Below are 40,545 nucleotides of genomic sequence, written 5' to 3'. Positions count from 1 at the left end.
TCCGGGTCCTCGGCGGCGGCCTCCGCCGCGTCGTCCGCCTCGTCCTTCGAGGCGGCGACCGGCGCGGCGCCCGGCGCGTGCTCCGCCGGGGCGCCCGTCGGGTCCTCGGTCGGGTCCTCGGTCGGGTCCTCCGTCGGGTCCTCGGTGGGATCCTCCGTCGGGTCCTCGGTGGGATCCTCCGTCGGGTCCTCGGTGGGATCCTCCGTCGGCTCCTCGCCCGCAGTCTTGATGTCGTAACCCTGGAGACCCTCGTTCTGGAGACCCTGGTAGAGCTCAGCTGCCCAGACGAAGTCGCCCGTGCCCTCACCGGCGTAGTTCGAGCCGGAAACCACGCCGGCCGCCTTGCCGTCGATCGTCACGGCGCCGCCGGAGTCACCGGGAATGCCGAGAGTGTTGATCGCGAAGCCGTAGACCATGTAGCTGGTCTCGCCGTCGCCGATGGGAGCGAACCCGTCGACGATGGCGGTGGCCGGGTTGCCCGACATCTCAATCGGACCGTCCTGCACACCGGAGGTACGACCAGAACGCACAGCGGTCTTCCCGACATGATCCGTGGTGACGTCGACGACGCCGGTGACGTCGACGGTCGAGTCAGCAAGGACGTCCGAATCCGCGGTGGTCCAGTCGGTGACCTCGCCCTTGCCCGTGTAGCCGCTCGCCGGATCCACGGTGATGACCGAGAAGTCCTGGGAGTTCTCCGGTGTGTACTGGCTGAGGTCATCACCGGGCTCATAGGTGGCCGGGCCGAACTGCGAATACGTCATCTCACCGAGGGCCTTGCCCGGGTGGAGGAAGTCCGTCGTGGCCTGACCGTGGATGTCACCGGTGCCGGCATTCGACGCGGACGGCTTCTCCACGGCGGTCTGCGTGCCCTCCTCGCCGCAGTGACCCGCGGAGATGATGGCCTCTTCCCCGTCCGGACCGGTGGCCGGGAAGCCGAAGGAGCACAGGCCCTGCGGAGCACCCTGACCGTCGAGGGTCATGTAGCCGGCACCGCCCACGAGATCGGTGTCTGCAGCCGTCGCCTTGTAGGTGGCGGAGACCGGCGAGATCTCGAGGTCCTTGCCCGTCGTCTTCTGCGCGAACTCGGCGGCGGACTTCAGAGCGGTCTTCACCGCGCCCTTCGCGGCGTAGACGCCCTGCGCGTCCTTCTCGACGGAGTCCTTGACGACCTGTGCGACGAGCTGGCCGTCGCTGCCATAGCCGATCGCGGCGATCTTGTCGCTCGCGCCGAAGGCCTTGGCGGCGGCAGGGGCCAGTGCCTGCGGACCGCCCGCTGTCGCCGGGGCGGCATCGGCGGCCTTGTCCGGCCCGGACGTCGCAGCCGTGGCCGCGGGGGCGGTGAGAGCCACGGTGCCGAAGCCCAGCGCAACGGCTGCGCTCAGAGCGACGAACCGGTTGCCCTTGATCGGGTTACCCATTGATTCTTCCTAACGGAGTGGAGAACTGGTGCGGCACGGCTCGCCGGGAACGGCCCGCCATGCACTCCGCTCACTCTGCCAAGAGTCACAGCTGGATAACATTTGTGTGCGTTTTGATCACGCTCAGGTCACATTCGAACGGTTCGAGACTGCAGAGGTCCGAGACTCCTTCCGTCCGAGCCTCGCGAGAAGTCAGGCCTCCCTGCTGAGAGTGCCGATCTCCTCGCCGTCCGCGTCGAGCACGGTCATCTCGTCTCCGCTCACCACCACACTGGACGCCTCGTGCAGCCAGGTGTCCACGTCGGTGCAGCCCTTGAGCGTGCCGAATCCGCGCTCGATCGTCGCGGTGTCGTCCTCCAGCGTGTACTCGCCCTGGACCCCGTTGCAGCCGTCGGAGCCGGTGACCTGGCCGTTGCCCTCCTCGTCGGGTTCCGCGAATTCGAGGAACGCGTCCTCAGGGTCCTCGGCCTGCCACTTTCCCTCGATCTGCGGTTCCGCCTCGCCTCCGGGCGCGCCGGGGCTCACCGTTCCACCTCCGCAGCCGGTGAGGGCCAGCGTTCCCGCGGCGGCGAGAAGCGTCGCGAACTGAGTCAGGCTCTTCATGGTGGTTCCTCCCGTGATGCGGCCGGGGACGCAGACGCCGGAGGAGCGCCAGGGGCCGCGCCGACCACGCTAACCCAGATCGCTGGCCGTTTCCCAGGAGAACGCGCAGACGCGTGCGTGCCCCGCCTCCTGGAGGAGGCGGGGCACGCACGGGACGAGAGGCGTCAGTCCAGCGGCACCGGGGCCACGCCGTACGGACGCAGACGCTCCGCACCGCCGTCCGGTGCCGTGAGCACCCAGATGCCGCCGGCATGACGCGCGACGGTGTGCTCCCAGTGGCTCGCACTGCCCCCGTCCTCGGTCACGACGGTCCAGTCGTCCGACAGTGTGCGGGTCGCGATGTCGCCGGTGACGAGCATGGGCTCGATGCACAGGCACATGCCGGGCCGGAGCCTGGGCCCCATCCGCCGCGCCCGATAGTTGAGCACCTCCGGCTCCATGTGCATCTGCGAGCCGATCCCGTGGCCGGTGAACTCCTCGATCAGACCGAGTTCGGGCGCGAGCTCGGTCGCGCGCTCCTCGATCGCCTCGCCGATCTCTCCGACCTTCCTCGCGGTGGCCATGCGGGCGATCCCCGCCCACATGATCTCCTCCGTCGTGTCCGAGACCCTGAGCAGCGCGGGATCCGCCGCTTCGCGTCCGCCCACGAACACGGTGAGCGCGGAGTCGCCGTGGAGGCCGTCCACGATCGCACCGCCGTCGATCGACACCATGTCGCCGGCCTCGAGCACGCGGTCACCGGGGATCCCGTGGACCACCACTTCGTTGACCGAGACGCAGAGCGTCGCAGGGTAGCCGTAGTACCCCAAGAAGTTCGACCTGGCACCCATCTCCGCGATGACCTTCGCTCCGGCGGCATCGACATCCGCCGTCGTCGCCCCGGGCACGCATGCGGCCCGGGCGGCCTCCAGCGCGGCACGCGTGACCAGGCCGGCGCGGCGCATCGTGCGGATCTGGTCGTCGGACTTCAGTTCGACGGCAGGGCCCATCAGCGGCCGATCACGGCGAGGATGCGGTCGGTGATCGCGTCCACGTCGCCAAGGCCGTCCACCTGCCGCAGCAGCCCGCGGTCCGCGTAGAGCTCGGTGAGCGGCTGCGTCTGCTCCGCGTACACGTCGAGGCGATGGCGGATGACGTCCTCCGTGTCGTCGGAGCGGCCCTGCAGCGAGGCCCGGGCCAGGAGCCGTCCCACGACCTCGTCGGTGTCCGCGGTGAGCTCGATCACGTGATCGAGCGTCGCCCCCTTCGCCTCGAGCATGGCATCGAGTTCGGCGACCTGCGCAGCGGTGCGCGGGTACCCGTCGAGCAGGAATCCCTCGGCGGCGTCGTCCTGGGCCAGACGATCGGCGACCATCGAGTTGGTCACCTCGTCCGGCACGTACTCCCCCGCGTCCATGTACCGCTTGGCCGTCCGGCCCAGCTCGGTCTCGCCCTTCACGTTGGCGCGGAAGATGTCACCCGTGGAGATCGCCGGGATCTGCAGGGCCTCGCTGAGGCGTGCGGCCTGGGTGCCCTTGCCGGCTCCCGGAGGGCCGATGAGGATGATGCGAGTGCTCATGAGGTTCCTTTCCTCTTCATTTTCCGTACCGGGAACGGCCAGGCGGCACCCCTGCGACGCTCTCAGCGGAGCAGGCCCTCGTAGTGGCGCTGCTGCATCTGCGAGTTGATCTGCTTCACCGTCTCGAGGCCCACGCCCACGATGATCAGCAGCGAGGTGCCGCCGAACGGGAAGTCCTGGTTCGCTCCGATGAGCACGAGTGCCACGAGCGGGATGAGGGCCACGAGGCCCAGGTACAGCGAGCCCGGCAGGGTGATGCGCGTGAGCACGAAGCTGAGGTACTGCGCGGTCGGGCGTCCCGCGCGGATGCCGGGGATGAAGCCGCCGTAGCGCTTCATGTTGTCCGCCACCTCGTCCGGGTTGAACGTGATCGACACGTAGAAGAACGTGAAGAAGATGGTGAGGAGGAAGTACACCACCATGTACACGGGGTGGTCACCGGCGGTGAAGTAGCGGTTGATGACCTCGACCCACTTGTCGTCCGGTGAGCCGAACTGCGCGATGAGCGACGGCAGGTAGAGCACTGAGGAGGCGAAGATCACCGGGATGACGCCGGCCTGGTTGACCTTGATGGGGATGTAGGTCGAGGTGCCGCCGAACATGCGGCGCCCCACCATCCGCTTGGCGTACTGCACGGGGATCCGGCGCTGCGACTGCTCCACGAACACGACGAGCGCCATGATCACGAGACCCACGAGGATCACGATGATGAAGATGTCGATGCCCTGAGAGGCGAGGATCGAGCCGAACGACGCCGGGAAGCCGGCGGCGATCGAGGTGAAGATCATGAGCGACATGCCGTTGCCCACGCCCCGCTCGGTGATCTGCTCGCCCATCCACATGATGAGGCCCGTGCCCGCCGTCATCGTCACGACGATGAGGGCCACTCCCCACCACGTGTCGTTGACCAGCAGGTCGTCGCACCCCTCGACATTGCCGAACAGTGCGCCGGTGCGCACCGTGGACACCAGGGTCGTGGCGTTGAGGACCGCGAGCCCCAGCGTCATGTAGCGGGTGTACTGCGTGAGGGTGGCCTGGCCGGACGCGCCCTCCTTGTGCAGTGCCTCGAAGCGCGGGATGACCACGCGCAGGAGCTGCGTGATGATGCTCGCCGTGATGTACGGCATGATCCCCAGGGCGAAGATCGACAGCTGGAACAGCGCTCCGCCCGAGAACAGGTTGATGAGGCCGAATCCGCCCTGCGTGAGAGCCGGGGAGGCCACGCACTCCTGCACCTGTGCCGAATCGATGCCGGGAGAGGGGATGGAGACGCCCAGCCGGTACAGCACCACTATGGCGAGGGTGAAGAGCAGCTTATTGCGCAGGTCAGGCGTCCTGAAGGCACGCCCTACAGCTCCGAGCACTCGTCCTCCTGTTGAGATTCCGCCGGCCCCTGCACTGCAATGCGGGAACGTGGGGAGAACCCAGCGCACAGGACTTCGCTGCTGTGCTTCCCGCAATGGGCGCACGCAGTCGGTCACGGCTGCGCACGGAGGTACGACGATACGACAAATTACCTCGTGCACTCTATCAGCCGCCCACTACGCGACCGAATCGCCGGAGGCATGTCCGCGATTCCCGGCGGTCGTGGAGAACCGGACCGGCACCATGCCGTCGGAGCGCATCCGGCGGTTCCCGCCGGGCATGCAGGTCCGAGCACGCCGGAGGGGCGCCGTCCGTGATGGACGACGCCCCTCCATGAGCGCACAGCGCGCGATCAGGCGGTCGTGGTGACCGTCCCTCCCGCGGCGGTGATCTTCTGCTCCGCCGCACCGGAGAACTTGTCGGCCGTCACGTTGACGGCGACCGTGATCTCACCGGTGCCCAGCACCTTGACGGGCTGGTTGGCGCGGACAGCACCCTTCGCCACGAGATCGGCGACGGTGACGTCCCCGCCCTCGGGGAACAGTGCGGACAGCTTCTCGAGGTTGACGACCTGGTAGGTCACCTTGTTCGGGTTCTTGAAACCGCGAAGCTTGGGCAGACGCATGTGCAGCGGCGTCTGTCCGCCCTCGAAGCCGTGGGGAACCTGGTAACGGGCCTTCGTGCCCTTGGTTCCACGGCCGGCGGTCTTGCCGCCCTTGCCGCCCTCACCGCGACCCACGCGGGTCTTGGGGGTGTTCGCGCCCGCTGCCGGGCGCAGGTGGTGCAGCTTGAGTGCCTGCTCCTCTGCCATGTCAGTCCACCTCTTCCCAGGTGACGAGGTGGCGCACGACGTTGATCATTCCGCGGATCTCAGGACGGTCATCCTTCACCACGACGTCATTGATCCGCTTGAGGCCGAGCGTACGCAGGGTCTCACGCTGATTCTGCTTGCCACCGATTTCAGACTTGAGCTGGGTGATCTTGAGCTTCGCCATCAGGCCTTCGCCCCGCTTTCAGCTGCTCGCAGGAGCGCCGCCGGCGCCACCTCGTCCACGGACAGGCCGCGGCGCGCCGCAACCTCCTCGGGACGCTCGAGGCCCTTGAGCGCGGCGATCGTGGCGTGCACGATGTTGATCGCGTTCGCGGAGCCCAGCGACTTCGACAGGATGTCGTGGACGCCCGCGGCGTCCAGCACGGCGCGCACCGGACCGCCGGCGATCACGCCGGTGCCCGGGGAGGCCGGACGGAGCAGGACGACGCCCGCAGCCGCCTCACCCTGGATGGGGTGCGGGATGGTCTTCTGGATGCGCGGGACGCGGAAGAAGTTCTTCTTCGCCTCCTCGACACCCTTGGCGATGGCCGCGGGAACTTCCTTGGCCTTGCCGTAGCCCATGCCCACCAGGCCCTCGCCGTCGCCCACGACCACGAGTGCGGTGAAGGAGAAGCGACGGCCGCCCTTCACCACCTTCGACACGCGGTTGATGGTGATGACGTGCTCGATGAACTGGTTCTTCTCGTCCCGGTCCTGACGGTTGCCGCGACGTCCGCCGCCCTCACCGCGGCCACGGCCGCGGCCTCGGCCGCGATCGCCGGCCTCGGTGGACTGCTGCGACTCGCCCTGGGCGTCGTTCTGCACCGGGGTGTCCTTGTTCTCTTCCGTGCTCACAGTGCGAGTCCTCCTTCGCGGGCGCCGTCTGCGACTGCGGCCACACGGCCGTGGTAGGCGTTGCCGCCGCGGTCGAACACGACCGCTTCGATGCCCGCCGCCTTGGCGCGCTCGGCGATGCGCTCACCGACCTTGCGTGCCTTGCCGGTCTTGTCCTCGGAGTCGACCCGGAGGTCTGCCTCCATGGTCGAAGCCGATGCCAGCGTGCGGCCGACGGTGTCGTCGATGACCTGCACGAAGACGTGGCGGCTGGAACGCGTGACCACGAGACGGGGACGTTCGGCGGTGCCGGACAGGTGCTTGCGCAGGCGGTTGTGGCGCCGTGCGCGTGCAGCCGCCTTGCCCTTGCCGCGGCTCTGCTTGATTGCTGATGCCATGGTCACTTACCAGCCTTTCCGACCTTGCGACGGACGTTCTCGCCGGCGTAGCGCACACCCTTGCCCTTGTAGGGCTCGGGCTTCCGCAGCTTGCGGATGTTCGCCGCGACCTCGCCCACCTGCTGCTTGTCGATGCCGTTGACGGTGAGCTTCGTCTGGCCGTCGACCGCGAAGGTGATGCCGGCCGGGGGGTCGACCGTGATCGTGTGGCTGTAGCCGAGGGCGAACTCCAGGCTCTGGCCCTTGGCCTGCACACGGTAGCCGGTGCCGACGATCTCGAGGGCCTTGGAGTAGCCCTCGGTCACGCCGATCACCATGTTGTTCACCAGGGTGCGGGAGAGTCCGTGCAGGGAGCGGGACTCACGGGAGTCGTCGGGGCGGGTGACGAGCACCTGGCCGTCCTCGAGCGCGACCGAGATCGGCTCCTTGACGTCCACGGACAGCTCGCCCTTGGGCCCCTTGACCTTCACGTTCTGGCCGTCGATCGTGACGTCGACGCCGGAGGGAACGGAGACGGGCAGCTTGCCGATGCGTGACATGTGTCTTCTCCTTCCCTTACCAGACGTAGGCGAGGACTTCGCCGCCCACGCCCTTCTGTGCCGCTTGCTTGTCGGTGAGCAGACCCGAGGAGCTCGAGATGATGGCGATGCCGAGGCCGCCGAGCACTTTCGGGAGGTTGTTCGACTTCGCGTAGACGCGGAGGCCGGGCTTCGACACACGGCGGATGCCGGCGATCGAGCGCTCGCGGTTGGGGCCGAACTTCAGATCGAGCTCGAGGGTCTTGCCCACCTCGGCGTCGGAGACGCGCCAGTCGGCGATGTAGCCCTCGCTCTTGAGGATCTCGGCGATCGAGGACTTGAGCTTGCTGTAGGGCATGCTCACATCCTCGTGGTACGCCGAGTTCGCGTTGCGCAGACGCGTGAGCATGTCTGCGACGGGATCGGTCATAGTCATTGGGCACGTGCCCTTCCTCGTCGCGGTTTCCGTGATCCGCCCCCGCCGGGCGGGGGCGGAGCGGACCTGCGGCGTAGAGGTATCAGTTGGTCTTGAAGGGGAAGCCGAGGTGGCGCAGCAGGGCGCGTCCCTCGTCGTCCGTCTTCGCGGTGGTCACGACCGTGATGTCCATGCCGCGGACGCGGTCGATGGAGTCCTGGTCGATCTCGTGGAACATCGACTGCTCGGTCAGACCGAACGTGTAGTTCCCGTTGCCGTCGAACTGGCGGTCCGACAGTCCGCGGAAGTCGCGGATGCGGGGCAGCGCCAGGGAGACGACGCGGTCGAGGAACTCCCACATCCGGGCTCCGCGCATCGTCACGTGTGCGCCGATCGGCTGGCCCTCGCGCAGCTTGAACTGCGCGATGGACTTCCGGGCCTTGGTGACGACGGGCTTCTGGCCCGTGATGAGGGTGAGGTCGCGGATCGCGCCCTCGATGAGCTTGGAGTCACGCGCCGCGTCACCCACGCCCATGTTCACGACGACCTTGGTGAGGCCGGGGATCTGCATGGGATTCGCGTAGGCGAACTCCTCCTGCAGCTTGGCCACGATCTCCTCGCGGTAGACCGCCTTGAGCCGCGGCACCGGGCGGGACTGGGTGTTCTCGGTCATCAGATGTCCTCCCCGGTACGACGCGAGACGCGCACGCGGACCTTGCGGGTGCGGCCGTTGCGCTCAACGGTCTCCTCGCGGTAGCCCACGCGGGTGGGCTTGTTGTCCTTCGGATCCACGAGCATCACATTCGAGATGTGGATGGGAGCCTCGTGGATCTCGATGCCGCCGGCGGTCGCGCCGGAGGCGGTCTGCGTGGGCTTCCGGTGCTTCGACACGCGGTTGACGCCCTCGACGAGGACGCGGTTGCGCTCCGGGTAGACCTCGAGGACCTTGCCCTGCTTGCCCCGGTCGCCACCGCGCTCGGCGCGGGCTCCGGCGATCACCTGGACCAGATCGCCCTTCTTGATCTTGAGCTTCGCCATGATCAGATCACCTCCGGTGCGAGCGAGACGATCCGCATGAACTTCTTGTCGCGCAGCTCGCGGCCCACGGGCCCGAAGATGCGCGTGCCACGGGGCTCGCCGTCGTTCTTGAGGATGACCGCTGCGTTCTCGTCGAAGCGGATGTAGGAACCGTCCGGACGACGGCGCTCCTTCTTGGTGCGGACGACGACGGCCTTGACCACGTCGCCCTTCTTCACGTTGCCGCCGGGGATGGCGTCCTTGACCGTTGCCACGATCGTGTCGCCGATGCCGGCGTAGCGTCGACCGGAGCCGCCGAGGATACGGATGGCCAGGATCTCCTTGGCACCCGTGTTGTCGGCGATCTTCAGTCGCGACTCCTGCTGGATCACTTCTTCTCTCCTGTCGTCACGTCGGTTCTCGCCCCGGCAGCACGAGGCTGCCGGGGCGAGCCTGACGGAACGGATATGGGCTTGATTCGCTCCGCCTGCCCCGGAGTCCCGGTAGCCGCCTTCGGAGAGGGCGGGACCGGGCTGGACCGGGGTTCAGCGGCGCCGGATCACTTGGCGCGCTCGATGATCTCCACGAGCCGCCAGCGCTTCGACGCCGAGAGCGGACGAGTCTCGGACACGCTCACGAGGTCGCCGATGCCGGCGGTGTTCTCCTCGTCGTGCACCTTGATCTTACTGGACGTGCGAAGGACCTTGCCGTAGAGGCGGTGCTTCTTGCGGTCCTCGACCTCGACGACGATGGTCTTGTCCATCTTGTCGGAGACGACGTAGCCGCGTGCGCTCTTGCGGGTCGCGCGCTCGACCGGTGTCTGAGCCTGCTCGGACATCAGTTCTCCTCTTCCTTCGCTGCGGACGGATCCTGGCGGATCGCGAGCTTGCGCTCGTTCAGCACCGTGTAGATCCGTGCGATGTCGCGGCGGACGGCCTTGAGCCGGCCGTGGTTCTCCAGCTGGCCGGTGGCCGTCTGGAACCGGAGGTTGAACAGCTCGGCCTTAGCCTTCTTCAGCTCCTCGGCGAGGCGTTCGTTGTCGAAGCCGTCGAGGGCGTCCATGGAGAGGTCCTTGGAACCGATTGCCATTCTCATTCACCACCTTCGCGCCGCACGATGCGGGCCTTGAGCGGAAGCTTGTGGATCGCCAGGCGCAGGGCCTCGCGAGCGACTTCCTCGGACACACCGGCGAGCTCGAACATGACTCGACCGGGCTTGACGTTCGCGACCCACCACTCGGGCGAACCCTTGCCGGAGCCCATGCGGGTCTCGGCGGGCTTCTTGGTCAGCGGGCGGTCCGGGTAGATGTTGATCCAGACCTTTCCGCCGCGCTTGATGTGACGGGTCATCGCGATACGCGCCGCCTCGATCTGGCGGTTCGTCACGTATGCCGGGTCGAGGGCCTGGATGCCCCACTCGCCGAACGTGACCTCGGTACCGCCCTTGGCAAGACCCCGACGCTTGGGGTGGTGCTGCTTGCGGTGCTTGACACGACGTGGGATCAGCATGTGTCAGCCCTCCGATCCGGCCGCGGCCGCGGGAGCGGCCGCGGCTGCGTTCTCCGTGTTCCTGGGCTGGCCCGCGCCGCGTCCGCGTCCGCGTCCGCCGCGGCCGCGACCACGAGCCGCACCGCCGCCGCGGGGTCCGCGGCCCGACGGCTGCGCCGCCTCCTGCGCCGCGAGCTCCTTGTCGGTGAGGTCGCCCTTGTAGATCCACACCTTCACGCCGATGCGGCCGAAGGTGGTGTGGGCCTCGAAGAAGCCGTAGTCGATGTTCGCGCGGAGCGTGTGCAGCGGCACACGGCCCTCGCGGTAGAACTCCGACCGGCTCATCTCGGCACCGCCGAGGCGGCCGGCGCACTGCACGCGGATGCCCTTGGCACCTGCGCGCTGAGCGCTCTGGATCGCCTTGCGCATCGCGCGGCGGAACGCCACGCGGCTCGCGAGCTGCTCCGCGACGCCCTGCGCCACCAGCTGGGCGTCGACCTCGGGGTTCTTGACCTCGAGGATGTTCAGCTGGATCTGCTTGCCGGTGAGCTTCTCGAGCTGACCGCGGATGCGGTCGGCCTCCGCACCGCGACGACCGATCACGATGCCCGGGCGGGCCGTGTGGATGTCGACGCGGACGCGGTCGCGGGTGCGCTCGATGTTCACGCGGGAGATGCCCGCGCGCTCCAGCCCCGCACTGAGCAGCTGACGGATCTTGATGTCCTCGCCCAGGTAGTCCTTGTAGCGCTGGCCCTCCTTGTGGGAGTCAGCGAACCACTTGGAGCGGTGATCCGTCGTGATTCCGAGACGGAATCCGTTCGGGTTGATCTTCTGACCCATCAGCGGTTCCCCTTCCGGCCGGCCGGGATGTCGTCGCCGGACCCCAGCACCACCGTGATGTGGCTGGTGCGCTTGTTGATACGTCCGGCACGACCCTGCGCACGGGGACGGAACCGACGCATGGTCGGCCCTTCGTCCACGAACGCCTGGGTGATGACGAGCTCGTCCTCGTCGAACGACTCGCCGAGCTTGTCGGCCTGCTGCCGGGCATTCGCGATGCCGGAGGCGACGAGCTTGTAGATCGGCTCTGATGCGGACTGCTCCGCGAACTTGAGCACTGCGAGGGCTTCCGTTGCCTGCTGACCACGAACGAGGTCGACGACACGGCGAGCCTTCTGGGGCGTCACGCGCAGGTAGCGCGCCTTCGCCTTGGCTTCCATCGTTTCCTTCTTCCTTCTGATGAGGAGACGTTCAGGGGCGCCCGCCTCAGCGGCGGCGGCCCTTCCGGTCGTCCTTGTCGTGGCCGCGGAACGTCCGCGTCGGTGCGAATTCGCCGAGCTTGTGCCCGACCATGGACTCGGTGATGAACACCGGCACATGCTTGCGTCCGTCGTGCACGGCGATCGTGTGACCCAGGAAATCCGGGACGATCATCGAGCGGCGGGACCAGGTCTTGATGACGTTCTTGGAGCCCTTCTCGTTCTGAGCAGCAACCTTCTTGTAGAGGTGCTCGTCGACGAAGGGGCCCTTCTTGAGACTGCGAGGCATAGTTCAGGCTCCCTATCAGCGCTTCTTGCCGGTGCGACGGCGACGCACGATGTACTTGTCGCTTTCCTTGTTGGGACGGCGCGTGCGGCCCTCCGGCTGGCCCCAGGGGCTCACCGGGTGACGGCCGCCGGACGTGCGTCCCTCGCCACCGCCGTGCGGGTGGTCGATCGGGTTCATCACGACACCGCGCACGGTCGGGCGCTTGCCCTTCCAGCGCATGCGGCCTGCCTTGCCCCAGTTGATGTTGGACTGCTCGGCGTTGCCGACCTCGCCCACCGTCGCGCGGCAGCGTGCGTCCACGTTGCGGATCTCACCGGACGGCATGCGCAGCTGCGCGTACGGGCCGTCCTTCGCCACCAGCTGGACCGAAGCGCCGGCGGACCGGGCGATCTTCGCTCCCCCGCCGGGGCGGAGCTCCACTGCGTGCACCACGGTGCCGACAGGGATGTTCTTCAGCTGCAGGCTGTTGCCGGGCTTGATGTCCGCACCCGGGCCGGCTTCCACCTTGTCGCCCTGCTTCAGCTTGTTCGGGGCGATGATGTAGCGCTTCGCTCCGTCCGCGTAGTGCAGCAGCGCGATGCGCGCGGTGCGGTTCGGGTCGTACTCGATGTGTGCGACGCGGGCCTCGATGCCGTCCTTGTCATGGCGACGGAAGTCGATGACGCGGTACTGGCGCTTGTGGCCGCCGCCCTGGTGACGGGTCGTCACACGACCGGCTGAGTTGCGTCCGCCTTTTTTCGGGAGGGGACGAAGAAGCGACTTCTCCGGGGTGGAGCGGGTCACTTCGACGAAGTCGGCGACGGAGGCACCGCGGCGCCCCGGTGTCGTCGGCTTGTGCTTACGGATTCCCATTGTCTTTCAATCCTTACGTTCGCTCGGACGACTCAGAGAGCGCCGCCGAAGATGTCGATGTCGCCTTCCTTGAGGCTGACGATCGCACGCTTCGTGTCGTTGCGCTTGCCGATCCCGAAGCGGGTGCGGCGAGTCTTTCCCTGACGGTTGAGGGTGTTCACCTTCGCGACCTTCACGGAGAAGATCGACTCGATCGCGTACTTGATCTCCGTCTTGTTCGCACGGGGATCGACGAGGAAGGTGTACTTGCCTTCGTCCATGAGGGCGTAGGTCTTCTCGGAGACCACGGGAGCGATGATGATGTCGCGCGGGTCCTTGATGGTCACGGTGCTCACTGTGCGTCCTCCTCAGAGCTCGCCGCAGCCTTGCCGGCGTTACGGGCGAGGAAGGCTTCGAGCGCTGCAGCCGTGAAGACCACGTCATCGGACATCAGCACGTCGTACGTGTTGAGGTTCTCGACGAACAGGACGTGGACGTGCGACAGATTGCGCGCGCTCAGGTAGTTCACGTCGTCCTCGCGGGTGAGCACGACGAGCTTGTTCTTCCGGTCGCTCAGCGCCGACAGCGCAGCACGTGCGGCCTTGGTCGACGGCTTCTCGCCCTCGACCAGGGTGGTCACGACGTGCACGCGGTCGAGCCGCGCGCGATCGGAGAGGGCACCGCGGAGGGCGGCGGCCTTCATCTTCTTGGGCGTGCGCTGCGAGTAGTCGCGCGGGACCGGACCGTGCACCACACCGCCGCCCGCATACTGCGGAGCGCGGATGGAGCCCTGACGCGCGTTGCCGGTGCCCTTCTGGCGGTACGGCTTCTTGCCGCCGCCGGACACCTCGGCGCGGGTCTTGGTCTTGTGCGTGCCCTGGCGCGCGGCGGCGAGCTGCGCGATGACGACCTGGTGAATGAGCGGGATGTTCGTCGGCACATCGAACACGGAGCCGGGCAGCTCCGCCGAGCCGGACTTCTTGCCCGCTGCGTCCACGACGTCGATGGTCTTCGTGTCAGCCATGATCAGGCCTCCTTCGCTGCGGAGCGAACGAGAACGACTCCGCCCTTGGGGCCGGGAACGGCGCCCTTGATGAGCAGCAGGCCGTTCTCAGCGTCGACAGCGTGAACCGTGAGGTTCTGGGTCGTGTGCTTGACAGCACCCATGCGACCGGCCATGCGCATGCCCTTGAAGACGCGGCCGGGCGTTGCGGCCCCGCCGATCGAACCGGGCTTGCGGTGGTTGCGGTGCGCACCGTGGGAAGCGCCCACACCGCTGAAGCCGTGGCGCTTCATGACACCTGCGGTGCCCTTGCCCTTGGTCTTCGCGGTGACGTCGACCTTGGTGCCCGCGGCGAACACCTCGGCGGTGATCTCCTGACCCAGCTCGTACTCCGCCGCGTCCGCGGTGCGGAGCTCCACGAGGTGGCGACGGGGTGCGACGCCCGCCTTCTCGAAGTGGCCGGCGGAGGGCTTATTCACCTTGCGGGGATCGATCTCGCCGGCGGCGATCTGCACGGCGGTGTAGCCGTCGACCTCTTCGCTGCGGACCTGCGTCACGACGTTCGGCGCGGCCTGCACAACCGTGACCGGAACGAAGTTGCTGTTCTCGTCCCACACCTGGGTCATGCCGAGCTTGGTGCCCAGGATGCCCTTGACGGTGCGGGTCGTGGGGAGAGCCTTGGAGCGAGTGTTAGCCATGTCCTCCCCCTCAGAGCTTGATCTCGATGTTGACGTCGTCGGCCAGATCGAGTCGCATGAGCGAGTCGACGGCCTTCGGCGTCGGATCCACGATGTCGATGAGGCGCTTGTGCGTGCGCATCTCGAAGTGCTCGCGGCTGTCCTTGTACTTGTGCGGCGAACGGATGACGCAGTACACGTTCTTCTCCGTAGGCAGCGGCACCGGGCCCACGACCGTGGCACCCGCGCGCGTGACCGTGTCGACGATCTTGCGTGCGGCGCTGTCGATGACAGCGTGGTCGTATGACTTGAGCCGGATGCGGATCTTCTGTCCCGCCATGGCGAAAGTCTCTTCCTTTTGTTCTTCCCGGCCATCAACGCACTCCTGTGACGGATGAGCGTCTGTGCCGGCTTTACGTGACCGCCCCCGAGGTCGGGCGTGTCGCCCTCGCCTTGCGGCTGGGCGCACTCGTGCAACGGCTGCCCGGCCGAACCCGCTGAGCAGATTCCACGGCCGGCACGGCTCCGGGGCTGTTCGCGGCCCGAGGACCGCAGTGCAGGGGTGTGGGCCCCGGAACGCAACCCGTCCATCTTGGCACAGCCTGGACAGCGCCTGCAAACCCGGGAGCCGCACACCGGCAGTGCACGTGAGCTGCGCCCCTCCGCCGAGGTGACCCACGCCATCGGGAACCGCCGGGCACAGCAGAGGGCCCTGGGAGATCTCCCAGGGCCCTCAGCGCATCATCGCTGGTCAGCGCTGCTGTTCAGCGATTCGGCCGCGCTCTGTGCGCGAACGAGGAGCGATCAGTCGTTGATCTTCGTCACACGACCGGCACCCACCGTGCGGCCACCCTCGCGGATGGCGAAGCGGAGGCCGTCCTCCATGGCGACGGGCTGGATCAGCTCGACCGACATGTCGGTGTTGTCGCCGGGCATGACCATCTCGGTGCCCTCGGGCAGCGTGATGACGCCGGTGACGTCCGTGGTCCGGAAGTAGAACTGCGGACGGTAGTTCGAGTAGAACGGGTTGTGACGGCCGCCCTCGTCCTTGGACAGGATGTAGACCTGGCCCTCGAAGCTCTTGTGCGGCGTGATCGAACCGGGCTTCACGATGACCTGGCCGCGCTCGACCTCGTCACGCTTGGTGCCGCGGAGGAGCAGACCGACGTTCTCACCGGCGCGCGCGTCGGGGAGCGTCTTGCGGAACATCTCGATCGCGGTGACCGTGGTCTTGGAGGAGTTCTCCTTGATGCCGACGATCTCGATCTCCTCGTTGGGGAGGAGGATGCCCCGCTCCACGCGACCGGTCACGACGGTGCCGCGGCCGGTGATGGTGAAGACGTCCTCGACGGGCATGAGGAACGGCTTGTCGATCTCGCGCTCCGGCTCCGGAACGTTCTCGTCGACGGCCTCCATGAGGTCCTCGACGGACTTGACCCACTTCTCGTCGCCCTCGAGCGCCTTGAGAGCGGACACCTGGACGACGGGAGCGTTGTCGCCGTCGAACTCCTGCGAGGAGAGGAGGTCGCGGACCTCGAACTCGACGAGCTCGAGGAGCTCCTCGTCCTCGACCATGTCGGACTTGTTGAGAGCCACGACGATGTAGGGCACGCCCACCTGGCGGGCGAGCAGCACGTGCTCGCGCGTCTGCGGCATGGGGCCGTCGGTGGCGGCGACCACGAGGATCGCGCCGTCCATCTGCGCCGCGCCGGTGATCATGTTCTTGATGTAGTCGGCGTGACCCGGGGCGTCGACGTGAGCGTAGTGACGCTTCTCCGTCTGGTACTCGACGTGCGAGACGTTGATCGTGATGCCGCGCTGCTTCTCCTCAGGTGCGTTGTCCACCTGGTCGAAGGCCTTGGCCTCGTTGAGGTCCGGGTACTTGTCGGCCAGCACCTTGGTGATCGCCGCGGTAAGGGTCGTCTTACCGTGGTCGACGTGACCGATGGTGCCGATGTTGACGTGAGGCTTGGTCCTGTCGAATTCGGCCTTTGCCACTGGGTTCCTCCTGGTGATTGGTTCTGGATATGCGGTTCATATCCTAGGACCTGACTTGGGTGGTTTGTCGACGGCCGCGGGCGCGCAGGAGTGTGACCCTGCTCGCCCGCCGCCGTCACGGACGGGAGAGCGTCACTCTCCGCCGCGGGTCTTCTGGATGATCTCGTCGGCGACGTTCTTGGGAACCTCGCCGTAGCTCTTGAAGACCATCGAGTACACGGCACGTCCCTGGGTCTTGGACCGCAGGTCGCCGATGTAGCCGAACATCTCCGAGAGCGGCACGTCGGCCTTCACGACCTTGATGCCGGTCGCGTCCTCCATCGACTGGATCTGTCCGCGCCGCGAGTTCAGGTCGCCGATGACGTCGCCCATGTACTCCTCGGGAGTGCGGACCTCGACGTCCATGACGGGCTCGAGGAGCACGGGGTTGGCCTTCGGCACAGCCTCTTTGAGCACCATCGAACCGGCGATCTTGAACGCCATCTCCGACGAGTCCACGTCGTGGTACTGGCCGTCGAGCAGCGTGGCCTTGATGCCCACCAGCGGGTAGCCGGCGAGCACGCCGAGCTGCATCGCGTCCTGGATGCCCGCGTCCACGCTCGGGATGTACTCGCGCGGCACGCGGCCGCCCGTGACCGCATCGTGGAACTCGTAGATCTTGTCGCCCTCGACCTCCATCGGCTCGATGGAGACCTGCACCTTGGCGAACTGGCCGGAGCCGCCGGTCTGCTTCTTGTGCGTGTAGTCGACCTTCTCCACCGCGCGGCGGATGGTCTCGCGGTAGGCCACCTGCGGCTTGCCGATGTTCGCCTCGACCTTGAACTCGCGCTTCATGCGGTCCACGAACACGTCGAGGTGCAGCTCGCCCATGCCGCCGATCTCCGTCTGCCCGGTCTCCTCGTTGAGGTTGACCGTGAAGGTGGGATCCTCCTTCACCAGCTTCTGGATGGCGGTGCCGAGCTTCTCCTGGTCGCCCTTGGTCTTCGGCTCGATCGAGACGAAGATGACCGGCTCCGGGAAGGACATGGACTCGAGGACGATCGGATCCTGCGGGGTGCACAGGGTGTCGCCGGTCGTGGTCTCCTTGAGCCCGATGAACGCGTAGATGTGGCCGGCGAAGGCCTCATCGACGGGGTTCTCCTTGTTGGAGTGCATCTGGAAGAGCTTGCCGACGCGCTCCTTCTTCCCGTTCGTGGTGTTGACGAGCTGGTCGCCCGTCTTCACCGTGCCCGAGTAGACGCGGACGTAGGTGAGCGAACCGAAGAACGGGTGCGTCGCGACCTTGAAGGCCAGCGCCGCGAAGGGTCCGTCCTTCTTGGGCTCGCGGGTGATGATCTCGTCCTCCTTGCCCGGGACGTGGCCTTCGACGGCCGGCACGTCCAGCGGGGAGGGGAGGTAGTCGATGACGGCGTTGAGCATGGGCTGCACGCCCTTGTTCTTGAACGCAGAGCCGCACATGACGGGGAAGGCCTCGGAGGCGATGACGAGCTTCCGGATGCCGGACTTGATCTCGTCCTTCGTGAGCTCGCCCTCCTCGAGGTACTTCTCCATGAGCTCGTCACTGGCCTCGGCGACGTCCTCGATGAGCTGCGCACGGTACTCCTCGGCGCGCTCCTTGAGATCCTCGGGGATCTCGACGGTGGTCATGTCCTGACCCTTCTTGGACTCGTCCGGCCAGATGTAGGCCACTTCCTCGATGAGGTCGACGACGCCCGCGAAGTCGTTCTCCGCGCCGATCGGCAGCTGGATCACGAGGGGCTTGGCACCGAGGCGGTTCTTGATGGTGTCGACGGTGTAGTAGAAGTCCGCACCGAGCTTGTCCATCTTGTTGACGAAGCACACGCGTGGGACGTCGTACTTGTCGGCCTGACGCCACACGGTCTCGGACTGGGGCTCAACGCCCTCCTTGCCGTCGAAGACCGCAACTGCGCCGTCGAGCACGCGGAGCGAGCGCTCCACCTCGACGGTGAAGTCGACGTGACCCGGGGTGTCGATGATGTTGATCTGGTTGTCTTCCCAGTAGCAGGTCGTCGCGGCGGACGTGATCGTGATGCCGCGCTCCTGCTCCTGCTCCATCCAGTCCATCGTCGAGGCGCCGTCGTGCGTCTCGCCGAGCTTATAGTTCACACCGGTGTAGTAGAGGATGCGTTCCGTCGTCGTCGTCTTGCCGGCATCGATGTGGGCCATGATGCCGATGTTGCGGACCTTCTTGAGGGCGCTGAGCACGTCAAGCGCCACGGTGTCTCTCTCTCGTATCGATCGCGTCGATCGCCCTGTCCCGCGGCGGGGGGGGGCCCGCCCCGGGACTCAGCGACTGGTTCACCAGCGGTAGTGTGCGAATGCCTTGTTGGACTCGGCCATCTTGTGGGTGTCCTCACGGCGCTTCACGGCGGCACCGAGACCGTTCGCGGCGTCCATGATCTCGTTCTGGAGGCGCTCGGTCATGGTCTTCTCACGACGCTGGCGGGCGTAGCCCACGAGCCAGCGCAGAGCCAGCGTGGTGGAGCGGTTCGCGCGCACCTCGACCGGGACCTGGTAGGTCGCACCGCCGACGCGGCGGGAGCGGACCTCCAGCGAGGGACGGATGTTGTCGAGCGCCTTCTTGAGCGTGACGACCGGATCCTGGCCGTTCAGCTTCTCGCGGCTGCCCTCGAGCGCGGCGTAGACGATGCGCTCAGCGGTGGAGCGCTTGCCGTCGAGCAGCACCTTGTTGATGAGCTGCGTGACGATCGGCGAGCTGTAGACCGGGTCGATGACGACCGGTCGCTTGGGTGCGGGGCCCTTGCGCGGCATTACTTCTTCTCCCTCTTGGCTCCGTAGCGGCTGCGGGCCTGCTGACGGCCCTTGACTCCCTGCGTGTCGAGGGAGCCGCGCACGATCTTGTAGCGCACACCGGGGAGGTCCTTCACACGACCGCCGCGGACGAGCACGATCGAGTGCTCCTGCAGGTTGTGGCCCTCGCCGGGGATGTAGGCCGAGACCTCGATCTGGCTGGAGAGCTTCACACGTGCGACCTTGCGGAGCGCCGAGTTGGGCTTCTTGGGAGTGGTCGTGTACACGCGGGTGCACACGCCGCGCCGCTGCGGGCTGCCCTTGAGGGCAGGCGTCGCGTTCTTCGCGGCCTTGTCCTGTCGTCCCTTGCGGACGAGCTGCTGAATTGTGGGCACTGAGATGGTCTCCGATGCTTCTCGCTGTTGCTAATCCCGGACCGCCGGAGATCCTCCGACGCCGCACTGCCCGAGCATGTCCCTCCGGGATCAGGTGAAGCTGCCGCCTGATCCCGGCGTCTGCAGGGGCGACGGTCCCCGAGGTCGGGCGTGTCGGAACTGCAGACTGCGCACACTGCACCCGGACGGGTGCTCATACGCCCCGGCATCCCGGACCCGTGACTCCCCCTGCGTGCAGAGCGAGAGGGCGGGTGCGCGACGCGCGGGCACGACCGTCTCGCCTGAGACAGTCGCGTACCAGGTTATCCCGGCCCTCGGCGTGCGGTCAAAGCGATGTGGTGCATGCCTCACATCCTTGCCGCGACGGCGCGCGCCCCGTCGCGGGAACTGCGCACGGGGAGCTGCCTCCGCGTCCGCCCGGCACCCGCCGAGGCGCTCCGGCGGACGCACCCGGGGAACGCGTGATCCCCACCGGAGCGCACTCGGTAGGCTGGGAGCCATGAGCAGCAGGCAGCCCAGCGACCGCGGTGACCGGCCGGACGAGCACGGCGGCCCCCAGGACGCCCACGCCGGCCGTCCGGGCCCGCACACGGATCGGCCGGAGGGACTCCCCCGCGGCGCAGACGGCACGGCGGGTTCGTCGCCGTCCCCGGATGCTCCCCGCAGCCGGCGTCTGCGTGCCGGCGACGCGGAGCGCGAGCAGGTGCTGCAGATCCTCGGCGCCGCACACGGCGCCGGTCGCCTCGACCCGGACGAGATCGACGAGCGGCAGAACGCGGTGCTGCGGGCCAAGTTCGTCGACGAGCTGCCCGAGCAGATCGACGATCTGCCGGAGGGCGCCGCACTCGCGGCCGAGCTCTCCCGCCAGGCCGCCGCGGCCTCGGGCACGGGGACGGGCGGCACGGCACGGTCCGGCCCCGCTCCGGCCGGGCGCGACCTCGCTCCCGCCTGGAAGGGACCCGGCGGCGAGATCCTTCCCGCGCACCAGGGCACCGGACCGGAGCGCACCCGCGTCGACATCATGAGCGGCTCCGAGGTGCACGTCGAGCCGGGCACGCCCCGGGTGCTGAGCTACGCGCTCATGGGCGGGAGCGAGATCTATCTGGGCGATGTGCTGGCCCCGGGCGTGCAGGTGGTGGTGGAGACCTATGCCATGTGGGCGGGCAACGAGATCTACGTGCCGCCGGGCGTCAAGATCGTGGACGAGACGATCAACATCATGGCCGGCAACGAGATCGGCAGGCACGCCCGCGGCGACGGGTCCAACGGCGTCCTCGTACTCAGGGGCTTCAGCCTCATGGCGGGCAACGAGGTCAAACTCGACCCGGACTGGCGGCCCGGGCCGGCGCAGCTGGGCCGCTGACGGCACGCCGCTGATCCCACCCACGAGCCCGGAAGCACTCACACGGCACGACGACTCAGGAGGCTGTATGCGGATCGGAATCATGACCTCGGGCGGGGACGGCCCCGGCCTCAACGCGGTGATCCGCGGGGCCGTGCGCAAGGGGGTGCGCGTGCACGGCGCGGAGTTCACCGGCATCCGCGACGGCTGGCGAGGGCTCCTCGAGGACGAGCTCTTCGACCTGCCCACCACCGCCGTCAGGGGCATATCGGGCAGAGGCGGCACCATCCTGGGCACCTCCAGGACGCACCCCTACTCCGGTGGCGGGCCCGCGCGGATGCGCGAGGTGATGGCGGCTCGCGGCCTCGACGCCGTCATCGCGATCGGTGGGGAGGGGACCCTCGCTGGCGCGGCCCGCCTGGCCGAGGAGGAGGGGCTTCCCGTCGTGGGCGTGCCCAAGACCATCGACAACGACCTCGGCGGCACGGACTACACGTTCGGCTTCGACACCGCGGCGGCGATCGCGACGGAGTCCATCGACCGCCTGCGCACCACGGCCGAATCCCACCACAGGTGCATGGTCGTCGAGGTGATGGGTCGCCACGTGGGGTGGATCGCGCTCCACGCGGGTATGGCGGCCGGAGCCCACGCCGTCCTCATCCCGGAGTTCCCCGTGAGCACCGAGAAGATCTGTGAGTGGGTCCGCTCCGCACGTGACCGGGGGCGCGCCCCCATCGTCGTGGTGGCGGAGGGCTTCGTGCCCGAGGACAGGGACGAGGCGGTCGCCGTGCACGGCATCGGAGCGGACGGCAGGCCCAGGCTGGGAGGCATCGCGGACGAGATCGCTCCGCTCATCGAGGAGCGCACCGGTGTGGAGACGCGCTCCGCCGTGCTGGGCCACCTGCAGCGGGGCGGCTCCCCCACCGCCTATGACCGGGTGCTCTCCACCCGGCTGGGCATGGCCGCCTCGGACCTCGCCGTCGAAGGCGCCTGGGGCCAGATGGCCTCGCTGCACGGCACGGACATCGTGCGGGTGCGGATGGCCGATGCCGTCGACCGGCTCAAGCGGGTGCCGCTGAGCCGCTGGGAGGAGATGCAGGTGCTGCTGGGCTGAGCGTTCGGTGGCTCAGCCGGCGGCGCAGCGGTGCGGTAGCGAGGCAGCGAGGCAGCGAGGCAGCGAGGCAGCGAGGCAGCGAGGCACAGTATGCGTCACAGCGAACGCTTCCGGGCAACTCACCATGCGCACACTCGGCTGTGGATCCGCACCCCGGGATCCACAGCAGGCACCTGGGCCCTTCCCGCGTCAGCACGACCTCTACAGCAACCGGAGGATTCGCTCGCGACGGGGAGGTGCTCGTTCGTGAGAAGCGCCGTCAGCACGCGCTGGAGAAGGCCGGATTCACGGTCATCCGCCTGCTGTGGCGTGACGTCGTCGACGCACAGTGCCTGCGGCTCGCTCTTGCCGCCCAGGGACTGCTGATCTGACCGGGCTCCCGGCACGAGGATGCGCCGAGGTCGCATGCCGGACCGCACTTGTTCGCACGCCGTCGGTGCCAGCCAGCACCCCATTGCACCCCGGCGCCGCGTTTGCACGCTGCAGCGGGTGAACACGGAGGCGCGATGCGGCGTGCCGGAGGACAGGTGCGAACCCGGAGGCCACGCCGCGAGGCGGAGGCGCGGTGCGGCGCGTGGCGGCGGTGCAGCGAACAGCGGGGTGATACGCGGACGGCCCGCACACCGTGCGGTGTGCGGGCCGTCCGACTCGCGGGGGTGCCTCTGCCCACCGGCCCGGGGAGAACCGGCGGCAGAGACCTCCATCAGCTGAAGGGACCGAAGTCGTAGTCCTCCAGCGGGATGGCGGCTCCCGTGTCCCCGCCCAGCGGCGGGTAGAAGTCACCGTAGGAGTTGGCGAACATCTCCTGCTTCGCCTCCTCGGTGGGCTCCACGATCATGTCGCGGAACTTGTGCATGCCCGTGCCCGCCGGGATCAGCTTGCCGAGGATCACGTTCTCCTTCAGGCCCAGCAGCGGGTCCGACTTGCCCTCGAGAGCGGCCTGCGTGAGGACGCGGGTCGTCTCCTGGAACGAGGCAGCGGACAGCCAGGACTCGGTCGCGAGCGAGGCCTTCGTGATGCCCATGAGCTCATCACGTGCGGAGGCGGGCTGACCGCCCTCCGCGACCACGCGCTTGTTCTCCTCCTGGTAGCGGCCGCGATCCACGAGGTCGCCCGGGAGCAGGTTGGTGTCGCCGGAGTCGATCACCGTCACGCGGCGCAGCATCTGCCGCACGATGACCTCGATGTGCTTGTCGTGGATGCCCACGCCCTGCGAGCGGTACACCTTCTGGACCTGGTCGACGAGGAAGCGCTCGGCCTCGCGGCGTCCGCGGATGCGGAGCACCTGCTTGGGGTCGATGGCACCCTCCACCAGCTGCGCACCTGCCTCGATCCGCTGCCCGTCCTCCACCAGGAGGCGCGTGCGGCGGCCCACGGCGTGCTCGATCTCCTCGGCCCCGTCGTCCGGGACGACGATGACGTAGCGCGTCTTGCGCGTGTCGTCGATCTTCACCCGGCCCGCGGCCTCCGCGATGGGGGCGAAGCCCTTGGGGGTGCGTGCCTCGAAGAGCTCGGTCACACGGGGCAGACCCTGCGTGATGTCGCCGCCGCCGGCGGCCACGCCGCCGGTGTGGAACGTGCGCATGGTCAGCTGCGTGCCGGGCTCGCCGATCGACTGGGCGGCGACCGTGCCGATCGCCTCTCCCACGTCCACGACCTTGCCCGTGGCCATCGAACGGCCGTAGTGCATCGCGGAGATCTGCACGTCGGAGTCCGCGGTGAGGACCGAGTGGACCTTGAGCTCCTCGATGCCGTTGGCGATGAGGAGGTCGACCACCTCGCCGGTGACGTCCGTCTTCGCCGGGACGAGCACCTCGCCGTCCGCACCGACCACGTCCGCGACGGTGAGGCGGCCGTAGACGCTGGTCTCCACGAACTCGTGCGGCTCCAGCGTGCCGTCCGCCGCCTTCTGCGCGATCGGAAGGGTGATGCCCTTCTTCGAGTCCGTCTCCTCCGCACGGACGATGACGTCCTGCGAGACGTCCACCAGTCGACGCGTGAGGTAGCCGGAGTCCGCGGTCCTCAGCGCGGTGTCCGCGAGGCCCTTGCGGGCGCCGTGGCTCGCGATGAAGTACTCGAGGACGGTGAGGCCCTCACGGTAGTTCGACTTGATGGGACGCGGAATGATCTCACCCTTGGGGTTCGTCACCAGACCGCGCATGCCGGCGAGCTGACGGACCTGCATCCAGTTACCGGACGCGCCGGAGTTCACGAGGCGCAGGACGGAGTTCTCCTCGGGGAAGTTCTGCTCCATGGCCGCCGACACCTGGTCGGTGGCCGCGTCCCACACCTTGACGAGCTCCGCACGGCGCTCGTCGTCCGTGAGCGCGCCGATCTCGTACTGCTCCTCGACCTTCGCGGCGAGCTCCTCCGCGGAGTCCAGCAGTTCCTTCTTGGACTCCGGCGCCACGATGTCGCTCATCGCGACGGTGATGCCGGAACGCGTGGCCCAGTAGAAGCCGGCCGCCTTGAAGTTGTCCAGGGTCTGCGCCGTGACGACCTTGGGGAAGCCCTCCGCGAGGTGGTTGACGAGCCGCGAGAGGCCCTTCTTGTCCACCGTGCGGTTCACGTACTCGAAGCCCTCCGGGAGCGCCTCGTTGAAGATGGCGCGGCCGAGCGTCGTCTCCACGACGGCCGGCTGGCCCTCCTCCCAGTCCTCCGGCAGCTCGAGGTCCGCGCTCGGGACGAGCCCCTCGAGACGGAGCCGGATGCGGGCGCCGAGGTCGAGCTCGCCCAGGTCGAAGGCCATCTGGGCCTCGCCCATGCTGCCGAACACGCGGCCCTCGCCGGGAACGCCGGTGCGCTCGCTGGTGAGGTGGTAGATGCCGATGATCATGTCCTGGCTGGGCATGGTCACGGGCTTGCCGTCCGAGGGCTTGAGGATGTTGTTCGAGGACAGCATCAGGATCCGGGCCTCCGCCTGCGCCTCCGTGGAGAGCGGCAGGTGGACGGCCATCTGGTCGCCGTCGAAGTCCGCGTTGAACGCGGAGCAGACGAGCGGGTGGATCTGGATGGCCTTGCCCTCGATGAGCTGCGGCTCGAACGCCTGGATGCCCAGGCGGTGCAGGGTGGGTGCGCGGTTGAGCAGCACCGGGTGCTCGGTGATGACCTCTTCGAGGACGTCCCACACCTGGCCGTGCTGGCGCTCCACCATGCGCTTGGCGGACTTGATGTTCTGCGCGTGGTTGAGATCCACGAGCCGCTTCATGACGAAGGGCTTGAACAGCTCGAGCGCCATGGTCTTGGGCAGACCGCACTGGTGCAGCGAGAGCGTGGGGCCCACCACGATGACGGAACGGCCCGAGTAGTCGACGCGCTTGCCCAGCAGGTTCTGACGGAAGCGTCCCTGCTTGCCCTTGAGCATGTCCGAGAGCGACTTCAGCGGACGGTTGCCCGGTCCGGTGACCGGACGGCCGCGGCGGCCGTTGTCGAAGAGGGAGTCGACGGACTCCTGCAGCATCCGCTTCTCGTTGTTCACGATGATCTCAGGGGCGCCGAGGTCGAGCAGGCGCTTGAGGCGGTTGTTGCGGTTGATCACACGACGGTAGAGGTCGTTGAGGTCGGAGGTCGCGAAGCGTCCGCCGTCCAGCTGGACCATCGGGCGCAGGTCCGGCGGGATGACCGGGATCGCGTCGAGGACCATGCCCTCCGGCGAGTTGTCCGTCGTCATGAAGTCGTTGACGACCTTGAGCCGCTTGAGGGCACGGGTCTTGCGCTGGCCCTTGCCGGTCTTGATGAGCTCGCGCAGCATCTCGGACTCGGACTCCAGATCGAAGTCGCGGAGACGCTGCTGGATCGCCTGCGCTCCCATCGAACCGGCGAAGTAGAGGCCGAAGCGGGCCACCATGTCCCGGTAGAGCGACTCGTCGCCCTCGAGGTCGGAGACCTTGAGGGACTTGAAGCGGTCCCAGACCTTCTCGAGGCGGTCGAGCTCGCGATCGGCGGACTTGCGGAGATTGCCCATCTCCTTCTCCGCCTGCGTCTCGAGTTTCTTCTTCGCGGCGGCGGTCGCGCCCTCGGCCTCGAGGGCCTTGAGGTCCTCCTCCAGCTTCTTGGCACGGCGGTCAACGTCCGCATCGCGGCGGTTCTCGATCTGCTTCCGCTCCACGTCGATCTGGTTCTGCAGGGTGGGCAGATCCCGGTGACGCGACTCCTCGTCGACCCACGTGATCATGTAGGCGGCGAAGTAGATGACCTTCTCGAGGTCCTTGGGAGCGAGATCGAGCAGGTACCCGAGGCGCGAGGGCACGCCCTTGAAGTACCAGATGTGGGTGACCGGGGCGGCGAGTTCGATGTGGCCCATGCGCTCACGGCGCACCTTGGCACGGGTCACCTCGACGCCGCAGCGCTCGCAGATGATGCCCTTGAAGCGGACGCGCTTGTACTTGCCGCAGGCGCACTCCCAGTCCCGGGTGGGACCGAAGATGCGCTCGCAGAAGAGGCCGTCCTTCTCCGGCTTCAGGGTGCGGTAGTTGATCGTCTCCGGCTTCTTGACCTCACCGTGGGACCAGCGGCGGATGTCGTCCGCAGTGGCGAGGCCGATGCGCAGCTCATCAAAGAAATTGACGTCAGGCACGTGATTCCTTATCTGTTTTCGTAGCGGTCCGCGTGCGGACCGCCCAAAGACTCGTTCGGTGGGTCAGACTTCTTCGACGGTGTTCGCCTCGTGGCGGGACAGATTGATGCCGAGCTCCTCGGCGGCGCGGAAGACCTCCTCGTCGGAGTCGCGCATCTCGATCTGCATGCCGTCGGAGGAGAGGACCTCGATGTCGAGGCAGAGGGACTGCATCTCCTTGATGAGCACCTTGAACGACTCCGGGATGCCCGGGTCGGGGAGGTTCTCGCCCTTGACGACCGCTTCGTAGACCTTGACGCGGCCGGGGATGTCGTCCGACTTGATGGTCAGCAGCTCCTGGAGCGTGTAGGCGGCGCCGTACGCCTCCAGTGCCCAGACCTCCATCTCACCGAACCGCTGACCGCCGAACTGCGCCTTACCGCCCAGCGGCTGCTGGGTGATCATGGAGTAGGGGCCGGTCGAACGTGCGTGGATCTTGTCGTCCACCAGGTGGTGCAGCTTGAGCATGTAGATGTAGCCCACGGAGATGGGGTACGGGAACGGCTCGCCGGAGCGGCCGTCGAACAGACGCGCCTTGCCGGACTCCTCGATGAGGCGGTCGCCGTCGCGGTTGGGCTTCGTCGCGCCCATGAGCGCACGCAGCTCCTCCCAGTGGGCGCCGTCGAACACCGGAGTCGCCACCCGGGTGCCGGGCTCCGCGTCCGTCTTGAAGCCGTGCATCTTCGTCGCCCACTCCGGCAGGCCCTCGATGTTCCAGCCCTGCTTGGCGATCCACCCGAGGTGGGTCTCCATGACCTGGCCGATGTTCATGCGGCGGGGCACGCCGTGGGGGTTGAGGATGATGTCCACGGGGGTGCCGTCCTCGAGGAACGGCATGTCCTCCACCGGCAGGATCCGGGAGATGACGCCCTTGTTGCCGTGACGGCCGGCCATCTTGTCGCCCACCGTGATCTTGCGGCGCTGGGCGATGTAGACGCGGACCATCTGGTTGACGCCGGGCGAGAGCTCGTCGTCGTCCTCGCGGTCGAAGACCTTCACGGCGATGACCGTGCCGTACTCGCCGTGCGGCACCTTGAGCGAGGTGTCGCGCACCTCGCGCGACTTCTCACCGAAGATGGCGCGCAGCAGGCGCTCCTCCGGGGTGAGCTCGGTCTCGCCCTTGGGCGTGACCTTGCCGACGAGGATGTCGCCGTCGGTGACCTCCGCGCCGATCCGGATGATGCCGCGCTCGTCCAGGTCCGCCAGGGCGTCCGGGGCGATATTCGGAATGTCGCGGGTGATCTCCTCGGCACCGAGCTTGGTGTCGCGGGCGTCGACCTCGTGCTCCTCGATGTGGATCGAGGAGAGGACGTCGTCCTGCACCATGCGCTGGGACAGAATGATGGCGTCCTCGAAGTTGTAGCCCTCCCAGGACATGAAGGCCACGAGCAGGTTCTTGCCCAGGGCCATCTCGCCGTTCTCCGTGGCGGGGCCGTCCGCGAGCACGGAGCCGACCTCGACCCGCTCGCCCTCGTCCACGACCACGCGCTGGTTGTACGAGGTGCCGTGGTTGGAGCGGCGGAACTTCTCCGCCTTGTAGACCTGCTGCGTGCCGTCGTCGTTCATGACGGTGACGTAGTCCGCGGAGACCTCGGTGACGACACCGGCCTTCTCCGCGACGATGACGTCGCCGGCGTCCACCGCGGCACGGTACTCCATGCCGGTGCCCACGTACGGCGCCTCGCTCATGACGAGCGGGACCGCCTGACGCTGCATGTTCGCACCCATGAGCGCGCGGTTGGCGTCGTCGTGCTCGAGGAACGGGATGAGGGCCGTGGCGACGGACACCATCTGGCGTGCGGACACGTCCATGAAGTCGATGTCCGAGACCGGGATGAGATCCGCCTCGCCGGAGCCGCCCTTGGGGCGCGCGAGCACGAAGTCCTCGACGAACCGCGAGTCGTCGTCCAGCGGAGCGTTGGCCTGGGCGATCGTGTAGTCCAGCTCGTCGTCCGCCGTGAGGTAGACGGTCTCGTCCGTGACGACGCCGTCGACGACCCTGCGGTAGGGGGTCTCGATGAAGCCGAAGGGGTTGATGCGGGCGTAGGACGCCAGCGAGCCGATCAGGCCGATGTTCGGACCCTCGGGGGTCTCGATGGGGCACATGCGGCCGTAGTGCGACGGGTGGACGTCGCGGACCTCCATGCCGGCGCGGTCGCGGGAGAGACCGCCCGGACCCAGCGCGGACAGGCGGCGCTTGTGCGTGAGGCCCGCCAGCGGGTTGTTCTGGTCCATGAACTGCGACAGCTGGCTGGTTCCGAAGAACTCCTTGATCGCTGCCACGACCGGACGGATGTTGATGAGCGACTGCGGCGTGATCGCCTCGACGTCCTGCGTGGTCATGCGCTCGCGGACGACGCGCTCCATGCGGGACATGCCGGTGCGGACCTGGTTCTCGATCAGCTCGCCCACCGCGCGGATGCGGCGGTTGCCGAAGTGGTCGATGTCGTCGACGGCGACGCGCAGGTCGAACTCCTCGCCCTCACGGACGCCCTTGAGGGTCTCCGTGCCGGCGTGGAGCGCCACGATGTAGCGGATCGTCGCCACGATGTCCTCGGTGGAGAGGACCGAGTCCGTCAGCGGGGCCTCGAGGCCCAGCTTGCGGTTGATCTTGTACCGGCCGACCTTGTCGAGGTTGTACCGCTTGGGGTTGAAGTACAGGTTGTTGAGCAGGGTGCGGGCGGCCTCGGTGGTCGCGGGCTCCGCGGGGCGCAGCTTGCGGTAGATGTCCAGCAGGGCCTCGTCCTGGGTCTGGACGGTGTCCTTGGCCAGGGTCTCCCGCATGGACTCGTACTCGCCGAACTCCTCGAGGATCTTCGACTCGGACCAGCCCAGGGCCTTGAGCAGCACCGTGACGGACTGCTTGCGCTTGCGGTCGAGGCGGACGCCGACCTGATCGCGCTTGTCGATCTCGAACTCGAGCCATGCGCCGCGGGAGGGGATGATCTTCGCGGTGAAGATGTCCTTGTCCGAGGTGCGGTCCGGAGTGGACTCGAAGTAGGCGCCGGGAGAGCGCACCAGCTGCGAGACGACGACGCGCTCCGTGCCGTTGATGACGAACGTGCCCTGCGGGGTCATGAGCGGGAAGTCGCCCATGAAGACCGTCTGGGACTTGATCTCGCCCGTGGTGTTGTTCATGAACTCCGCTGTGACGAACAGCGGAGCCGAGTAGGTCATGTCCCGCTCCTTGCACTCGTCGATCGAGTACTTGGGGGGCTCGAACCGGTGCTCGCGGAAGGACAGGGACATCGCGCCTGCGAAGTCCTCGATCGGGGAGATCTCCTCGAAGACGTCCTCGAGGCCGGAGGTGGTGGCGACCGAGTCGTCGCCCTTCTCCGTGGCCTCGATGACGCGGTCCTGCCAGCGCTCGTTGCCCACCAGCCAGTCGAAGCTGGCGGTCTGGAGCCCGAGCAGGTCGGGCACCTCGAGGGGCTCGCGGATCTTCGCGAAGGAGATGCGCTCTGGCGGATTAGCGGTCTTCATGTTCTCGTTGGCGGCGGCCAATTGGATCCTTCCGGTATCACCTAATTGTCTCCGGCACCGCTGCCCGCTCCCTCCCCGCGCGGTCCCGCGGACGAGGATGCCGCAGTTCCGTGTTCGAAGGGCAGGTCCTGCATAAACGAACCCCCACGCGCTATGATCGACGCTGAGGTCGACGAACCCGGGAAGAACGTGCAGACTGGACCAAAGGAGCTCCGGCGACGCCCACCGCTATATGAAGGCACCACGAAGGCAGAGCAATGCAAATCTCTACTGTACTGGTGCGCACCGCGCTTGGCAAGCCCCTGTGATAGGCTCGCGGATTCCCGGATGCGAGAATGCGCCCATGTCCGCAGACTCCACGCACTCCCCCTCCGTCCACGTGCTCAGCTCCGATCCCGTCCGCGTGAACTCGACGCTGCTCGCCGGCACGGACCGCGCCGTCCTCGTGGACACCGGTGCCGGCCCCGCCCAGGCGACCCGTCTGCTCGCGGCCGTCCGTGGCCTCACGGACCTCCCCCTCACCGTGGTCAACACCCACGACCACTGGGACCACTTCTTCGGCAACGCGCTGTTCGCCGAGGCCGGGGTCACGGAGTTCCTCGCCTCCCCCGCCTTCGTCCGCGACGCCGCGGGCTCCGCCTGGCTGCAGCACGCCGAGGCCTCCGAGCACGAGCTCGAGCTCCCCGCGCCGGACCGGCTGCTGGTGGACGCCGCGGCCGTGCGCGACGGCGAGACGCTCGACCTCGGCGGACTCGAGGCGGAGTTCCTGGTCCTCTCGGGGCACACGGACACGGACCTGGCGGTGCGCGCCGGCCCCGTCGTCGTGGCCGGGGATCTGCTCGAGGAGGGGGCGCCGCCGTCCGTGGGAACCGATTCCACGCCCGTGGCCTGGACCCGCTCCCTCGAGCGCCTCCTCGCACTGCCGGACGCCGATGTCTTCGTCCCGGGCCACGGAAGGCCCGTCCCCCGCTCCTTCGTGCGGACCCAGCTCACGGACCTGGCCGCCTACGCCGCCCGCGAGGACGAGGAGGCGGAGCTGCCCGTCCGCGCCGTGGGCGCCGCCGAGGCGTCCGCGCACGAGGTCTTCGGCATCGCGATCACCCGGCTCCTCTGATCCCGCGGCTCGGTTCACCGCCGGGGGCACTCGTCGCGGATGCGCGCTGGCACGCCTGCGCAGCTGCGCAGGCCCACGGCGCAGCGCTCCCGGAGCCGCGCGGCCGCGTGCGGAGACGCGCGAAGGCCCCCGTCCCAGTTGCTGGGACGGGGGCCTTCGCTCGTGAAGCGCTCCTGCGGGCACCGCTCATGTCATGCGGCCGGAACCTGGAGGCTTCCAGTACCCGCAGGGGAGATCACTTGAGGGTGACGGTGGCGCCGGCGCCCTCGAGGGCCTCCTTGGCCTTCTCCGCGGTCTCCTTGTTGGCGCCCTCGAGGACAGCGGCCGGAGCGCTGTCGACGAGGTCCTTGGCCTCCTTGAGGCCGAGCGAGGTGAGTCCGCGGACCTCCTTGATGACCGGGACCTTCTTCTCGCCGGCCGACTCGAGGATGACGTCGAACTCGTCCTTCTCCTCGGCGGCGGCCTCGCCTGCGCCTCCGCCTGCGGCGGGAGCGGCGACGGCGGCGACCGGAGCGGCGGCCTCGACCTCGAAGGTCTCCTCGAACTGCTTGACGAAGTCAGAGAGCTCGATGAGCGAGAGCTCCTTGAAAGCCTCGATGAGCTCTGCCGGGGTGAGCTTAGCCATAGTGGCTGTCCTTCCGTTGGTGGCCGTGCTCACGCGAGCGCGGCCAAAGGGGGTATGGGGTGTGGAGACTCAGGCGTCGGACGCCGGCGCCTCGTCGGCGCCGCCGTTCTTCTCGCGCAGAGCATCGACGGTTCGCACGGCCTTGACCAGCGGGGCGGTGAACATGTAGGCAGCCTGGTAGAGGCTTGCCTTCATGGCGCCGGCTGCCTTCGCAAGCAGCACCTCGCGGGACTCAAGATCGGCGAGCTTGTTGATGTCCTCAGCGGACAGAGCGGAGCCCTCGAAGACTCCGGCCTTGATGATGAGCTGAGGATTCGCCTTGGCGAAGTCACGCAGAGCCTTCGCGGCCTCGGAGGGCTCGCCCTTGACGTACGCAATGGCGGTGGGGCCATTGAGGTGTCCGTCGAAGGCGTCGATCCCTGCTTCCTTGGCAGCGATGGCGGTCAGCGTGTTCTTCACCACGGCGTAGGTCGCGTTGTCGCCCAGTGCATTGCGCAGATCCTTCATCTGCGCAACGGTGAGCCCGCGGTACTCGGTCAGCACGGCGGCGTCGGCGGACTCAAGCTCCTGCTTGATCTCCGCTACCGCGGCTGCCTTGTCAGGCCTCGCCATGGCATTCCTTTCGTCTGTGTCGGCGCCCCGGACGCATGAGAAAAGCGCCTCACGCACAGGCATGAGACGCTCACACGATTCGATGCGTGGCATCGAGCGGAATGTCATTCACCTGCGCGGGCCACTCTCATGAGTCTTCGTCCACCGGCGTTCGTCCAGAGGACTCACGCCCGCAGAGACCGACGGTCTTGGGCAAGCACTCACTATACGCATCCGCGACGAGCCCGCGCAAGCCGAGGCCGGTCCCGGAGCCCCGCACACGGGGTCCGGGCGCGGGGTGCAGGGTGCCGGGGCTAGGGTGGTCGGATGCACGAGATCCAGGACGCGGTCCTCAACATGGTGGGGTCCCTCTGGCTCTACCCGGTGTTCGCCCTGGTCATCGCCCTGTCCGCCGCCATTCCCCCGGTTCCCTCGAGTGCCCTCATCGTGGCTCTGGGAGCCGTGAACGCACACACGGGAAGCCCCCACTTCCTCCTCCTCGTGGCGTTCGCCACAGTGGGCTCCGTCCTGGGCGACCACGTCGTCTACCTGCTGGGCAGGCACCGCGACTTCCGGCAGTGGCCGGTCGTGGGTTCGCCGTCGAACTCCCGTCGCCTCGACGCGCTCTCCGCGCGCCTGGCTGAGGGAGGCATCCTCATCAGCATCGTCGCCCGTTTCATCCCTCTGGGCCGCACACTGCTGGCCCTGCTCGCCGGTGGTGAGTCGATGGAGCCTGCCCGCTGGCTGCGACTGACCCTCATCGCCGGGGTCGTCTGGACGGCCTACTCAGCCGGCTTCGGCTGGCTCTCCGCCCGCTGGCTGCCGCTGCCCATGTGGGCGGCCGTGGGGATCGCGATCGGAGGTTCGCTGCTGCTGAGCCCGCTGCTCTCCCGCCTCAGCGACCGGCTGGTCCACCGGCGCTGAGCGGATCCGCGAGGTCGCCGCACAGTCCTTCAGCGCGCCCGCTCTCCCCTGTCGGTACCGATGAGCTCGACGAGGTCCCCGCCCACCGCGCCGAAGAGCGTCCGCGCCCAGACGCTGTCCCCGCGCACGTACGGCACCCCGTCCTCGAGCAGCCAGGCCGGCTCCCGTCCCGCGCGCAGAGCGGCGGCGCAGTCGGCGCACACCGGAATGCGCGCACCGCGGTGGCCCTCCACAGGTGCCTCGGCCACGGTCGCCGCCGGACCGTGACCGGGATCGATCACGCACAGCCGGGGCGGGTCCGCGGCCCTGCGGCGACCGCTGCCGAGGGTTCTCCTCCCTCCCGCCGCCTCGACCTCGGCGATGTCGTGCGCCGCGGTGCGCAGGAGCACGAGTGCGCCCGCGAGATCCGCACGGCTCGCCTCCGGGTCGTCGACGATCCGGCCCGCGAGCGCGTACGCGTCGAGCCCGTGGGTCACCCGGGCCGACAGCTCCGGTTCGAGGCTCACGGTGTCGAGCTCGGACAGCCGCCGTGCGATGTCGAGGCTGTCGGCCGAGAGCTCCCGGCGCATCTCCTCCCGCCGGACCCGTGAGGCGCTGCGGAGGAGGGAGGCGGGCAGCTCATATCGGGGCACCGGCTTCCGCCGGCGGCGCCGCGCCCCAAGGGCGACGGCGATCGCAGCCGCGAGCACGAGCGGCACCATGACGAGAGCGTAGACGAGGTCCGTGCCCAGACCCACGTACTCCGTGCGCGGTGCCGGCACCGGAGCGTGCTCCTGGCCCGTGCCGCGCTCAGTCACCTCGAAGTCCTCGTCCGCAAGCGAATTGAGCACGCCCTGCAGCCGGCTCACGCCCTCGTTGCCCGTGCCGGAACCCCGGTCGCCGGCCTCGATGCGCTGGTGGACCTCGCGGCTGAGCGCCGCATCGTCCAGCTCCACCTTGCTCGTGACGAAGGAGCTGCCCGGCTCGACGACGAGATAGATGCCCTCCTCCGCGCCCAGCTGGCCGTGTACGAGGGTCGCAAGATCCAGGTCGCGCTGGTCCCTGCCCGTGACGATCGCGTACACGGGCCAGTCGACGGCCTCGGCCTGCTCCTCGAGCTCCTCGCGGGCGGCCTGCGGTACAAGGTACTCCACCCCCGGATCGATCCACACCTGGCCGTCCTCCAGCCCGGCCGCGATCTCACCGGCGTACTCCAGCGGTGTCATGACCGGCTCCCTCTCTCGCTCCGGGTGTGGCGCACGCCGCGGATCAGGGCACCGGTGATCCCACCGACCGTCACCGCACCGAGGGCCCCGATGAGCGCTCCCCTCACCCAGTTGCCCAGGGGATAGCCCAGGACGGCGGGACCGAGCGCCGGTTCCTCCGCACTCCTCTCCTCGTGCGTGTCAGGGACGACCTCGGGATCCGGGACCAACCGGGCATCGAGCTCCGCGACCTCCCTCTGCGTGTCCTCAAGCCCCGTGTGCTCCCCCGACGTCGACCAGCCGCTCAGGTCTCCACCTGCCGACCGCTCGTACCGCTCATACCGATACTCGTCCCACGGCCGCCACATGTCCGCGTACTCGGGCAGGGTCATGCCCGCGGCCGCCACGGCGTTCTCCGACTCGAAGACGGCGATGACCGCGCCCGGCTCGCTCAGCTCCGCAGCGATGCGGGCGGCGAAGACCTCCGGCGCATCGGAGGCGTCCGTCCCCGAGGACTGCAGCACCGCGACGGACACGTGCTCGGCCTCGCCTGCGGCCTCTGCGAGAGCGGCGACCCGCTCCGAGTCCAGTGCAGGCGCAAGCATCGGGTCGATGTGGAAGCCCGTCTCGTCCAGCTCCGCCGCGATCTCCTGCGGCCGGGTCCGGTCGTAGTCGGCCCGCGTCTCCGGTCCCTGCTGATAGCCGAACAGCTGCGGCTCCTCGTACTCGTGGATGACGACGGACGCGGCCCCGCCCAGGACCGCCGAGAAGACCGTGAGGACGAGGACCGCGAGACCCCGGACGACCGCTTCTCCCCTCTCCATCCCGCGCAGGCCGAGGGATTCGGCCCCCGCGGCCGTATGGGAGGACCCCGTGCGTCCGGCAGCGAGCGCCGCCGCACCCGCCGGTGAGGCTCCGCCTCCTGACGGCTGGGCGGCGACCACCTCCGTGAGGGGAGACAGCGTGCCGAGGCCGCAGCGAGCATAGGCATCGTCAAGCTCCCAGTACGGGACGGGTGCGCCCGCCCGCCTGCCCCGAGCGGGCACCGTGAGAGCGTGCGGACGCTCACCGGCGGCGTCCCGCCGCCGGCAGTCCCGGCAGGCGGGTACATCGAAAGCGTCAACGCGGCGGCCCCGGGCATCGAGCCGCACCGTCGCGACGGCCTCACCGTGGAAGGGATCGAAGAAGCACAGCGGCGAGAGCACCGACCGCGTCTTCGCACCCCGCTGCGCTGCGATCTGGGCGTCCAGCGCATGGAGGGCGGCGGAGTCCGTGACCGGCACCCGCTCCGCGAACACCCGCCGGGCCTCGGTCGGGCTCAGCTGAGGATCGTCCAGAGACGGCGCTGCCGCGAGGATGCGGGAGACGAGCCGCTCCCGCGCTCTCCCCAGCTCCCGCAGGCGCTCGGCAGGAGCGAGAGCCTCGGGACCGTCCGCAGCATCAGGGTCCGGCAGCCGCGGCGGCGTGTGCAGGGCGGACAGCAGACGCTTCGCCCGCCCGGTGCCGAGGGTGCTCGCGGCGGTGGTCCGCGCTGAGCCGGAGGCCTCCCGCTCAGCGCGCGTCCTCCGGGCGATGGCCCACGTGATCGCTGCGGCACCGCCCACCGCCGCCGTACTGGCCACCAGACCGTCGGCGCCTCCAGGGGTGTGGGTCTCGAAGAAGCGGCCCGTGCCCGCCTCGATCCGCCGGGACACGTAGTCACCCAGGTCAGGCGGGCTCTCGTTGCGCAGCCAGGCCCGCCCTGCGGCTGCCGCGTACTCGACATAGGGCTCGGGACGCACTCTGAAGTCCGCTTCGACCTCGAGGGCCTCGCCCAGCCGGAACAGCCGGTCACTCACTCCGCGCGCGCCGACGGCGTGCACCGCCGGGTCGGGCGTTCCGCCGTCGACGGCGAAGGCCGCGAGCACGCCCTCACCGTCCGCGAACAGCTCTGCGGCCACGCGCTGCATGACATCGACCGGGTACGTGACGTTCTGTCTCACGGCCGGTGCCGGAAACCCGTAGTGGACGAGCACGGCGACGGGCACCGGGCCGCCGCCCGTCGCCGCCCGCACCTTCGCCGTGAAGTCCTCCGGGAGCCACGCGGCAAGGCCGGGATCCACGGCGAGACCCGTGCGGCGCAGATCGTCGCCGTAGAGCTCCAGCAGCGCCGCCGCCGCGGCCTGGGTCCGCGCTGGGTCCGGGGTCTGGCTGTCGTCCTCCGGCACGGGCGCGAAGGACGGGGAGGGCGCAGAGGGATTCATGCGGTCCAGTATTCCAAAGGCCCACGTGCCGAAGCGCTCACGACGGTGACGGTTCTGGAACGACACCGGCCCCTCCTGCAGGGTGGCAGGAGGGGCCGGTGCGACCGAGGCTCACAGGCCTCAGGTCAGCGGATCACGCGCGCAGAGCGGAGGCGTCCAGCGGGATGCCGGGACCGTTCGTGGTGGTGATCGTCGCCTTCGAGATGTAGCGGCCCTTCGCCGACGACGGCTTGAGACGGTTGATCTCCTCGAGGGCGGCATCGAAGTTCTGCTGCAGCTGCTCGGTCGAGAAGGAGGTCTTCCCGATGATGAAGTGCAGGTTCGCGTGCTTGTCCACGCGGAACTCGATCTTTCCGCCCTTGATGTCGGAGACGGCCTTGGCCACGTCCATCGTCACCGTGCCGGTCTTGGGGTTGGGCATGAGGCCACGGGGACCCAGCACCTTGCCCAGACGGCCGACCTTGCCCATCATGTCCGGGGTCGCGACGGCTGCATCGAAATCGGTGAAGCCGCCGGCCACCTTCTCCAGCAGGTCATCGGAACCGACGTAGTCGGCACCTGCCTCGCGAGCTGCCTCCGCCTTGTCACCTGCGGCGAAGACGAGGACCGTGGCCGTCTTGCCGGTGCCGTTGGGGAGATTGACGGTGCCGCGCACCATCTGGTCGGCCTTGCGCGGGTCGACGCTCAGGCGCAGGGCGACCTCGACGGTGGCGTCGAACTTCGCCACGGAGGTCTCCTGGGCCAGGGCGATCGCCTGTGCCGGCTCGTACTGCGTGTCTGCCGCGATCTTCTCAGCGGCGGCCCGGTAGGCCTTTGAGCGCTTTGCCATCTGCTTATTCTCCTAGCAGTAGTGGTGCGGGTCGCGCGGACCCTGCCACAGTGGTTGAGGTGGGGTTGGACTCAACCCTCGACGTCGACGGTGATGCCCATCGAGCGTGCGGTGCCGGCGATGATCTTCATCGCCGCGTCCACGTCGTTGGCGTTGAGGTCGGGGCGCTTCTGCTCCGCGATCTCGCGCACCTTGTCAGCGGACAGGTGGCCCACCTTGCTGGTGTGCGGGGTGGCCGAGCCGGACTTCACGCCGGCGGCCTTCTTGATGAGCTCCGCAGCGGGCGGGGTCTTCGTGATGAAGGTGAAGGAGCGGTCCTCGTAGACGGTGATCTCCACGGGGATGACGTTTCCCCGCTGGGATTCCGTCGCGGCGTTGTACGCCTTGCAGAACTCCATGATGTTGACGCCGTGCTGACCAAGCGCCGGGCCGATCGGAGGAGCCGGGTTGGCGGCGCCTGCCTGGATCTGCAGCTTGATCAGACCGGAGACCTTCTTCTTGGGAGGCATGTTCGGTCCTTTTCTTCCGTATTGCCGTGACCCGCGCGCATCTCGCGCGGGACGGGTCCGGTCCGACTCTCCGATGAGGAGTCAGACCAAACCCCACCAGTATTCCACGAACGAGCACCCGGAGGCGAATCCTGTGAGGAATCGCGCACCAGGTGCTGCGGGGTTCGCGGACTGGGAATCCGTGGCGGCCCTGCGCGGGTCCGCGATGAAGCGTGTGTCAGATCTTGGAGACCTGATCGAAGCCCAGCTCCACGGGCACATCGCGCTCGAAGATCGAGAGGAGCACCGTGAGCTTCTGCGTCTCCGGCCGGATCTCCTGGATGGTCGCCGGGTGGCCCTCGAACGAGCCCTCCTTGACGAGGACGGACTCGCCGACCTCCCACTCGACCACGTAGGAGGACTGCTCTGCACCCGTGGCCTCCGCGCGGCCCTGCTCCGCGGCCTCCGCCTGCTTCTCCTCGAAGACCGGCTGGAGCATCTGGAAGACCTCGTCGACCGTGAGCGGGACCGGGTCGTAGGCATTGCCCACGAATCCGGTGACGCCCGGGGTGTGGCGCACGAGGCCCCAGCTCTCGTCCGTGAGCTCCATGCGGACCAGCACGTAGCCGGGGATGCGGACGCGGCGGACCTGCTTGCGCTGGCCGTTCTTGATCTCGACCACGTCCTCCATCGGGACCTGGACCTCGAAGATGAACTCCTCCATGTTGAGGCTCACCGAGCGGGACTCGATGTTGGCCTTCACACGGTTCTCGTAGCCGGCGTAGGAGTGGATGACGTACCAGTCGCCGTCCTGCATGCGCAGCTCGGACTTGAAGTCCTCCGCGGCGGCCGCGGCGGGATCGAGCTCACCCTCGTCGTCTTCGGCGGAGTCCTCGGAGGCACCCTCCGCGTCCGCCTCGCCGTCACCGGGCGCGTCCGTGCTCGCGGCCTGCGCGGGGGTCTCCTCGGCCGCGTCCTCGACCTCGGGAGCATCGGCAACCGCAGCGGGCTCATCAGTGGCGGAATCGGCCTCGGCCGGGGCGGCACTGAGCTCGTCGAGCTCCGGGGTCAGCTCTTCCGGGGTGGATTCGGACACGTGGTCTCCTCTTGCGATTGGGGCTGTGCGCGGTGGCGGTTGAGATCTGAACGGGCGGGCAGCAGCCGCGGGGATCAGAAGAGCGGAGTGCCCGCGAAGACCCAGGCGGAGAGCCTGCCGAAGACGAAGTCGAGGCCCGTCACCAGCAGCATCATGATGACCACGAAGACAAGGACGACGATCGTGTAGTTGATCAGCTCCTTGCGCGTGGGAGTGATGACCTTCCTCAGCTCCGCGATGATCTCGCGGAAGAAGCGGAGGATCCGGCCGAAGACGCCGATCTTCTTGCCCTCTGCAGGGGCGGAGGACTCAGCCACGCAACCTCACTCACTCCTCGGCTTCACACCCGGACCGTGCGGACCGGCTGGACGAGCAGGGGTGACAGGACTCGAACCTGCAACCTACGGTTTTGGAGACCGTTGCGCTACCAATTGCGCCACACCCCTTCAGCGGTGACATCAGCACCGCCGAGGAACGAGCATACACGAGGTGCGGGTGGACGTCGAACCGATCCTCCGCCGGCGCCCCGCCCGCCGACCGGGCTCAGTCCTCGCTCCCGTCCGCGTCCTCCGGCTCCGTCTCCACCAGCGGACGCGGCGACGGGAAGGGGATCCACTCGGAGAACTCCACGGCGGCGTCCATGCCGACCGTGATGTACTGCACGTCGATGGGGGCGCCCGTGCTCCGGTCCACCCGGATGAGCGACATCTCCGCGGGCATCTTCAGCGGCCCCGGGGTGAGCGCGTCCGCGAGGGCCCCTCCCGTCGTCGAGCCCACGGTGCGGACGCCGCGTCCCAGTTGCTCCGGCTCCACGCGCCGATGCCAGTGGCCGCTCAGCGCGTGGTCCGCGCAGCCTCGGCCCAGGGCGTCCTCGGCCTGCCGCGGGTCGTGGATGACGAACAGGTCCTCGTCCGCAGCGCACGCGGCCTCAGCCATCCGGGCCGCGAACTCCTCGCCCGTCTCTCCGCGCTCCAGCACGTCCCCCGAGGGGAACACGGTGCGGCGCGGATCGCTGTCGCCGAGCAGTGTGAGTCCCGCGACCTCCACCGGCTCGCCCTCGAGCACGGTCCAGCCCACCTCCTTGGCTCGTGCGACGGTGTCCTCGGAGTCGTGGTTGCCCTTGACGAAGACCGTGGGCACACCGTCCGGGACGGAGCGCGCCACCGAGTCCACACAGACCTTCTCCGCCTCCGTACCGGTCAATGTCACGTCCCCGCCGTCGAAGAGGAGGTCCGCACCCGCCCCC

General features: G+C 68.3%; 43 protein-coding genes, 1 tRNA gene and 2 pseudogenes. 5 read left to right on the top strand and 41 right to left on the bottom strand.

Features of this window, described 5'->3' with window-relative positions; genetic code table 11:
• From Q0A33_RS11920 to rpsL, 29 genes and pseudogenes are all read right to left on the bottom strand, one after another.
• A pseudogene (locus tag Q0A33_RS11920) lies at positions 1-1,421 on the bottom strand (hypothetical protein); the annotation flags it as partial.
• Positions 1,422-1,613: 192 nt separating this feature from the next.
• A complete protein-coding gene (locus tag Q0A33_RS11915; protein WP_291796843.1) occupies positions 1,614-2,024 on the bottom strand; it encodes an META domain-containing protein in 411 nt (136 codons plus the stop codon).
• A gap of 164 nt (positions 2,025-2,188) precedes the next feature.
• A complete protein-coding gene (gene map, locus Q0A33_RS11910; RefSeq protein WP_291796840.1) occupies positions 2,189-3,013 on the bottom strand; it encodes a type I methionyl aminopeptidase in 825 nt (274 codons plus the stop codon).
• Positions 3,013-3,582: an adenylate kinase gene (locus tag Q0A33_RS11905; RefSeq protein ID WP_291796837.1), complete on the bottom strand. Its 570-nt coding sequence runs from the start codon at positions 3,580-3,582 to the stop codon at positions 3,013-3,015. The genes map and Q0A33_RS11905 overlap by 1 nt, the downstream gene beginning before the upstream one ends.
• A 62-nt stretch (positions 3,583-3,644) precedes the next feature.
• Positions 3,645-4,946 carry a preprotein translocase subunit SecY gene (secY, locus tag Q0A33_RS11900; RefSeq protein WP_291796833.1) on the bottom strand — a complete coding sequence of 434 codons (1,302 nt, stop codon included), beginning with the start codon at positions 4,944-4,946 and terminating at the stop codon, positions 3,645-3,647.
• 353 nt (positions 4,947-5,299) lie between these two features.
• Positions 5,300-5,758, bottom strand: a complete 459-nt coding sequence (gene rplO, locus Q0A33_RS11895; RefSeq protein ID WP_291796831.1) for a 50S ribosomal protein L15 — start codon at positions 5,756-5,758, stop codon at positions 5,300-5,302.
• A 1-nt stretch (position 5,759) separates the two neighbouring features.
• A complete protein-coding gene (gene rpmD, locus Q0A33_RS11890; RefSeq protein WP_291796828.1) occupies positions 5,760-5,942 on the bottom strand; it encodes a 50S ribosomal protein L30 in 183 nt (60 codons plus the stop codon).
• Complete coding sequence (gene rpsE / locus Q0A33_RS11885; protein ID WP_291796850.1) at positions 5,942-6,583, bottom strand: 30S ribosomal protein S5; 642 nt, start codon at positions 6,581-6,583, stop codon at positions 5,942-5,944. Before rpsE ends, rpmD begins: the two co-directional genes overlap by 1 nt.
• A 26-nt stretch (positions 6,584-6,609) precedes the next feature.
• Positions 6,610-6,990, bottom strand: a complete 381-nt coding sequence (gene rplR, locus Q0A33_RS11880) for a 50S ribosomal protein L18 (RefSeq protein ID WP_291796823.1) — start codon at positions 6,988-6,990, stop codon at positions 6,610-6,612.
• Between the two features lie 2 nt (positions 6,991-6,992).
• Entirely contained in the window at positions 6,993-7,529 is a 537-nt protein-coding gene (gene rplF / locus Q0A33_RS11875; protein WP_291796820.1) for a 50S ribosomal protein L6, read from the bottom strand.
• Positions 7,530-7,545: 16 nt separating this feature from the next.
• Positions 7,546-7,944 (bottom strand): 30S ribosomal protein S8, encoded by a 399-nt coding sequence (rpsH, locus tag Q0A33_RS11870; RefSeq protein ID WP_291796818.1) that lies wholly within the window; start codon positions 7,942-7,944, stop codon positions 7,546-7,548.
• 82 nt (positions 7,945-8,026) lie between these two features.
• Positions 8,027-8,596, bottom strand: coding sequence for a 50S ribosomal protein L5 (gene rplE / locus Q0A33_RS11865; RefSeq protein ID WP_291796815.1), 570 nt, complete (start codon positions 8,594-8,596; stop codon positions 8,027-8,029).
• Positions 8,596-8,961 carry a 50S ribosomal protein L24 gene (gene rplX / locus Q0A33_RS11860; protein ID WP_291796812.1) on the bottom strand — a complete coding sequence of 122 codons (366 nt, stop codon included), beginning with the start codon at positions 8,959-8,961 and terminating at the stop codon, positions 8,596-8,598. The genes rplE and rplX overlap by 1 nt, the downstream gene beginning before the upstream one ends.
• A 2-nt stretch (positions 8,962-8,963) precedes the next feature.
• A complete protein-coding gene (rplN, locus tag Q0A33_RS11855) occupies positions 8,964-9,332 on the bottom strand; it encodes a 50S ribosomal protein L14 (RefSeq protein ID WP_291796809.1) in 369 nt (122 codons plus the stop codon).
• Positions 9,333-9,499: 167 nt separating this feature from the next.
• Positions 9,500-9,778 (bottom strand): 30S ribosomal protein S17, encoded by a 279-nt coding sequence (rpsQ, locus tag Q0A33_RS11850; RefSeq protein ID WP_291796806.1) that lies wholly within the window; start codon positions 9,776-9,778, stop codon positions 9,500-9,502.
• Entirely contained in the window at positions 9,778-10,029 is a 252-nt protein-coding gene (gene rpmC, locus Q0A33_RS11845; protein WP_291796804.1) for a 50S ribosomal protein L29, read from the bottom strand. The genes rpsQ and rpmC overlap by 1 nt, the downstream gene beginning before the upstream one ends.
• A 2-nt stretch (positions 10,030-10,031) precedes the next feature.
• The gene (rplP, locus tag Q0A33_RS11840; RefSeq protein ID WP_291796801.1) at positions 10,032-10,448 is read right to left on the bottom strand and encodes a 50S ribosomal protein L16; all 417 of its coding nucleotides are present in this window, start codon (positions 10,446-10,448) and stop codon (positions 10,032-10,034) included.
• Positions 10,449-10,451: 3 nt separating this feature from the next.
• Complete coding sequence (rpsC, locus tag Q0A33_RS11835; RefSeq protein WP_291796798.1) at positions 10,452-11,267, bottom strand: 30S ribosomal protein S3; 816 nt, start codon at positions 11,265-11,267, stop codon at positions 10,452-10,454.
• Positions 11,267-11,647 carry a 50S ribosomal protein L22 gene (rplV, locus tag Q0A33_RS11830; RefSeq protein WP_291796795.1) on the bottom strand — a complete coding sequence of 127 codons (381 nt, stop codon included), beginning with the start codon at positions 11,645-11,647 and terminating at the stop codon, positions 11,267-11,269. The genes rpsC and rplV overlap by 1 nt, the downstream gene beginning before the upstream one ends.
• Before the next feature lie 46 nt (positions 11,648-11,693).
• Positions 11,694-11,975: a 30S ribosomal protein S19 gene (gene rpsS / locus Q0A33_RS11825; protein ID WP_291796792.1), complete on the bottom strand. Its 282-nt coding sequence runs from the start codon at positions 11,973-11,975 to the stop codon at positions 11,694-11,696.
• A gap of 15 nt (positions 11,976-11,990) precedes the next feature.
• Complete coding sequence (gene rplB, locus Q0A33_RS11820; RefSeq protein ID WP_291796789.1) at positions 11,991-12,827, bottom strand: 50S ribosomal protein L2; 837 nt, start codon at positions 12,825-12,827, stop codon at positions 11,991-11,993.
• Positions 12,828-12,859: 32 nt separating this feature from the next.
• The gene (rplW, locus tag Q0A33_RS11815; protein WP_291796786.1) at positions 12,860-13,162 is read right to left on the bottom strand and encodes a 50S ribosomal protein L23; all 303 of its coding nucleotides are present in this window, start codon (positions 13,160-13,162) and stop codon (positions 12,860-12,862) included.
• On the bottom strand, positions 13,159-13,830 hold the full coding sequence (rplD, locus tag Q0A33_RS11810) for a 50S ribosomal protein L4 (protein ID WP_291796784.1): 672 nt from the start codon (positions 13,828-13,830) through the stop codon (positions 13,159-13,161). Before rplD ends, rplW begins: the two co-directional genes overlap by 4 nt.
• Positions 13,831-13,832: 2 nt before the next feature.
• Entirely contained in the window at positions 13,833-14,507 is a 675-nt protein-coding gene (gene rplC, locus Q0A33_RS11805; protein WP_291796781.1) for a 50S ribosomal protein L3, read from the bottom strand.
• Between the two features lie 10 nt (positions 14,508-14,517).
• Positions 14,518-14,826 carry a 30S ribosomal protein S10 gene (gene rpsJ, locus Q0A33_RS11800; protein WP_009379191.1) on the bottom strand — a complete coding sequence of 103 codons (309 nt, stop codon included), beginning with the start codon at positions 14,824-14,826 and terminating at the stop codon, positions 14,518-14,520.
• 464 nt (positions 14,827-15,290) lie between these two features.
• Positions 15,291-16,484, bottom strand: coding sequence for an elongation factor Tu (gene tuf, locus Q0A33_RS11795; RefSeq protein ID WP_291796778.1), 1,194 nt, complete (start codon positions 16,482-16,484; stop codon positions 15,291-15,293).
• A 132-nt stretch (positions 16,485-16,616) separates the two neighbouring features.
• The gene (gene fusA / locus Q0A33_RS11790; protein WP_291796775.1) at positions 16,617-18,722 is read right to left on the bottom strand and encodes an elongation factor G; all 2,106 of its coding nucleotides are present in this window, start codon (positions 18,720-18,722) and stop codon (positions 16,617-16,619) included.
• A gap of 81 nt (positions 18,723-18,803) precedes the next feature.
• Positions 18,804-19,277: a 30S ribosomal protein S7 gene (rpsG, locus tag Q0A33_RS11785; protein WP_291796772.1), complete on the bottom strand. Its 474-nt coding sequence runs from the start codon at positions 19,275-19,277 to the stop codon at positions 18,804-18,806.
• Positions 19,277-19,651, bottom strand: coding sequence for a 30S ribosomal protein S12 (rpsL, locus tag Q0A33_RS11780; protein ID WP_291796768.1), 375 nt, complete (start codon positions 19,649-19,651; stop codon positions 19,277-19,279). Before rpsL ends, rpsG begins: the two co-directional genes overlap by 1 nt.
• A gap of 499 nt (positions 19,652-20,150) precedes the next feature.
• Here rpsL and Q0A33_RS11775 point away from each other — a divergent pair, with 499 nt between their 5' ends.
• The 3 genes from Q0A33_RS11775 to Q0A33_RS11765 all read left to right on the top strand — a co-directional run bounded on the left by Q0A33_RS11775 (position 20,151) and on the right by Q0A33_RS11765 (position 22,478).
• On the top strand, positions 20,151-21,014 hold the full coding sequence (locus Q0A33_RS11775) for a DUF1707 domain-containing protein (protein WP_291796765.1): 864 nt from the start codon (positions 20,151-20,153) through the stop codon (positions 21,012-21,014).
• A gap of 67 nt (positions 21,015-21,081) precedes the next feature.
• Complete coding sequence (locus Q0A33_RS11770; RefSeq protein ID WP_291796762.1) at positions 21,082-22,107, top strand: ATP-dependent 6-phosphofructokinase; 1,026 nt, start codon at positions 21,082-21,084, stop codon at positions 22,105-22,107.
• A gap of 236 nt (positions 22,108-22,343) precedes the next feature.
• Positions 22,344-22,478, top strand: a complete 135-nt coding sequence (locus Q0A33_RS11765; RefSeq protein WP_291796759.1) for a hypothetical protein — start codon at positions 22,344-22,346, stop codon at positions 22,476-22,478.
• A gap of 332 nt (positions 22,479-22,810) precedes the next feature.
• On the opposite strand, the gene Q0A33_RS11760 is transcribed toward Q0A33_RS11765, so the two are convergent.
• Both Q0A33_RS11760 and rpoB read right to left on the bottom strand, forming a co-directional pair.
• Positions 22,811-26,683, bottom strand: a complete 3,873-nt coding sequence (locus Q0A33_RS11760; RefSeq protein WP_291796756.1) for a DNA-directed RNA polymerase subunit beta' — start codon at positions 26,681-26,683, stop codon at positions 22,811-22,813.
• Between the two features lie 63 nt (positions 26,684-26,746).
• The gene (gene rpoB / locus Q0A33_RS11755) at positions 26,747-30,205 is read right to left on the bottom strand and encodes a DNA-directed RNA polymerase subunit beta (RefSeq protein WP_291796847.1); all 3,459 of its coding nucleotides are present in this window, start codon (positions 30,203-30,205) and stop codon (positions 26,747-26,749) included.
• Between the two features lie 343 nt (positions 30,206-30,548).
• Between rpoB and Q0A33_RS11750 the strand changes: the two genes are divergently transcribed.
• Entirely contained in the window at positions 30,549-31,319 is a 771-nt protein-coding gene (locus tag Q0A33_RS11750; RefSeq protein ID WP_291796753.1) for an MBL fold metallo-hydrolase, read from the top strand.
• 235 nt (positions 31,320-31,554) lie between these two features.
• Here Q0A33_RS11750 and rplL read toward each other — a convergent pair whose 3' ends face one another.
• Positions 31,555-31,944 (bottom strand): 50S ribosomal protein L7/L12, encoded by a 390-nt coding sequence (gene rplL / locus Q0A33_RS11745; RefSeq protein ID WP_291796750.1) that lies wholly within the window; start codon positions 31,942-31,944, stop codon positions 31,555-31,557.
• A 69-nt stretch (positions 31,945-32,013) separates the two neighbouring features.
• Positions 32,014-32,556 (bottom strand): 50S ribosomal protein L10, encoded by a 543-nt coding sequence (gene rplJ, locus Q0A33_RS11740; RefSeq protein ID WP_291796747.1) that lies wholly within the window; start codon positions 32,554-32,556, stop codon positions 32,014-32,016.
• Between the two features lie 306 nt (positions 32,557-32,862).
• Here rplJ and Q0A33_RS11735 point away from each other — a divergent pair, with 306 nt between their 5' ends.
• Positions 32,863-33,459, top strand: a complete 597-nt coding sequence (locus Q0A33_RS11735; protein WP_291796743.1) for a VTT domain-containing protein — start codon at positions 32,863-32,865, stop codon at positions 33,457-33,459.
• Between the two features lie 29 nt (positions 33,460-33,488).
• Here the strand turns inward: Q0A33_RS11735 and Q0A33_RS11730 are convergent, their stop codons facing one another.
• The 8 genes and pseudogenes from Q0A33_RS11730 to Q0A33_RS11695 all read right to left on the bottom strand — a co-directional run.
• The gene (locus Q0A33_RS11730; RefSeq protein WP_291796741.1) at positions 33,489-34,664 is read right to left on the bottom strand and encodes a hypothetical protein; all 1,176 of its coding nucleotides are present in this window, start codon (positions 34,662-34,664) and stop codon (positions 33,489-33,491) included.
• Positions 34,661-36,952, bottom strand: a complete 2,292-nt coding sequence (locus tag Q0A33_RS11725) for a hypothetical protein (RefSeq protein WP_291796738.1) — start codon at positions 36,950-36,952, stop codon at positions 34,661-34,663. The genes Q0A33_RS11730 and Q0A33_RS11725 overlap by 4 nt, the downstream gene beginning before the upstream one ends.
• 67 nt (positions 36,953-37,019) lie before the next feature.
• The gene (rplA, locus tag Q0A33_RS11720) at positions 37,020-37,715 is read right to left on the bottom strand and encodes a 50S ribosomal protein L1 (RefSeq protein ID WP_291796735.1); all 696 of its coding nucleotides are present in this window, start codon (positions 37,713-37,715) and stop codon (positions 37,020-37,022) included.
• Positions 37,716-37,786: 71 nt separating this feature from the next.
• Positions 37,787-38,224, bottom strand: a complete 438-nt coding sequence (gene rplK, locus Q0A33_RS11715) for a 50S ribosomal protein L11 (protein WP_291796732.1) — start codon at positions 38,222-38,224, stop codon at positions 37,787-37,789.
• 217 nt (positions 38,225-38,441) lie between these two features.
• Complete coding sequence (gene nusG / locus Q0A33_RS11710; protein ID WP_291796729.1) at positions 38,442-39,299, bottom strand: transcription termination/antitermination protein NusG; 858 nt, start codon at positions 39,297-39,299, stop codon at positions 38,442-38,444.
• A gap of 74 nt (positions 39,300-39,373) precedes the next feature.
• Positions 39,374-39,616: a preprotein translocase subunit SecE gene (gene secE / locus Q0A33_RS11705; RefSeq protein WP_291796726.1), complete on the bottom strand. Its 243-nt coding sequence runs from the start codon at positions 39,614-39,616 to the stop codon at positions 39,374-39,376.
• Positions 39,617-39,672: 56 nt separating this feature from the next.
• Positions 39,673-39,745 (bottom strand) — tRNA-Trp (locus Q0A33_RS11700).
• A gap of 97 nt (positions 39,746-39,842) precedes the next feature.
• Positions 39,843-40,545, bottom strand: a pseudogene (locus Q0A33_RS11695) (metallophosphoesterase); the annotation flags it as partial.

The sequence above is a fragment of the Brevibacterium sp. genome, assembly GCF_022712115.1.
GTDB classification, from domain to species: domain Bacteria; phylum Actinomycetota; class Actinomycetes; order Actinomycetales; family Brevibacteriaceae; genus Brevibacterium; species Brevibacterium salitolerans.
The sequence above is the reverse complement of the archived record's forward strand: the minus strand, read 5'-3'. Positions and strand labels throughout refer to the sequence as shown.

What these genes read in the sequence shown, in the direction of transcription:
- rplD (WP_291796784.1), bottom strand. Translation starts at nt 13,830, where the DNA reads ATGGCTGACACGAAGACCATCGACGTCGTGGACGCAGCGGGCAAGAAG.
- Q0A33_RS11730 (WP_291796741.1), bottom strand. Translation starts at nt 34,664, where the DNA reads ATGACACCGCTGGAGTACGCCGGTGAGATCGCGGCCGGGCTGGAGGAC.
- rplX (WP_291796812.1), bottom strand. Translation starts at nt 8,961, where the DNA reads ATGGCGAAGCTCAAGATCAAGAAGGGCGATCTGGTCCAGGTGATCGCC.
- Q0A33_RS11735 (WP_291796743.1), top strand. Translation starts at nt 32,863, where the DNA reads ATGCACGAGATCCAGGACGCGGTCCTCAACATGGTGGGGTCCCTCTGG.
- rplF (WP_291796820.1), bottom strand. Translation starts at nt 7,529, where the DNA reads ATGTCACGCATCGGCAAGCTGCCCGTCTCCGTTCCCTCCGGCGTCGAC.
- Q0A33_RS11770 (WP_291796762.1), top strand. Translation starts at nt 21,082, where the DNA reads ATGCGGATCGGAATCATGACCTCGGGCGGGGACGGCCCCGGCCTCAAC.
- rpsC (WP_291796798.1), bottom strand. Translation starts at nt 11,267, where the DNA reads ATGGGTCAGAAGATCAACCCGAACGGATTCCGTCTCGGAATCACGACG.
- rplE (WP_291796815.1), bottom strand. Translation starts at nt 8,596, where the DNA reads ATGACCGAGAACACCCAGTCCCGCCCGGTGCCGCGGCTCAAGGCGGTC.
- rplB (WP_291796789.1), bottom strand. Translation starts at nt 12,827, where the DNA reads ATGGGAATCCGTAAGCACAAGCCGACGACACCGGGGCGCCGCGGTGCC.
- rplA (WP_291796735.1), bottom strand. Translation starts at nt 37,715, where the DNA reads ATGGCAAAGCGCTCAAAGGCCTACCGGGCCGCCGCTGAGAAGATCGCG.
- rplL (WP_291796750.1), bottom strand. Translation starts at nt 31,944, where the DNA reads ATGGCTAAGCTCACCCCGGCAGAGCTCATCGAGGCTTTCAAGGAGCTC.
- Q0A33_RS11750 (WP_291796753.1), top strand. Translation starts at nt 30,549, where the DNA reads ATGTCCGCAGACTCCACGCACTCCCCCTCCGTCCACGTGCTCAGCTCC.
- Q0A33_RS11915 (WP_291796843.1), bottom strand. Translation starts at nt 2,024, where the DNA reads ATGAAGAGCCTGACTCAGTTCGCGACGCTTCTCGCCGCCGCGGGAACG.
- rplR (WP_291796823.1), bottom strand. Translation starts at nt 6,990, where the DNA reads ATGGCATCAGCAATCAAGCAGAGCCGCGGCAAGGGCAAGGCGGCTGCA.
- rpsH (WP_291796818.1), bottom strand. Translation starts at nt 7,944, where the DNA reads ATGACTATGACCGATCCCGTCGCAGACATGCTCACGCGTCTGCGCAAC.
- rpsG (WP_291796772.1), bottom strand. Translation starts at nt 19,277, where the DNA reads ATGCCGCGCAAGGGCCCCGCACCCAAGCGACCGGTCGTCATCGACCCG.
- rplO (WP_291796831.1), bottom strand. Translation starts at nt 5,758, where the DNA reads ATGGCAGAGGAGCAGGCACTCAAGCTGCACCACCTGCGCCCGGCAGCG.
- rplC (WP_291796781.1), bottom strand. Translation starts at nt 14,507, where the DNA reads ATGGCTAACACTCGCTCCAAGGCTCTCCCCACGACCCGCACCGTCAAG.
- rplP (WP_291796801.1), bottom strand. Translation starts at nt 10,448, where the DNA reads ATGCTGATCCCACGTCGTGTCAAGCACCGCAAGCAGCACCACCCCAAG.
- rpsS (WP_291796792.1), bottom strand. Translation starts at nt 11,975, where the DNA reads ATGCCTCGCAGTCTCAAGAAGGGCCCCTTCGTCGACGAGCACCTCTAC.
- rplJ (WP_291796747.1), bottom strand. Translation starts at nt 32,556, where the DNA reads ATGGCGAGGCCTGACAAGGCAGCCGCGGTAGCGGAGATCAAGCAGGAG.
- rpsJ (WP_009379191.1), bottom strand. Translation starts at nt 14,826, where the DNA reads ATGGCGGGACAGAAGATCCGCATCCGGCTCAAGTCATACGACCACGCT.
- map (WP_291796840.1), bottom strand. Translation starts at nt 3,013, where the DNA reads ATGGGCCCTGCCGTCGAACTGAAGTCCGACGACCAGATCCGCACGATG.
- Q0A33_RS11775 (WP_291796765.1), top strand. Translation starts at nt 20,151, where the DNA reads ATGAGCAGCAGGCAGCCCAGCGACCGCGGTGACCGGCCGGACGAGCAC.
- rpoB (WP_291796847.1), bottom strand. Translation starts at nt 30,205, where the DNA reads ATGAAGACCGCTAATCCGCCAGAGCGCATCTCCTTCGCGAAGATCCGC.
- rplK (WP_291796732.1), bottom strand. Translation starts at nt 38,224, where the DNA reads ATGCCTCCCAAGAAGAAGGTCTCCGGTCTGATCAAGCTGCAGATCCAG.
- rplV (WP_291796795.1), bottom strand. Translation starts at nt 11,647, where the DNA reads ATGGAAGCCAAGGCGAAGGCGCGCTACCTGCGCGTGACGCCCCAGAAG.
- rpmD (WP_291796828.1), bottom strand. Translation starts at nt 5,942, where the DNA reads ATGGCGAAGCTCAAGATCACCCAGCTCAAGTCTGAAATCGGTGGCAAG.
- rpmC (WP_291796804.1), bottom strand. Translation starts at nt 10,029, where the DNA reads ATGGCAATCGGTTCCAAGGACCTCTCCATGGACGCCCTCGACGGCTTC.
- Q0A33_RS11905 (WP_291796837.1), bottom strand. Translation starts at nt 3,582, where the DNA reads ATGAGCACTCGCATCATCCTCATCGGCCCTCCGGGAGCCGGCAAGGGC.
- rpsQ (WP_291796806.1), bottom strand. Translation starts at nt 9,778, where the DNA reads ATGTCCGAGCAGGCTCAGACACCGGTCGAGCGCGCGACCCGCAAGAGC.